Below are 57671 nucleotides of genomic sequence, written 5' to 3' on the forward strand. Positions count from 1 at the left end.
TACATGGCGCGTTCGCCGGCGCCGCGCAGGCATTCACGAGCTCGATGGGCACGGTGCCACTCCTGATCGTCGCGGCGCTCGCGGTCGTCTACCTCGTGCTCGGCGTGCTGTACGAGAACACGATCCATCCGCTGACGATCCTGTCGACGCTGCCGTCGGCCGGCATCGGCGCGACGCTCGCGCTGCTCGTGTTCGGCGTGCCGTTCTCGGTGATCTCGATGATCGGCTTCATCCTGCTGATCGGCATCGTGAAGAAGAACGGGATCATGATGGTCGACGTCGCGATCGTACTGCAGCGCGACGAAGGCTTCGATGCGCGCCTCGCGATCCACGAGGCGGCCGTGCGGCGCCTGCGGCCGATCATGATGACGACGGCTGCGGCCGTGCTCGGCGCGCTGCCGCTCGCGCTCGCGATCGGCCAGGGCGCATCGCTGCGCCAGCCGCTCGGCGTGACGGTGATGGGCGGGCTGCTGATCAGCCAGGTGTTCACGCTCTACACGACGCCCGTGATCTATCTGACGCTCGACCGGCTGCGCGAACGACTCGCGCGCCGGTCGTTGCCGTGGCCGCGACAACGGCGGCCCGAATCGAGGCCCTGACCGATGACATTCCCTCGCTCCGTTCCGGAACTCCCGCGGCCCGCCTGGCGGCTGCGTACCTGCGCACTTTGTGCGGCGGCCGCGCTGGCGCTGGCCGGCTGCGCGGTCGGTCCCGGCTATCACCGGCCGGCCGTCGCGACGCCCGCGACTTATCGCGAGCTGCCCGGATGGACCCAGGCGACACCCGACGCCGACGGCCCGAAAGGCGACTGGTGGACGGCTTTCCACGATCCGCTGCTCGACCAGCTGGAACCGCTCGTCAATGTGTCGAACCAGACGGTCAGGCAGGATTACGACAACTACCAGCAGGCGCTCGCGCTCGTGCGCGAAGCGCGTTCGGGGCTGTTTCCGACCGTGTCAGCGACGAGTTCCGCCACGCGGCAGCGAACAGCCGGCGCAGGCTCCCCGTCCGTCGCCAACGCGGGCGCGCTCGAGGGCAGCGTAAGCTGGTCGCCCGATCTGTGGGGCGAGGTACGGCGCACGGTCGAGGAGCGCAAGGCGAGCGCGCAGGCCAGTGCCGCGACTTACGCGAACGCGGCGCTGTCCGAGCAGGTGACGCTCGCGACGACGGTCATCGACCTGCGCGTGACCGACGCGAACATCGACCTGCTCGATGCGACGGTCAAGGCCGACGCGGCGTACCTGCGCGTGATCGCCGACCAGGACAAGGCCGGTATGATCCCGCCGTCGAATCTCGTGACCGCGCAAACGCAACTCGAGAGCGCGCAGTCGAGCCTGATCGCGCTCGGCGTGTCGCGGGCGAAGTACGTGCATGCGATCGCGGTACTCGTCGGGCGCAATCCGGAGTCGCTCGATGTGCCGCACGACGCCACGTTGCCGGTGCTGCCCGACGTGCCGGTCGGCGTGCCGTCGACATTGCTGCAGCGGCGGCCCGATATCGCCGTCGCGGAACGGCAGATGGCGTCGGAAAATGCGGCGATCGGTGTCGCGATCGCTGCGTACTATCCGACGATCACGCTGTCGGCGGCAGCCGGATTCTCGGCGTCGCCACTTGCGGGATTGCTGAATGTCGCGAACTACGTGTGGTCGCTCGGTGCGAGCGCATCGCAAACGCTGTTCGACGGCGGCGAGCGCGGCGGCGAAGTGGCAGCCGCGAAAGCGGCCTATGACGCGGCGGTGGCGAATTATCGCGGCACCGTGCTCGGTGCGCTGCAGAACGTCGAAGACGATCTCGCCAGCGTGCGTGTGCTGGCCGATCAGGCGGCGGTGCTCGAACGCGCGGCCGCCAATGCGAAGCGCGGCGCGGATATCGCGTTCAACGAGTATCAGGCCGGTACGGTCGATTACACGACTGTGGCTACCGCGCAAACAACGCTGCTCGGCTTGCAGGAGAATGCGTTGACGGTGCAGCAGGAACGGCTGGTTGCGACGGCGACGTTGTTTGGCGATCTGGGTGGCGGGTGGTCGGATGCGCAGCTTGATGTGCCGCAGTCGAAGCCGCGAGGAAGCTTGCGCGGCTGACGGTGTTGGCATCTCGCATTGAGAAAGAGGCAACGATACAATCGCTGCCCCTTCTTGCGGCTCGTCCGTGACGGACCACCCTCTACCACCGCGCCGCCAGAAAATTCCGCGCACCGCTCGTCAACCGCGACCACGGCCCCGGCCGCCGCCCGTCCGCCTGATCGACCAACCCGCCGAGCGCCGCTTTCATCATCGCCAGTTCGCTCGCGAGCACCGTATCGCAGCCAAAGCTGCCGGCCGCCGCGAGATCGACGATTTGCAGCGCCTGGTCGACGCACATCTGCCCGTAGGCCATCGTCGCATCCGCGTCGGCCCGCGCACCCAGCGTCGCCTCGGCCAGCTTGCTGGCCCACAGCGCGAGCGCATCGACCGGTGCGCTGCCGTCGCGCACCAGCACCTTGCCGATTTCCATCGCGGCGAGATGTGCATCCTCGTCGTCGGAGAACGACATCGTCCGGTTGCGCGCCGCATGGTTCCGGTGCGCACCCTGCATCGACGGCGTCAGGCCCGTCAGGTTCGCAATCCACGCCTCCGCGGCGTCCAGGTAGGCATGCGACCGTATCGCCAGATCGCAATCGAAGATCGCATCCGCGTGGGTCGTTGCATGCCGCATCGAGAGCAGCCAGCAGCCGAGAAACGCGCGATAGGCGGCAGCCGGCCCGACATAGGCCGCATGCGCCTTGAAGAATTCGACGCAGTGACCGGCCGGCCGCTCGCCGACACACGGAAAATCGTCGGGCAGGTCGATGCGCAGGCCGACGACGACCCGCTCGACGGCCGGCACGCTCCTGCCGCACGCGAGCGCCAGGAACGGGAGTGCAATGCCGTATGCGTCGCGATGCGCGACGAGCCGGTCGCAACACGACTGCCACTGCGCGAGCGGATTGCGCGCCACGACGATATGGACGACATCGGGGAACGTGCGGCGCATCCACGCGAGTCGGCCGAGCGATTCCCCGAACCGGAACACCGGCAGGTGCCCGCAATCGAATGCCTGCCCCATCAGCGTACGCAGGAAGAACTCAATATCGCCCGCGTATTCGGGCGTCGCTTCCTCGAACTGGTTGGCTGAAAACGCCATCTCGACGCGCGACAGGCCAAGCGTGTCCTGCCGCAGCGTATCGGCAACGCTCGCAGCCGATCGCAGGCCGGGCGCCGGCATCGCCACCGGCGGGCCGTCGGAGCCGGTTCCGGCGTACTGCGCGTAATCGACAGACTCGACCATCGCGCGCAGCGGTTCGTCGTACGCCGTTACACCATCGAGATCGCGAAGACACGACCACAGCCAGCCGTCGGTCGCGCCATATCCGGAATGCAGAAACACCGCTTGCGTCGAATTCATGGAAGCCCCTCCATCGTTACGTCAAAGTCCGTTCATCACGTCGTCCCAGTGTAGGTTTCGATGGAATTACCCGGTTTACGCCCCCCGTTACCGTGATTTACCGATGCACGTGCTTGCAAGGCAAGCGGGTTTCATACCAGCAAGTGCGCGCCTCGATTTCCCGACGCGATTTTCATTACGGCATTTGACGCGCGAATGTGCGATCGCCCACCGCGTCGCAACTCGGCATGGCCGCTCGACATCGCATCAGGCCCGTGCGACGAGGCTCGCGCGTCGTGTCGACTCACGATTCGACGGCGACTTAATTGATTGCGTCCACAACCATCACATTACAAACGAAACGCGGAATAAACCGGCGGTAAACCCGTCGTTGTGGAATCCCAACGGATCTTAATTTTCGTCATGACCTAATGGCGGCTCCTGACGAAAGCGCGTCGATTCGGCAGGAAGGAAAGCAGTTCCGTTACATGCCAGGAGAGTTCATGATGAAAGGTATCTTGAAGAAATCGCTGTTGTCGCTCGCGTTGCTGGCCGGCTTTTCCGCCGCGCACGCACAGAGCACGGTGACGCTGTACGGCGTCATCGACGAATCTATCCAGTTCACGCACAACGCCACACCCACCGGCAGCAACCAGCTCGGTCTCTATTCGGGCAACCTGTCCGGCAGCCGCTGGGGCCTGATGGGCAGCGAGGATCTCGGCGGCGGGCTGAAGGCGATCTTCCAGCTCGAGAACGGCTTCAACGTCAACAACGGCAAGATGGGCACCTATAACGGCACGACGTCGTTGTTCGGACGCCAGGCATACGTCGGCCTGCAAAGCAACCAGTACGGCACGCTCACGCTCGGCCGCCAGTACGATCCGCTCGTCGACCAGGTCCAGGGGCTCACCGACGACGCGTACTTCGGCAGCACGTTCGCCACCGCCGGCGACGTCGACAACTACGACAACAGCTCCCGCACCAACAACGCGATCAAGTACCTTTCGCCGAGCTACGGCGGGCTGCAGGTCGAGACGATGTATGCGCTCGGCGGCGTCGCTGGGCAAACGGGATCGGGGCAGACATGGTCGGTCGCGGCCTCGTACAACAACGGCCCGTTCTCGCTGGCGGCCGGCTACTACGTCGCCGACAACTCGAATTCGACGGTTGCGCGCACCGGCTGGTCGTCGACCTCCGACGGTACCTTCGACGGCCCCGTCAACTCGGGCTATGCGACGGCGAAGTCGATCAATATCGCGCGCGTCGCCGCCCGCTACGTCGCCGGGCCGTATACGGTCGGCCTGTCGTACAGCAACGCGGCGTACAAGGCGGACGCGCAGTCGGCGTTTGCATCGACCGAGAAGTTCAACACTGGCCAGGCGTACTTCAACTACCAGGCCACGTCGGCGCTGCTGCTCGGCCTGGGCTACAGCTACACGCATGCGAGCGGCGATACCAACGCGTCCTACAACCAGGTGTCGCTCGGCGCCGACTACAGCCTGTCGAAGCGGACCGACGTGTATCTCGTCGGCGCGTGGCAGAAGGCAACCGGTACGCAGCTGAACGCCGACGGCACGGTATCCAGCGCCGAAGCATCGATCGGCTCCTACGGCGTTGCCGGCACCGACAGCCAGGAGATGGTCAGCCTCGGCATCCGCCACCGGTTCTGATCGCAACGCGCGCCGGCCGCCGTTCGTCGCGGCCGGCGCACGATTGCCCATCACGAGGACACCGCCGCATCCCGCCACAATCATTTGAAATATTGCGGCCATCCGGTGCGCGGAAATACGCCGCCTCGCGCGAAATTCCGGAAAGCGACGGGTCATTACGCGTTGCCGCGCCGTATCGATTACCGATCACGTACATCGTGCGCTGTCACCTTCACCATATATCTCAATAATGGCCCGCCACTCTTGCGCAACGTCCAATTCAATCCGCTTACAAAGCGTCCATACGGGAGTCCTGAATATGACGAAACAATCTTGAAATTTATTTGACGATCGTGTGACCTATGCTTCCGTCACACCGAACACCGGCCGCTCCGATGGCGGCCGTGTTCCCCGACAGCAACAGTGAAAGGCCCGATCATGTATCACACGATGCGCATGGAAGTCTCCACCGAATCCGGGTATCCAGTGATCAGGTTCACGATCGACAGCCAGACCGCCGTGCTCGGTGTCCACGATATCGACCAGATGATCCTGCAGCTCGCGACCGCACGGGCGGCAATGCAGCCGACGCATCCGGTCGAGCCGCCGGAAGGCCAGTATCCGCTGCAGATCGACCCGTGCTGGCGGGTCGACCGGCTCGCCGATTACGACGGCGCCGTGCTGTCGATTCGTCATGTCGGCATGGGCTGGATCGCGTTCGCGCTGCCCGCCATCAACCTGACCAACCTCGTCGAAGCGCTCGCGTCGCCGCCAGAGACGGCCATGCCAGTCAATCACGCGATGCTGAACTGACGCGCGATCGGCGCTGACCGGTCTCTTTACAGAAAGAGAATTCGGTTCATTTATTTCGCAATACGAACTACAAGGCGGTCCGCTCCTCGCCGGCGCGGGTCGTGGTTTTACGTTTCTTTCCGCCAGGACATGCCCATCATGCGAATCCCTTCTTCGACCGTCGCACTCGCGCGGCAACCCTTCGCCTATGCGTTGTCGGATTTCGGCGCCAGCAGCTGGTACCTGCTGCCGATCGACGCGCGCACGATCTTCCGCTGCCGGCTCACCGGCCGTTACGCCACGGGGCTGTCGCTGAGCGCAGTGTGCGGCAACGGCTACGCGGCCGTGCATCAGCTTGCCGAATCGCATGTCGGCACGGCGTCGCGCCTGCTCGTGCGCGATGCGCAGAACGACGCCGAACATCGCGTCCACGCGTTCGACGACGGGATCGACTGGCAGTGAAAACGCGTTCGTTCAGGTTCGGCTGGCTTGCCCGGCTGTGGTGGCTCACGCCGGCCGCGCTGCCGGTTCACGCTCAGACGATCGCGGCTGCGCAAACGGCGACCGGCACGCCGGCGTCGAGCGGCTTCGCGATCCAGGACATCCGTGTCGAAGGCCTGACGCGCATCGAGCCCGGCACCGTGTTCTCGTATCTGCCATTCAAGATCGGCGACACCTTTACCGACGACAAAGCCTCGGCCGCGATCCGCGCGCTCTACGCGACCGGCTTCTTCAACGACGTGCGGATCGCGACGGAAGGCGACGTCGTCATCGTGAACGTCGCCGAGCGCTCGGTGATCGGCACGATCGATTTCGCCGGGCTCCACGAGTTCGACAAGGACGCGATCGAGAAGGCGATGAAGGCGGTCGGGCTGGTATCCGGGCATGCCTATGACCCGTCGCTCGTCAGCAAGGCCGAGCAGGAACTCAAGCGGCAGTACCTGACGCGCGGCTATTACGCGGCCGAAGTGACGACCACCGTGAGCCCGATCGACCGCAATCGCGTGGGCCTGCTGTTTTCCGTCGTCGAAGGGCCGAGCGCGAAGATCAGGCAGGTCGCGTTCATCGGCAATCATGTGTTCAGCGATGCGACGTTGCGCGACGAAATGCAGCTGTCGACGCCGAACTGGTTCTCCTGGTACACGAAGGACGACCTGTATTCGAAGGACAAGCTCTCGACCGATCTCGACGCCGTCCGCTCGTACTACCTGGATCGCGGTTATCTGGAGTTCAACATCGAGTCGACCCAGGTGTCGCTGTCTCCGGACCGCAAGGACATGGACCTGACTGTCGCGCTGCACGAAGGCAAGCCGTACACGATCTCGGGCATCCGGCTCGCCGGTGACCTGCTCGGGCGCGAAGCCGAGCTGAACCGGATCATCGCGATCCGTGCCGGCGAGCACTTCTCTGCGGCAAAACTCAAGGACACGACGCAGGCACTGATCGACAAGCTCGGCGAATACGGTTACGCGTTCGCGACGATCAATACCGTGCCGCAGATCGACCAGCAGCATCACACCGTCGATCTCGCGCTGCAGGTCACGCCCGGGCGCCGCGTCTACGTTCGTCACATCGACATCCTCGGCAATACGCGCACACGCGACGAGGTGATCCGCCGCGAGATGCGGCAGATGGAAGACGCGTGGTTCGATTCGTCGCGCCTCAAGCTGTCGAAGGACCGCATCAACCGGCTCGGCTATTTCACCGACATCGACGTCACGACGGTGCCGGTCGAGGGCACGGCCGACCAGGTCGACGTGCACGTGAAGGTCACCGAGAAGCCGACCGGCACGATCTCGCTCGGCCTCGGCTACGGTTCGGGCGAAGGGCCGATCATCTCGGCCGGCGTGTCGCAGGACAACGTGTTCGGCAGCGGCCAGACGATCGCCGTCAACGCGAACACCGCGACGACGATGCGCACGCTGAGCGTGTCGCAAACCGATCCATACTTCACGATCGACGGCGTCAAGCGCATCACCGACGTGTACTACCGGACGACGCAGCCGCTCTACTACTCGAGCACGAACGACACGAGCTTCCGGATCATTTCGTACGGGGTCGACACGAAGTTCGGCATCCCGTTCTCCGAGACCGACATGGTGTATTTCGGGCTCGGGCTCGAACAGGACCGGCTCGACGTCGATTCGACGACGCCGCAGAGCTATATCGACTACGTGAACACGTTCGGTCGCGTGTCGAACGTCGCGCCATTCACGGTCGGCTGGTCGCGCGACCAGCGCGACAGCGTGCTGATCCCGGGACGCGGCTACTACCTGCAGGCGAATGCGGAATACGGCACGCCGATCGGCTCCGTGTCGTACTACAAGACCGACGTGCAGGCGCAGTACTACCACTCGTTCGCGCGCGGCCTCGTGCTCGGCCTGAATTTCCAGGCCGGCTACGGCAACGGGCTCGGCGGGCAGCCCTACCCGATCTTCAAGAACTACTTCGCGGGCGGCATCGGGTCGGTACGCGGCTACGAGCCCGGCTCGCTCGGCCCGCGCGACGCGACGACCGGCGACCCGATCGGCGGCTCGAAGATGGTGGTCGGCAATGTCGAGATGACCGTGCCGCTGCCCGGCACCGGCTACGACCGCACGCTGCGCGTGTTCACGTTCGTCGACGGCGGCAACGTCTGGGGCACCGAGGGCAACAGCGTCGGCGCGAACGGCTTGCGCTACAGCTACGGCATCGGGCTCGAATGGATCTCGCCGATCGGCCCGCTGAAGATCGACTATGCGCTGCCGATCGTGCACCACACCGGCGACCAGTACCAGAAATTCCAGTTCCAGATTGGCACGTCGTTCTGATTCCGCCGCCGGCCTGCACCGCGCCGCGCGCGGCGGAATCGTCGCCCGCCTGCGCGCCGCCGCGATCGCGCTGCTCGTCGATGTCGCGTTGTCGATCGCGCTCGGCGCGCCGCGCGACGCCGTTGCGCAGTTGCAGAATGCGGCGGCCGACCCGTACCGGATCGGCGACGCGTGGGGGCTGCGCATCGCGTCGCAACTCGTCGAGCACCCGCTCGCCGCCGGCCAGGCCGCAACGACTTTCGGGATCGGCGCGGCGGCCACCGGCACCGTCGACCAGGACCTGTCACTACATGGCAATGCTGAATTGCGGCGCGGCGCCTCGGTCGTGAAGGCCGACGCGATCCACTACGATACCGACACCGACATGACCGACGCGTACGGGCATGTGCAGGTCGTCCACGACGGCAACGCGTTTGCCGGCCCCGACGCGCACCTGCAGCTCGACAGCGCCGAAGGCACGATGACGTCACCGCACTACCACTTCAACCTGACGGGTGGCTCGGGCTCCGGCTCGCGCGTCGACCTGCTCGACGATTCGCGCGAGGTCATCTACGACAGCACGTACACGACCTGTCACTGCACGAACGATCCGGCCTGGTACCTGCGGGCGTCGCGGCTCGATCTCGACGACGCGGCGGGCGTCGGCGTCGCGCACGACGGCATCCTGTACTTCGCGGGCGTGCCGGTGTTTGCGTCTCCGTGGATGTCGTTTCCGCTGAACGGCGAGCGCAAGACCGGGATCCTGCCGCCCACGTTCGCGATCAGCTCGACCAACGGTTATGACATCGCCGTCCCGGTCTATTTCAATCTCGCGCCGAATGACGACCTGACGGTCACGCCGCGGCTGATGACCAAGCGCGGCGCGATGCTGACCACCGACTACCGCTACCTGAGCCCGACCTACTCCGGTTCGCTGTCCGTCAGCTATCTGCCGGACGACGCGACGACGCACACCAACCGCTACTCGATCGCGTTCCAGCATCGCGAGAACCTCGGCAACGGCTTCGCCGCGTATGCGAACTACAACCGCGTGTCCGACGCGTCGGTGCCGTCGGACTTCTCGAACGCAAACTCGGTCGTCGTCGGCTCGCAGACGCTGTTCCAGCAGGAGGCGGGCGTGACCTACAACCACGGGCCGTGGTCCGTCCTCGCGCGCGTGCAGAACTGGCAGTCGTTCACGACCACGCCGCCGTACAACCGCGAGCCGGAACTCGATGCGAAATACACGCGCTACAACGTCGGCGGCTTCGACTTCGGCGCCGACGTCAACGCGACGCGCTTCACGATCCCGACCGCCGACTCGACCGAAGGCAACCGGCTGACGTTCGATACCTACGTCAGCTACCCGATCGTCGCACCGGGCTGGTACGTGACGCCGAAGTTCCAGTGGCATGCGGCGTCGTACGACCTCACGTCGATCGGCAGCGACGCACCGGCCGGCCAACCGAAGAATTTCAGCGTCAACGTGCCGACCGCGAGCCTCGACATGGGTGCGACGTTCGAGCGCGCGGTCCGGCTGTTCGGCATCGACATGATCCAGACGCTCGAACCGAGGCTGTACTACGTCTATACGCCGTATCGCAACCAGACCTTCGCACCGGCGTTCGACACCGCGCCGCTCGATTTCGGTCTCGCGGAGATCTTCACGAGCAACCGCTTCGTCGGCGGCGACCGCGTGAGCGACATGAACCGGCTGACGGCCGGCGTCACCACGCGCTTCGTCGATGCCGGCAGCGGCACCGAGCTTGCGCGTTTCGTGCTCGCGCAGGAGTACTACTTCCGCGCGTCGCAGGTCACGATGCCGGGCGACACGCCGCCGACGGTCGGCCCGTCCGACGTGATCGCCGGCGCGGCGCTTCGTGTCGGACCCGGCCTCGAACTGCAGCAGGCGGCCGAATACAACCAGTCGAGCAGCGAGCTGACGCAGGCCACGGCCGGTATCGACTGGAAGCCGGCCGACGGCAAGGTGATCAATCTCGCGTACCTGTACGCACGGGCGAACGCGACGCTCGACGACGAGCCCGAGAACCAGGTGCTGCTGTCCGCACAGTGGCCGCTTACGCATGCGCTGTCGGGCGTCGGCTCGGTCGACTACGATCTCGCCGCGCACCGGCTGGTGAGCGGGCTGCTCGGGTTTCAATATGCGGCCGACTGCTGGGCCATCAGCTTCGCGCTGCAGAAGTACACGAACTACAACGGCACGACGTCGCCGACCACCGGCACGCGCGTGCTGGTGCAGTTGCAGCTCAACGGGCTGAGCCGCATCGACAACGGGCTGCAGCAGCAATTCCGCGCGAACGTGCCCGGATATTCGACGCCGACGCTGCCGGCGCCGACGTCGCGGTTCAGCGACTATCCGTAAGCTGCCCGCTCAATGCCCACAACCGCTCGGCCGCGCCGGCATCGATCGCCCACGGCAATACGCCGTCCAGCGGGCGATGCTCGGCCGGCACCGACATCGCGAAAACGAGCCTCGCCACGCTCGTGCTCGCGCAGACGTTGCGCGCCGCGATTGCGAGCGGCGCGGTGGCCGACTGCTGGCTCAATGCGCTGTCCGACCCGAAGGTCGGCCCGGTGCTGTCGGTGATGCACGGCGCGCCGGAACGGCGCTGGACGATCGACACGCTTGCATCGAGCGCCGGGATGTCACGCACGGCATTCGCGACGCACTTTCGCAGGATGGTCGGCAGCGCGCCGCTCGAATATCTCCATCGATGGCGGATGGTGATCGCGATGACGGTGCTCAAGGATTCGGACGAGCCGCTCGTGTCGATCGCCGAACGGATCGGCCATCTGTCGGATACCGCGTTCAGCGTCGCGTTCAAGCGCACGACCGGTATCAACCCGCGGCGGTATCGGATCGAGCAACGGGGTTAGCCCGCGACGTCGGGCAGCGAGAAAGCGCCGGGCTACCGCGCGCGTCCGACGCGGCGTAGGATGGCACAGTCACGACAAGCCTGCGCCCCACGGACCTCCCGCATGAAAGCACACGACACGCCCACGACCGAAACCTGGCACATGGACGACGCCACGGCCGCCACATGGGTGGGCGCGGCCGACCTGGGCCGCAGCACGCGATATGACAAGGGCGCCACGATCTACCGGCAAGGCGACCCGGGCACGACGTTCTACTTCGTGCTGTCGGGCCGCGTCCAGGTATCGATCTTCCAGCGCGACGGCGCGGAATTCATCCTCGAAGTCATGGGGCGCTGGTCGATGTTCGGCGAAAGTCCCGCGATCGACGGCCATCCGCGGATCGCCACCGCGATCACCGTCGAGGCGTCGGAGCTGCTCGAATTCGACATCCGCACGATCGAGGCGGCGATACCGGCACGCCCGGAACTTGCGATGTCGCTGATGCGCGTGATCGCGCTCAAGCAGCGCATCCTCGCGTCGCGCATCCAGTACCTCGCGCTCCCCAGGCCGGACATGCGCATCGGCGAATTGCTCGGCAGGCTGGCCGACCTGTACGGCGAACGGCACGACGGCCGCACGCTGATCACGATCCCGCTCACGCACGAGCAGATCGCGGCGATGACGGGTGCCACCCGCGTGACCGTCACGCGTGCGCTGAAACGGCTGGCGGACCTCGGCGCGATCGAGATCCGCCAGCGCCGCATCTGGGTGACCGATCCCTCCCGGCTGCTCGGCTGATTTGTAAACGCCTATACAGACTTCCCTTTGCCGCGCCGGTAAAGTCCGCGCATCGGCTATCCGCTGGTGGACAGTCATCCCTTGCAAAGGAGAAGTCATGAACGGCATCCAACGCCTGCGCCTCCCCGACGACGACCCGACGTTCGGCGGCAATCGCATCTTCGACCTGTTCGAGTACGTGCCGGCGGTTACCGCGCACGGCCTCGTCTTCATCGCCGGTCAGATCGGCCTGCGCGCCGACGGTTCGATTCCGGAATCGCCCGCCGAACAGATCGACGCGGCATTCACGCGGATCGAAGCGATCCTCGCGCATCTCGGCCTGAACTTTTCGGATGTCGTCGAGCTGGTGTCCTATCACGTCGATATCGGCACGCACCTTGCAGATTTTCGCGCGGCGAAATCGCGCTACATGCGCGCGGATTTTCCCGCCTGGACGATCCTCGGCGTCGCCGCGCTAGCTCGCCCGGAACTGGTCGTCGAGATCAAGGTCGTCGCGGCGACGCGCGATGCATGACGGCATCGTCATGCGCCATACAATCAGGATTCCGACATGAAAAACATGGTCATAACAGACGGCTTCGCATTCGTCGAATTCGTTTCACCTGAACCTGCCAACCTCGTCGATCTGTTCGAACGTTTCGGCTTTCGAGTGGCAGGACGCTCGAAACACGGCATGGTGATGATGACCCAGGGCACTGCCGCATTCGTCATAAACGGCAACCCGAACGCGTTCCGCACACGTCACGGTGCGTCCGTGCGGGCGATCGCGATCCGCGTCGACGATGCACACCGCGCGCAGCAACAGGCACTGGCCGGCGGCGCCCGTGTTGCGCTACCCGAAACCGAAGGGGCGTTCGTCGTCGATACGCCGGCCATCCTGAGCATCGGCGACAGCCTCGTCTACTTCGTCGACTCGGACTTTCGTACCCTCTTCGACCTGCCCGTCGAAACGCGTCCCGGGCCGGCGGGCGACGCATGCATCGTCGCGGTCGATCACACGTCCAACATCGTTCATCCGGACAACCTCGATCGCTGGGCGGATTTCTATCGCGACACCTTCGGGTTCGACGAGCGACAATACCTCGAGGTCAAGGGGCGCCAGACCGGCATGCGCGCGCGCTCGATGGTCAGCCCGTGCGGACGCGTATCGATTCCGGTCGCGGCCGCCGCACACGACCAGCCCGGCGTGCTGAACCAGAACGACGAATTCATTCGCGACTACGGCGGGGAAGGCATCCAGCATATCGCGCTGCTGAGCGCCGACATCGACGCGACGATCGACCAGCTCGCGCGCGCCGGCATCGCCTTCATGGCCGCGCCTTCACGGCACTACTACGCCGGCATCGACGCCCGGCTGCCCGGGCATGGCCTCGACCTGGAACGACTGGCCGCGCGCGGCATTCTCGTCGACGGGAAAGGCCCGCAGCAGGTCCTGCTCCAGCGTTTCACGCGGCGTCAGATCGGCCCCGTGTTCTTCGAGATCATCGAGCGGCGCGGCGAGGATGGATTCGGCGAAGGCAATTTCAAGGCACTGTTCGAATCGCAGGAGCAGGACCAGCAGGAACGCGGCACGCGCAGATGAAAACGGGCTGCGGAGCGTCGTTCCGCGGCCCGCGCGTGGCTGTCGCGCGTCGAACGCGTGCGCTTACGACGGTTCCGAGTCGAGGAACACATAGAGCGCGGCGATCTTTCCGTCGCGCACGATGATCACGTCAATGCCCGTATATTCGGGCGCTTCGCCGCGCGGGCCGGAACCCCACGACACGCGGCCGGCGTTGTGCAGCGCCTGCGGCTGGCCATGCGCGGTATAGACGAAATGCGGATGCGTCGCGCGCAAGTCGCCGGCAAACCTGTCGAGCGCTTCGTGCCCGACGAACGTACCGGGCGGCACGTAAAGCACGCAGTCGTCGGTATAAAGCGCTTCGATTGCGGCACGGCGGCGCACCGCGTCGCCTTCGCCGAACACCTCCTGCAGATTGCGTTCGAGCAGTTCATGGATACGGTCGTTCATCATCGTTCTCCTGATCAAATTGCGTGTGATCGCATTACCGCGCGAGTGCCAATGTCTTGTCGACGGCGGTAACGACCGCCGGGCGCGCGGCAATGTCGTCATACCAGCGCGCCACGGACGGAAATCGGTCGAGCGACGCGCCGATCGCCTGGTGACGCCACAGCCAGCCGAAGTGTGCGATATCCGCGATGCTGTATGCATCGCCCGCCACGTACCGGCCGCGTTCGAGCACGCGCTCGAGTACGCCCAGTGCGCGCTCCACGTCCACCAGCGCGCGTGCTTTCGCATCGGGTTCCGGTACCGCCCCGATCGCCACCCGGAACGCCTGCAGAAAGGCCGGACTCAACGCGGACGCGTGAAAGAAAAGTTGCTCGAACACCTTGCCGCGCGGCACGCCATCCTTCGGTAGCAATTGCCCGGTCTTCTCGGCGAGGTACACGAGGATTGCGGCCGACTCGCTCAGCACGATGTCGCCATCGGCATGCGCCGCGCGGTCGACGAGCACCGGCACTTTGGCGTCGGGATTCATGGCCCTGAACGCATCGGTGTTCTGTTCGCCGCGACGCAGATCGACCGCCACGAGCCGATAATCGACGCCCATCTCTTCCAGCGCGATCGGCACCTTCACGCTGTTGGGCGTCGCGAATGCGAACACGTCCAGCGTGGCCGTACCGGGATCGCCGCCCGCCGCGACGGCGCCATTTCCTGCGAATTGGGGTTCCATGATTCATCTCCGTTGAGGTGAGACAAATGTAGGGCGCCGTGCTATTTTTCGAAACAGAAACGATTGCAAACCATCATTGCAAAAATGTCGCTATCCAGACTGCCGGATTTTGAAGGTTTCGCGATGTTCGCGAAGGTCGCGGAAGAAGGCTCGTTCGCCGCCGCGGCCGCGGCGACGGGCGTCTCGGTCGCGACGGTGTCGCGCGCCGTGACGCGCCTCGAGGAACGGCTCGGCGGGCGTCTGTTCAACCGCACGTCGCGGCGGCTCGCGCTCACCGATTACGGCCATACGCTGATCGAGCGCGCGGCGAAGCTCTATACCGATGCGGAAGACACCGAGGATTTCGCACGCGAGACGTCGAGCCGGCCGCGCGGCCTCGTCAAGCTGGCTGCGCCGCTATCGTTCGGCGCGCGCTGGGTTGCGCCGCTGCTGCCCGAGTTCTTCGATCGCTATCCGGACATCGCCGTCGATCTGCACCTGACCGATGCGCAATCCGACCTGATCGGCGACGGCTTCGATGCCGCGCTGCGCATCGCAATCATGGAGGATTCGTCGCTCGTCGCGCGGCTCATCGCCCCGGTCCGGCGCTTCGTCGTCGCGTCGCCGGCCTATCTGTCGCGCCACGGGCGGCCGCGTCATCCGCACGAGCTCGGCGCCCATCCGTGCCTGACGTACGCAAACCGGAGCCAGCGCGACGTGTGGCGCTTCACCCGTCCGAACGGTGAAACGTGCGCGGTCACGCCCGGCGGCATGTTGCGCGGCACCAGCGTCGAAGCGTTGTTGCCGACGGTGCTCGCGGGCCTCGCGATCACCGAACTGCCCGAGTTCGTCGCGACGCAGTATTTCGCCGACGGGCAGCTCGAACCGGTCCTGACGGACTGGCGCCTGCCCGAAGGCGGCCTGTACTTCGTCACACCGTCCGCCCGCGCGCGGCCGGCCAAGGTCAGCGCGCTGGCCGAGTTCTTCATCGCGAAGCTGGCCGCGGCCGAGTGGCGTTTGCCGGCAGTATAAGCGCGCGCACGCGCCCTTCTCTTGTACTCGCGATGCGCCAGTCGCGATCGATGCATGGCCGCTGCGATCGCGCGTCGTCCTCGCGCATGGCACGCCCACACGTAGCCGATTCGGCACGAAAGCCACCGTTCCTTCCGTGTCGTTTACAACCGGGTTCCGGGCGCATGACCGATAGTCGGTTGCGCCCGTTTCTCTAAACTGGCTCTCACAACAAACTTGCCCGGTGTCGCCCGCAGCGCACATCACTTCGCTGACATCGAGGCCCCCGAGACATCCGCCTTCGCTGACCATCGGCCCGCACGACTCCACTGCATTCCAGCCCGGCCGGCTGCCAAGGCAATTCCAGGAGAGTTCATTGAGCCCGTCGCAAGCGCACCCCGCGAAAGCCCGGTCTTCGCGCAAGTCCGTCAAGCTGGATGACATCACGATCGTCGACCCTGCCGTCCTCAAGCGCGCGGTCGGCGCGATGGCGTTCGGCAATGCGATGGAATGGTTCGACTTCGGCGTCTACAGCTACATCGCCGTCACGCTCGGCAAGGTGTTCTTCCCGTCCAGCAGCCCGTCCGCGCAGCTGCTCGCGACCTTCGGCACGTTCGCGGCCGCGTTCCTCGTGCGCCCGCTCGGCGGCATGGTGTTCGGCCCGCTCGGCGACCGCATCGGCCGCCAGCGCGTGCTCGCCGCGACGATGATCATGATGGCCGTCGGCACCTTCGCGATCGGCCTGATCCCCAGCTACGCGTCGATCGGCATCATGGCGCCCGTGCTGCTGCTCGTCGCCCGCCTCGTGCAGGGCTTCTCGACCGGCGGCGAATACGGCGGCGCCGCCACCTTCATCGCCGAATTTTCGACCGACAGGCGTCGCGGCTTCATGGGCAGCTTCCTCGAATTCGGCACGCTGATCGGCTATACGCTCGGCGCGGCCACCGTCGCACTGCTCACGGCGACACTGTCGCAGGAAGCGCTGCTGTCGTGGGGCTGGCGCGTGCCGTTCTTCATCGCCGGCCCGCTCGGCCTCGTCGGCCTCTACGTCCGTCTGAAACTCGAGGAAACGCCGGCATTCAAGAAGGAAGCAGAAGCACGCGAGGCGGACGAACGCACGCGGCCGAAGCAACGCTTCACGACGCTGCTCGTCGAACAATGGAAGCCGTTGCTGCAGTGTGTCGGCCTCGTGCTGATCTTCAACGTGACCGACTACATGGCGCTGTCGTACCTGCCGAGCTACCTGTCTGCGACGCTGCACTTCCGCGAATCGCACGGCCTGTTCATGGTGCTGCTCGTGATGGTGCTGATGATGCCCATGACGCTGTACAACGGGCACCTGTCGGACAAGGTCGGCCGCAAGCCGGTGATGATGGCCGGCTGCGTGGGCCTGCTGGTGCTGTCGGTGCCGGCGCTGATGCTGATCCGCACCGGCGGCATGCTGCCGGTGTTCGGCGGGATGCTGATCTACGGCATCCTGCTGTCGACGTTCACGGGCGTGATGCCGTCGGCGCTGCCGGCGCTGTTCCCGACGCGGATCCGCTACGGTGCGCTCGCGATCGGCTTCAACGTGTCGGTGTCGCTGTTCGGCGGCACGACGCCGCTCGTCACCGCGTGGCTGGTCGATCGCACCGGTGACCTGATGATGCCCGCGTACTACCTGATGGGCGCATCGTTCATCGGCATCGTGTCGGTACTCGCGCTGCGTGAGACGGCACGCCAGCCACTGCCCGGTTCGGGGCCGTGCGTCGCAAGCCGCGCGGAAGCGTTGAGCCTCGTGCGCGGCAGTGCCGACGAGGCCCGTGTGCCGGGCAGGAAGTTCACGCCGGTCGGCGAGCGCGCCTGACGCAGTCCGGCATGACGCGACGCCGCGCGGCCCGTGCCGGCGTCGCCGCCCGCGCGTTCGTCAGTTCGACGACAGCTGCTGCGCGTCGAACCAGTCGAGCAGCGCACGCGTGACAAACGCGGGATTTTCCAGATTCGAAATGTGGCCGGCGTCCGGCACCAGCGCATGCGCGCAACCGATCACGCTCGCCATCTTCACGGTTTCCGACGGCGGGCGCGCCATGTCGCCCGCGCCGCACATCAGCAGCGTGCGGTCGGCATCGAGTGCGGCCAGCGCCGGCAGCGTGTCGGGCCGGCCGAAGATCAGCCGGCCGAGCGGGACGATCGATTGCCGCAGCCGGTCCGCAGGCAGGCTCGCGAGCGCGGCGCGAAACGCGGTCGGCACCGGGTCTGCCAGATTGACGTCGGGGCGGAAGAACAACGGCACGATCGCATCGAGCAGCGGCGGCACAATGCTGCCTGCCGCCGCGATCGCATCGAGCATCCCGAAGTAGCGCAGCCGTGTCGCCTCGGGCTCGGCCTCTAGCGACGCATCCATTAGCACGAGCGAGCGCACGCGCTGCGGTTCGCGCAACGCGAGCCGCGCGCCCCACATGCCGCCGACGCTGAGCCCGACGACCGCGCACTGGTCGATCTCCAGCGCATCGAGCAGCGCGCTCGCGTGCGCGGCGAGATCGTCGAGCGTTAGCGTGCCGTCGGGCGGCGCACCCGATGCACCATGCCCCCACAGGTCCGGCACGATCACGCGATACCGGCGCGACAACGCATCGACCTGCGGCGCCCACATCGCCGCGTCCCACAGATAGCTGTGGCCGAGCAGCACCGGAAATCCGGCGCCGTGATCCTGGTAATGCAGCGTGCTGCCTTGGATGATGTGTGCGGGCATGTCGTCTCCGGGTGTCAGGACTCGGCGGTGACCCGGAACCGGGCGCCGCGGTCGGCGGCGTTCTGCAACGAACGCGAAGCGGCGCATCATCGCACAGGTTGCTGGTATTGCGCACGACGGAGCGGCAGAACCTTCGCCGTGCGCGACGGCAAGGAACGTACGAAACCGCACGAAGCGTTGCAAGCGGACCGCGCTATCCGCCGCGATACATCGGCAGCACGTTGCCGCCGGCGACGTCCGGGTTCGTCGCGAGCGGATGGCAGGCCTGTTCGAGCAGCCAGTTGGTCAGTACCGCGATGTCGAATTCGTTGCACACGTCCGGGTTCTGCACCAGCACGTAGCTGCCCGATGCGACCGTGCAGTACGGGAACAGTTCAGCCGCACAACACGGTCGGTAATCGATGCGCGTTTGCGAAATGCGCGCGGTTGCGCTTACTGTTGAATGGCTGCGTTCTTCATCAATCCACCGACGAAATTCGCTGTCGCCTTCTCGAGCGCCAACGCTTGCAGCTGCTGCTGAATCGTCGCCTTCGCCGCCTCAAACGACGGCACCTGCGTCGGTCGCTTCGCGTCGACCTTGACGATCGCTCGCGGGCCGTTTACGTCGTTGCCGACTGCGATCGACTGCGACGTTACACCGCCTGCGGGCAACTGCGTGATCGCCTGCGCAACGGCGAGCGGCAATCCTTGCGTATTCCCGTCCGTCACCGGTGTCTTGAAGCTCACCCACGGAAGTTCACCGCCAGCCGCGGCGGTCGGCGCCTGGCTGTACTGTCGTGCCAGTGCGTCGAACGACTGCCCTGCCTTCAGCCCGGCCAACACCGTCACGGCGGTCACCGCATCTTTCGTCACGATGATGCGCGGCTTGACCTCGTCCTTGCCGAGCGATGCGACAATCTCGTCATAGCGCGCCTTCGCCTGTGCGTCCGTAACCGGTTCAGGCTTCACGTTATCGCGCACGAAAAGCTGTGTCTCGGCGTTCGTCTTGGCAATCTGCATGGCCGTCTGCACTTCCGGCTTGCTGCCGTAGTTTGCCTTTTCAGCGGCCTGCTGAATCAGCACCTGAGCGATCAGCTGGTTCTTGATCGCCTGGCGAAACTGCGGCGTATCTCGCTGGCGGGACGCTTGCAACACGGCGTCGACTTCTGCCTTGGTGATCGGTGTACCGTTCACAGTTGCGATGGCGCCCGCTGGCAACGCCGACGTTTGTGCCTGCGCCTGGACAGGTAGCGCCAATTGCCAGGCAATCGTCGTCGCGATCAGAATTCGGTTGAACGTCGTTTGCATGCTTGATGCTCCTGCTTGCGTAAATGGACACATCGACCTCGGTCGCTGCACAAAATGTCCGACACCGGGGGGAATCGGACACGATCAAAATCGCGCTAGTAAAACCAGTTCAAGGTGCCGAGCACCAGTGTCGCCTTGTTGCCCAGTGCGGCCGGCTGTGCCAGCGCGCGACCGACCAACACCTCGCCCGACAGCGATTGCTTGCGCCACTGCCATTGCGCACGCAGGCCCGCCCCGATGCCGGCGAGCGTCGGAAAGCCCGACGCACCGATCAGGCTCGTCTTGCCGGCATCAAGGAATACGTACGGCTCGATACGGCCTTCCTTCCACATCGGAACGTTCACCCACGCGAGCTCGTTACGCGCATAGAGGCCACGGTCCCCCGCAATCTCACCTGATCGAAAGCCGCGGATGGTATCCATGCCGCCGAGGTAGAGCTGCTCCGAGCCATACAGCGCCGTATTCGTGTACTGGCCACCCAATGCGCCTCGGTACACCAGCACCGCACCGTTCAACTTCGGCAGCGGCAACGTAACCGTTGCCGTCGCATCGAGCTTGGTGAACTGACTGTGCGCTGCGTCGCGCGCAATGCCGTGCTCATCGTGGTTTGCACCGAACCACGGTAGCCCCTGGGAAACCCCGCCGTTGACGGTGAAATTCCCCTGCGCGTCGTTCATCACGAACTTGTGCAGCCAGTTCCCGCCGATTCGGAGCACGGCGACGCGCTGCGGATCGAGGTCTGCCCCGTTGATGGTCCGGTCGGTGCGCCGCCACGACAGCGTCGTGTCGATGCTGGTGATGTCGCTTGCCGTTCTGCCGACCAGATAGTTCCAGCCAAAAATATGCGACAGCGTGCGGCCATACAGCAGCGCCGTCGAGCCAATCAGTTGCTGGTATTCCGAATCCGCGATCGTGTAGCTGAAGGTGTTTCGACCGAACGGCACGGCAAACGATCCTACCAATGCATTGCTGTCCTGACTGTCGAGGAAGTTGAGACTCAGCGACTCCTGAAGTCCGAGCAGGTTGTCGGCTTCGACACCGGCCCGATAGCGCGTCACCCCTGTGGCGGAACTACCGTAGTTGTCGAGACCGAGATTGAAATACAGCCGATCGCCGGGTTTGTTGTCGATTGCGACAACCGAATCGCCAGCGTTCTGGCCCGGCAGGATCTGCACCGCAGCCTGATTGCGGCGCAGGCGGTTGATCTGCGCGACACCTTGGTCGATGTCCGACAGACGAAGAGGATCGCCGGACGACACCGGAAATGCGTTCGAGTAACCAACGTCGGTGAGCCAGCCACCGCCTGCCGACGATTCACCGGGCTTGAGGCGATGAATCGGCTTCCCGTTGACCACAAAACCCGAGATGTGGCCGACCTGGATCGTGACCCTGAGCGTGCCGGACGTCAGGTTCTGTGCACCGAGCAGGGCGCGCGTCGTCACGTAACCCGACGAGACGAAGGTATCTGTCAGGCGCTTCAGCAGCACATTGATGCGGTGCGTGCCGAGTTCGTGATTCACAAACTCGGCGGTGATCGCGTCGAGTTTCGCGCGCGGTACGCCGCTGGGCGACTCGAACGGTTTGCCATCGGCCGATTGCAGCAGGATCTCCGCGACCCGAAATGTCGGACCACTTTCGACGATCGCGTCGACCGGCGTACCGGGCGGAACGTCGAGCGTCGTATCGGACGGAGGCGGGATCGTCACCGACGGCGGCGGTTGCTCGAGCTGACGCTGGCGTGCCTGTTCGCGTTGCTGTTCGATGATCAGCTGGGCGGGGTCCTGCACCGGTCGGGCCGCCGGAGGCACCGATTGCGCCTGAACCGGCATGTACCATGCTGCGAGGCTCGCGACCAGCACCGGCAGCTTGTATCGAGGGAAAACGGGTGCTTTCATCGTTGTTATGCGTGCGGAAACCCGTGAGAGGTGGTGGCGGTGTCGGCCGCGCTGTACATCGACGCGGCGAAGGCGACCGGGATATCCAAAAAACCGGCGACGACGATTCCGGGGCGATTATTCGTTCGATAGTTCATCCGCTTAACGCCACCACCACGTCGTCAGGCCCAAATGCTGATCGATCGAGACCGGCGTTCGCGACGGTGCACGCACGGTAGTGATGCCGCCAGCAGCCGTCACTCCCTTTCCGCCACTGAACAACCCACCGTCGATCACGCCGTCGCCGGTCAGGAACACCTGTCCGTTCGCGGCGAACCCGCCGCCGACGTCCATCGCAATCAGTTGCGCCCACGTACTACCGAAAAACGCCTTGAAGCCGCGATCCTGGTTGATCGCCGAGTATCCGGTCACGCCCTGCGCGTAGGTGATCGGCGCGTCGACCTTGATGTCACCCGTAGCAAAGACATTGCCGCCGACGTTGCGCGCGATGGTGCCGCTCTTGATCGAGATGTTGCCGCCCGTGCTGGATTGCGAATCGCCGCTCGCCTGAATCGTGCCGCCGTAGGGCGTGACGTTGCTCGACGCGTTGGCGCGACAGAAGATCCAGCAGCTGCGCGAATAGTTCGCCTTCCCCGAGAACACTGCCGCGTTCGTGAACGCGTTCTGCGCCGTAATGGTGACATCGCCGCCAGTCGCTTGAATGACGCCACCCGAATTCGTCACGTTCCGCCCGGTGATCGTCAACGGTCCACTGGTCGTCGCGAGGTAGGCAATTTGATCGGGCCGAGTGACGGTGCCGTAGTCGACGTTCACGCCAGTCGTCGAATGCGTGAAGAAAAGGAAGCTGCCGCCGCGATCCGTGTATGCAGTTGGTTGGCCGCCATTCGTGCCACCCGAATGGTCGATGACGTTCAGCACGTCGCCGGCCGCCATCAGGCTCATGCCACCGTTCGATGCGATGCGCGCGTTATCGTTGATGATGTTGCCGCCCGCCGTCAGCGATGTTTTACCGTTGGCCGAGAAAATGATGCCCTGATTGACGGCGCTCGATCCGTTGAGAATATTGCCGGCCGCGTTCAGCGCCAGGTCGCCCCCGGAAGGTGTGCCGTTTGCCGTCGTACCCGCCTGAATCACGGAGCCGATGTTCGTAATGGTGCCGCTGCTGGTCAGGTTGACGGCGTTGTGTGCACTCAGCGTCGACGGGCCGGCTGCGTCGTCAGAGAGCGAAATCGAACCAGCGTGTACCGTCGCGTTGTTCCCGGCGTTCAGTTGGGCACCCTGTAGCGTTACCGCGCCTGTCGTCGAGATCGACGCGTCATGTGCGCCGAAGAACTGGTTGTCGGCGATCGTGACGTCGCCGGTTGACGTGACCACGGCATCGCCCGCGTTCGCGTAGAGCTTGCCGAGGCTGCGCACGCCAGCGCCCTGATCGGTGATGACCAGTTCCACGCGTCCGGCCGTCAGTCCGCCGGCGGCCGTGATGTCGACCGCGAGCGCGTTGCTTGCCACGCCTGGGGAAGTGGTACCGATCAGCCAGTCGTGGCCGTTATCGGTTGGCGACATGCCCCCGTTCCAGCTCGTGGTGCTGCTGCCGACCGCCCCACGGACAAAGCTCGGCACACCGGTTTTGTTGTCGTAGGTATTCGTTACCGGCCCGTTCACGGCCAGTTGCTTCGCGACAAGATCCAGGCCGATGAGGTCGCCTGTCAGGCCGCCTGCGCCGATCGTGATCGTGCCGCGATCCGTGTTGAGCACGACGTTGCGCTGCACCGTGCCCGGCGCGAGCGTTACGTCGGCGAAGCTTACCTGGCCCGTCGACAGCACGACGTGGCCGGTATTCGTGAAGCTTCCGCCGTCAACCGTCACGCCGTTCGGATTGGCCAGAATGACGTTCGCGCGCGGGCCGAGGACGTTGATGTTGCCCTGGATCAGGGACGGGTTCGTGCTCGTGACTTGATTGACGATCGTGCGCGCGTTGATGCCGACGTTGTTGAGGTCCGCGCCTGCTTTCGAGACGTTGAACGACGAATAGGTGTTGTTCGAAACACCGCCGACGGCCGGTGCGATGTTGACGGTCTGTCGCCCCGCCGCACCTGTCGAAATAGACGTTGCGGTGCCACCATCAGCAACGATGCCTGTCGCGAAAGCCGAGCAGGACACGCCAAGCCACGTCAGCACTAAGCTAAATTGGAGTGGTTTTCGATAGATCATCCGTCTCGACCCCGGAAAGTTTTTCATTTTTTACTTCTAAATCCGCGCAGGTTTCTTGCTGCAAGAAAGTACACAGGAAGCTGTCATCGACGCCACGAAGAGGGTGCCCGATCTCCGACTCAACCCATTCCCATTTTCCTGCCTGCCTCTATCAGCGCGGTAGGATGTGCCAGCTTCTGCTTATTCAGTACGAATGCCAGCAGTTCATACGCAACCCCGTATTCGCCGTGATCGATATATTCACGGACATCACTCCGATCTTGCTCGGACAGATCAGTTTCAACCGCTGCAAGCGATTTCTGAAGTAGCCGCTCCAACTCATCAAGATGAGACTTATTTACTGTCATCTAGGGTTCCTCGGAACGTTTGTTGGGAACGCCAGTCGCTTTCTTTCATCGCATTCATTTTTTCGCAGGGATACCTGTCACAAATCGCGCCGTTCCGGAATTGACTTTCATGAACACAAACGTCGTGTCTATCGTCCTTCCGTTCGCGCCCGTGGTCGAGAGGACCTGCTCATAGGTTTGCCCGTATTGAGTAGCCTTCGTCGCTACCGCGGTGGCGTGATCGAAACCAACGCTGCTGTTTGTGACGCCCCCTTGTCCAGTTGCACAGCCACCATCATTTCCACCATTGCCGCTCGACAGGATCGCATTGCTCGGTGAATTGTTAGGTGATCCCGGCGAGACCAGGGGTGGAGGCACCACGCATCCCGCACCGGGCACACAGGCCACCCTCGGCGGCGTCACGGGAGCCGCACCGGTGTTCGATGGATTGCCGTTGCTCCCACCCGACAGCTGATTATTCGAATCGGATGAACTGATTGCCCCAACTCTCGAAGGAGCCAATTGGATCGCCGTAGGTGGCCAGTCGACACGGATGTCGCTGTGCCGCCGCCGGGAACGATACCAGCCGCCAAGACAGAACAGGGCATACTGGCCCATACCAACAACATGCCACGATTTAAAAAATTGCTTAGCAACGCGCCCCCCGGCCAGCATATCCGCCTCACCAATTAATCACATAAATTCAATTTCAAGTATCAATCGATAATTACAAGATCGAATCAACAGTCCCATATCCAATCAACCGATTATGTTCTCGAACCTCAAAGCGATCCCCAACATTCACACTCTCACACATATGTTCCCAACTTGCGAATTTAATCGCCGCCCTTAGAGTCTCCCCAGGATAGTGAAGCTTCATGTCAGCATAGGTGTGCTTTCCACTCGCAAGCCACCCTATATTGGGAAATTTATGATGCGGAGAATAGCCAGTCCTGACCCCAAGCACCTTCGGATCTTCAACGTCACTGGCTATCTCAAATGCCACCAGAATATTCCCCACCTCACTTCGATTTATTTTCATCAATCATCTAGCCAGTCTCGAAATGGGCTTCGAGGTCGATTGAATTTGTAGCATCCATATTTCTCGACCAGATTGGCAATGACACCCGGATCAACATCGATAACCATGAAGCGCCCCGAATCTCTGTCCGCCTCGATACTTAATTTTTCAATTTTCACCAGCCATGGAGAATGACTCATCAAAATGCAATCTACTTTTACGTGATGGAACAATAATGCCCCCTAAGCTCGGCACCTTTTCCAAGATCGGATACATGATGTCGCCGTTTTCCACCTGTACTCTCGACGCGTGATCGTAATTCTCCGGATGATGATCTCCGAGGATTTACAACACATCATTCGTATCGACCAACCAACCGGTCAGTTCGACGTGATCGCCAAGTTTTATATTTAGTGAATCCAATATTAATTCACGCATATATATTAATTATGGCGCCGAGGCCCAACACTAAGGCCATCTTTGCTGACGAAGACCGGCCAGTTTCCGACCAGAGAGTCGTTGATATCTCTGGTCTTAAGGTATTCCGTGGACTGGTACGGGAAATACCATCCATCCTCGCCCTCGACAATTTTAGAATCCACAATCGCGTAAGGAATACCACCGGGCATAGCCGCCTGCTTCGCCAGATAGTCGAGAGCCAATGCTCTTGCCGCCGAAATATCCAATGTCATGGCAACACTCCAAATTGAAAATTTGTGAAATTCTTAAAGTTAGCAGCGCCGCTACCACCAATCTGACCATCGATGTAATTTACTTTACCATTCTGCACCACCGCATTCCATACATGACCAGTTACTCCGTCCGTTCCATACACAACTGCGCGTGTTCCCTCGCCCCCCGCCAGCAGCGTTGACTCAATGCTCTGTTGAGTCGTCCAGCCACTAAACGTAGTGCCATACATTTCTTTCGACGAAACGTTTGCAACCTCGATACGCGTGACCAAGGCAAGTCGGAACGCACCAATAAAACTACCACCATCGATTAAATTTAGCGAATTGCCCCCTCAATTCCGCCAAGGCATCGCCATCGATCTTTGAGTGAAACCCCGCAGTGGAAATAGCTCCCGCCGCGTCCACCTTCTTCATTTCCCACTCAATGACCGACATACCACAGATTGCTTTCAATCGTAAATTAAAGTGCCCCATATCAAAAAAATCGACTCGCCCTTTGTCAATATGATTTAGGTCGTTAGTAAACGCATCCCAAACAGAACAGTCAAACCATACTCCCCAACCATACTCTAATCGGTGACCAAACTACTGCACATCGACAATGACTTGTATTCGCATCGACGGCACATGCTCGTCCGTCTCTACCACATCAAGGTACAAACGGAACGGTCTTTCTATCCTAATTTCCATGTTCCTATTTTTACTTTCCCGTAGGTAATGCATGGATGAGGGCAGGATCCGTGAATCCCTGATCACCTCCCCATATTTTCCAAGACAATGAGTTACGCATTCCGCCCAACTCGTCGGACTTCGTTATTTCGTACTCGTGCTCCAGAAAGTAGAACATCGCACGATACGCTTACTCGATAGTCAGCTCTTGTTTGCTCATCATTTCCATCCCGGCCGAGTCGGCGCGACCGTCGCGCCAGCCATCGCATTCTGACCTGCAAGGCAGACAAGACCGCCGCCTGCAACCTTCACAAATGCCGCGAACTATTCAAATGAAATAGTCAACACATCACCATCGTCGCATTTGAACCGGAACGTCGTTAATAACAACTCCGTGAATCTTGAAGTCAACAAAACTGCGAAAGCGGGATCCAATCCATCTAAGTAAAATGAGAAAACACACCCACCTTGTACATTCTGCCACGCAACAAACACATCTTCGCTAACAGTTCTCCAAAACTGAATGTTGCGAAGAGAGCCAGAGATCGCCGCAAAATGCACTTTTTCTGCAGCAATCTCTACCTGGTCGCCGTTATCGTTCCATGTAGTTATCGTGGAGTTGCCCGGATTTGTAAACGACAGTCCAAGCCCGCCCAACAAAGAAACGACAAAAGGGAATGCCTGATCCAGGCTCTCAGGAATTTTTACACGACACTGGCCTGGCCATCATTTACTCCCGGGGAAAATTTTGACATTCTCAACGCCAAGTATTTTAGTCGCAAGGTTAATCGCTGATTGAGGCGTACCTTCAGCGAAGTAAGCCTCGGCAGAGACACCACGTTGATTTGCGATCGTTTGGTAGATACGGAGTTCCTGTCCTAGCTTCCCAAGATTATTCGCTTTGGCTGGACCACCAACCGCGATGAGGTTGCCGTTCCCACCGACAACATCGATGTCTGTTGACCCGAGCCCAGGTACGGCAAGTCGACATATTTTTTTGTCAAGTTATGCCTCAACAGAGATAAAAAAATCGACTCCGAGCTCTTTCTGCAATTGCTCAGCAAGCTGAATCCCCTTTGCCTTGAAAGCCGCCTCCGCTTCCGTGCTTTTGAAACCGGAATTCGCAGGATCCAACATGTTCAAGGTTTCATCGAACACTCGCGCCCATTCTGCAAGCTGTTGCTGCAACTCCACTGATATCGGTAGCGTCTTCGGGTCGACATCGCCGTACATTCCGGGCGACATGTCCCATAGGGGATGACATTGATAGTCGGCCATTACCTTAATTTTTCTCATTTGACACTCCCCCTTGGATTTGCACCCACAATAAACCCGTTGCTTCCAACTGTAACAGCGATCCGTTGCGGCTGACGATTCACCATCACTTGATAGATAGGTCGACCAGTACCCGACCCTTGATAACCACTGACATTACCTTCCGTCACTGCTTGCATTACAACCTCGGGGATTTTTACTGGCGATACCCCAATTTTCGCGAACTCCGCACCATGCGCTTCGATGATGTGTTGGAGACCGGCGCTTTAACTGCATGTTTCGAGGAAAACAACTTGGCCACTCGGCGTTGTTCCAATCGCGACAACATTTTTCGGCGTGAATTTCACCCCATTCGCCGCAAGCGTATTGAGGTCTGCCTGACTAACCGCCGTGTTTGTGGCAACAAATCACTGAATGTCAAAAGCCTCCACCATCGCAAGCGCATATCTACCGCTGTCTTCTAAAAAGGCCTCCACTTCATAGGCTACGGGTGCGCTGGGATCACCGAATACGAGCACCACCGAGACAACTGTTCCAATCGGTAACACGACGACGTCGTGTTCGCCGATCACCGTGGCCTCGACTGATTTCGACAACGAAAACACATCGTTCTCTTTCATCACTTTCACTTTTTCGTCGGAATTCCCGTCACAAACCGAACGGTACCCGAATTGTCTTTCATGAACACAAACGTCGTGTTGATCGTCCTTCCGTTAGTTCCTTTGATCGGGATGATTTGCTCGTAAGTTTGTCCGTATTGGGTAGTCTTCGTCTGCACTGTCGTAGCCGTACCATGCCTTGATGGTCCTAACCACTTGCAACTCGCACACGTTATCAATCGAGGACCGCCCTTCAATCTCTAGCATCATGATATCGAACCCCAATTCACGATAAAAATTATAAGAAAATCTTGCGGTTTCCAAGCGATCAGGCTGCTCATTGTTTGAGGCTGTGGTCGGCGCGCACCAATTTTTTAGCGAATCCCCATCATTCTTGGTAATCCTCAAACTCCCATGCTAAAACCCGCCCCAACTTTCCGGCAATGCTGCTCCAGTCATTACCGCTGCATCCATCCACGTATTCATTAATGCACTTCTCGATGGCCAACAGGTCGTATTCTCTTACAATCAGTAGATGGCGCCCCCAACTGGGCTCCCAGACAGTCTGGCTGAGCCACGCTGGCGTACAGACGCAAAGCTCAAAATCATCTGCACCCGAAGTTTCATCGTTCCCGATCCGAATTCGAAGATTCAAGACAAAACATGCCGGATTCTCAGGCGCATATGAATTTATTTCAAACTCATCACTTGAAATGCTCTGCATAACAGCATGCATATGTCAAATTCCTCAGTTGGTTACATTAAGATGGCCATTGCTCACCTTCACATGCTGCCCCGTTATCGCGTTGACACTGTATGTTTCGAAGTTCGCTTGCTTGCCCGTCGTTGCGTAAGACGACGTTTTCTGCGTGGGGAATCTATAGGCACGAGCTCCGTCAGCGCTGATAAGACCCGAGCCGTCGGTCATCATCTTTGCCCCATCGCCAACCCAAATTCTCCCAAGTTGGTTAGCCTCAGCGGTCGTTCCGCTACCAACGGAAAAGTTGATGTTGCTTGTGCCGCTGCCATTCACCGAAGCTGCGAGCCCGGGGTCCTGGGCTGCGATATTAGAAAAAGGGCGCCCGATCTCCGACTCAATCCATTCCCATTTTCCTGCCCGCCTCTATCAGCGCAGTAGGACGTACCAGCTTCTGCTTATTCAGTACGAATGCCAGCAGTTCATACGCAACCCCGTATTCGCCGTGATTGATATATTCACGGACATCACTCCGATCTTGCTCGGACAGATCAGTTTCAACCGCTGCAAGCGATTTCTGCAGTAGCCGCTCCAATTCATCAAGATGAGACTTATTTACTGTCACCTAGGGTTCCTCGGAACGTTTGTTGGGAACGCCAGTCGCTTTCTTTCATCGCATTCATTTTTTCGCAGGGATACCTATCACGAGTCGCACCTTTCCGTAATTGTCTTTCATGAAGACAAACTGCCACCTCAAGATCTAATGTGACGGACGCCTATCGAAGCGCTTGTCTACTTCCTGCGCCGTTTTAAATCCCATGAGCAACCCGATTTCAAGAAGCTTGACCGGTGCCACGCCAGTCAATCTGAACGGTATGCTCTCCAGCGCTCCCACGACGTATTCGTACGCGAGGCCGTACTCCCCAGCGTCATCGATAAACTCATGGATCTGGGCAAGGTGTTCGTCATAGGTCAGTCCACTTGGTGGATAGTGTTGAGCGACTTCCGGTTGGGCCTTCATCTCGCCGAGAATGAAATTCAGGTTACCGTCAATCAATGCATTGTCAGACATGGAGCTCATTTAGGGTTTCTCGGTAAGTTTGTCGGATATCCTGTAACGATTCGACCCTTCTCAGGGTCGATGACGACTTTGATGTCGACTCCATTGATCGCACCAGTGCCTGTAACGTAGCCATTACCCGGCGCGGGCTTCGATCAAGCGGCGCTCGGGCTTGTAGCAATTCCGAGATTGCGTTTGTAATGTCCTACGGCGTCCATGTTGCAGGAAATTCTGACTTGCCTGGTTTGCCAATGCCGGAGAGGTGTCCGCCAGATGTAGGCCCGTCTCCGTAAAGCACGTGGTTCTCTGCATTCGGGTCCAAAAGTGAGTTGCTACCTGTGTTTGCGGCACCTTGACCACTCTTGCCGCTACCTGAACCGCTATCGCTGTTGCTGCTCGACAGGATGACATTGTTCGGCGAGCCACCCGCTCCTGGGCGGAGTTCGTGAAGCGTCCGCCGTCAACCGTCACGCCGTTCGGATTGGCCTGAATAACGTTCGCGCGCGGGCCGAGGACGTTGATGTTGCCTTGAATCAGCGACGGATTCGTGCGCGTGACCTGATTGACGATCGTGCGCGCATTGATGCCTACGTTATTGAGATCCGCGCCAGTTCTCGAGACGTTGAAGGACGAATAGGTGTTGTTCGAAACGCCTCCGACGGCTGGTGCGATGTTGACGATCGCGCGCCCGCCCGGACCTGAGGAGACGATCGTTGCCATACCACCGTCGGCTGCAATTCCTGCGGCGAAGACCGAAGAGGACAAGCCGGCGCACGTCAATAGCGCACTAAAGTTGTGGAATCCGAAACGCCCCATACGACTTGCCCCAGAAATAGTTCCAACAATTTTGGTTTATATTATGTGCAGAGACGCAAAAAACACGCCAATCCTTGGGAGTTGCACATAAAATAGTGCAAACCACTCCTGATTGAGCCGGTAAGCGGTTGCATGTTTTAATGTTAATTATACGTCAGATTGAGAAATGCCCGCCCAATATTCGTACATCCCCTTCAACTCCCTTCCGACCTTATCACCCGACAGTATTCCGCGACAAAATGAATTAACCACTCTCACCGGATTGAGAGGGACAGCCCTTGAGCCAACGATTACAGGCTGACCATAGTCGGCCAGCCTTCTGCTACCAAGTTGTAAATCCCATCTGAGCAGCCTGTTATTTTTCAGCGCAACCTGTCCGTAGTACATCCCGACATAGATGGCCGCAGTTTTCGTTTCGTCGCTTAAATCCCAGAGCGACGCTCCGTCGTCATTCGAGAGCCTACCACCCAATGCATCAATCTCTTTCTGGGTAAAATCACGTTTCGTTGCAGTCCGTTTCAGCCATGCTCCAAGCCCAGATAGAGAGTCTGGCGAAAAGTCTGCAACCCAGCCACTGAATTCCGATGTGCTGTGAACCATCTGCATCAATTCTTCGATGCAATATGGTAGATTGAGCATAAAATCATCATAAAATTCCCTTAAATCTGAATTTTTCATAGAAGAGAAAAATTCAGAGGCGGGGTTGTAGCAGTTTGAGAATTTCATAGCTAATGAATTATTACCTTAATTCCCGCCCTTCCAAGGGCTTTAATCAAATCCGCAGACGGGCCACCTTGGCCCGTAACCGGGCTGGTATAGAAATTCCATGTTACTCCGTTAACAACACCGGATTTTAACAGCTCGGTGTCCTTCGCAACTTGAGCGATAGTTGTAGCGTCGTACGGCGTATACCCAACTTTTGCTTCATGAGCAACGTTAGCGGGAGTTAATTGGTCTACGACACGTAGCCCTTGACTTGTCTGAAATGCGACCTGAGATTGACCGCCGAGCGATTTCAGTGCATTTTCCCCAATCTGCCCAGTTGAACCGATGCCACTTGGCAAGTTAGGAGAAACGACTCGACTTACGCCGTCTGACCCCAGCGTATAGTAGTTACCGTTGCCACCAATAAATATCGAATTCCCATTGGCATCTACGGCACTCGTTCTTGTGTATGTCCCTCCTTGGGGCCCAGAGATAGTACCGTCCGTGTTAGAAGTGTAACCCTTCGGCAGCGTCGTTGGGTCACGACTGCTTTTCCCCGCATTCTGGCCAGACGTGTTGCCATCACCGTTACTTCCGGTCGCAAGCATCGGGGTGCCAGGCGAAACCAACGGTGGCGTAACAACACATCCGATTCCGGGAGAACAGGCGGCCGTCGGAGGCGTAACCACCGCTCCGCCTGTCGCTGGCGGATTACCATCGTTTGCCTGCACGAGTGGATTCGGGTCAGCCGGCGGTGTCTGTCCGTTGTTCGCTTGAACCAGTGATCCACCCCCCTTCACGGTCGAGGTCAGAGGCTGCGTCAGGCTCTGCACTGTCGAGCTTTTCCACGGCAGCAAGACCGCAAGAGCGAGATCGATTGCCGAACCAATTGCCCCGCCATTCTTCACGGCTGCAGCTGTATGGGTCGGACTTCCTGCGTCGTTGTTCAGCGCCTCGTTTTGAGCTGCCGTGGCACCGGCCATCGCGTTTTGACCCGCAAGGCCGGCGATGCCACCGCCTGTCCAGGTCGAAATCGCCGCCAGCATGGCCATCTGGCCTTGATCAAGCGCCGCGCCGCTCGGATCGATCACCCTCAACACATCCGGTGTCAGCGCGGCCGACACGGCCCCACCAATCGCACCGCCACCACACCCTTGGCCGATTGCTGCACCCGCAGCGCAGCCCAGCGCTGCATGCGCTGCCACGTACGCCGCACCTGTCAGCGTGCCGTCCTGATTCAGGTTACCTATCGTGTAGGCGATGGACGCCGCAGCATTCGTCGCTGCGCTGTTGCGCAAGTTCGTCAGGAAACTTCCGCCCTGCAAGGCCGTCTGGACCGTCGCTTGAAGCACCGATTCCGCCGCGATAGCGGCAATCGTCGTCGGCAGCGAACCTGCCGCCATGCCCGCCTGCGGCACCAACGTGTTCCCTACCGTCTGCACCCCGGCCAATGCGGCAAGACTGTTGTTCGATGCCGTCCACGACCACCCAGTCGCGCCGTTGCTAAACGTAATGCCGTTCGTCAGCCCCGCCGTCAGCGCTGCCGCACCGGCCGTCGTGAGCATGGATCCCAAGCTAAACGAACCGCCGCTGTTCAGCTGACTCATCGTGCTGTTCATCATGCCGGCAAATGCGGCCGACAACGCGACGTTCGCCGTGCCTGCGCCAACCGCCGCCGTCGTTACAGTCACTTCGGTCGCGCCAACCGCTATCGTCGTCGTTGTCGCCGGCACAGCCGCCGCAAACGTCGTCCCCGCCGTTGCAGACGCCGCCGCACCGATTGCCGCTGACGCCGCCATCCCCCCCATAATCGAGAGTCCGACCATCACCCCGGTCATGAAGACCTGGTCGAACCACGAGTCGCCGTCGAGAACCTGCGTATCGAGATGGTCGGTGACGGTCTGTTGCGTGAAGTTACCGCCAAGTTGGCTCTTCAGATTCGCCAGCATCGCCTGCGTGCCGGCCGTGTCGACCGCGCCATCCGCGCCGACTTTCTGGAGTGCTCCGCCGATCTGGTTCAGGCTTTGCACCTGCAAGTCGTAATTGGCGGCCGACATGAAGCCGCCTTGTTGCGCCACGGTGCCCGTGGTCTGCAACGCCACGCCTTCCGGCCCCTTCTGATAAATCGTGCCGATATCCGTCGAACGCTGTTCGTTGGTCAGCGAATCCGTGTTGACCGTCAGGTTCTGCGCCGTGACCGTGCCAGTATTCAGAATGCTGTTCGCGAAATTGAGCGTGACATTGGTGCCCGTGATTTCGCCGTCAGCGTTCACCTCCGCGAAGTTCTTCGGCAGCAGCACCTCAGGCATCAGCGCCTGCACCGTCGGACAGGCTGCGCCGCCGGTCGTGCTGCATCCCGGCTCCGGGACGGATTGCTCGACATACCAAAGCATCGGCGCGTTGATCTGCGCGAGTTGGGCATCGCTCAGCTTCGTGCCGAGCGCGACGTTGTTTTTCTCCGCATACTCGAGCGCCGCGCCGTACAACGCTGCCTTGTCCTGATTGTTGATCGACGCCTGGCTCGTGCTGTCGGTCGCACTCGTCGTGCTGTAGAAGCTGCCCTTGCCGATCGCCTGCAATGCTGCTTGCTCGATCAGCTGGTTTTCGGTGTACGGGTCGTAATAGAACGGCACGCTGCCCGGTTGCAGATTCGCGGGCAAATTCGCGATCAGCGAGGCCGACGAGAGCGAATCGACCACCTGGGCGGCAGGATTGCTGGTCAGGTAGCTCACGGTGGTCGTCGCACCCGCGATCGTCTTGACGGTGACGCTTTGCGGCGCCCCAGCGATGGGTGCCGACGCCGAGCCAGGCGACGCGCCTACCGGACGGGTCGTGACGGTGACCACCGGCGCGACCGGCTGACCGACCGTCTGCGCACCGATCGGCGTATTGGCCGGCAAACCGGTCATCCCGGTGACCGACGTCGGCCGGCCGTTTTGGTCCGTGACCAGCCCGGCACTGTTCACCGAACTCGCGATCGAACCCGGCAGCGTTGGCGGCGCCAGCGAAATCACCTGCCCCGAGACAACTGGTGGCGGCGTAAAGACGTTCGGGTTCGTGATTCCGTTGACGAGCGTCGAGCCCGTCAGCGTGATCGTTTGGCCGATTACGTTGCCGGTGTTGTTCAGCGTCGGCGAATGGACGCTCAAATTACCCGCCTGAATCGTACCCGGTACGAAATCGGGCAATCCGACGTTCGACGGCAGGCCCGACACAGCTTGTGCATCGCCAGGGTTGAACGCCCCGCCATACAGATTCTGGCAAGTCGACGCCATGCCCAGGCAGCCCCACGTTCGGTTGCCGACCGGATTACCAGTCCAGTACGCGTGCAGGTACTGGTTGTCGCTCGATGCACTTTGTGTCGCATTGATCGTCGCGGTATTCAGCGCCGTGACGAGACTGCCGGTGTTGCTGAACATCCCCGCTGTGATCGACAGGTCGTTGTTCGCCGTAATCGTGGACGGCGTAGCCGACTGCACCTCGACATACGCTTCGCAGTTCTGACCACAACCGCTATAGGGCGACGCCGAACCATAGTTCTGGTGGACCGCCACCGGCGCGGCAATCGTGTTCGTCACGCTTGCCGCGTTGATTTGCACGTTATGACCTGCCTCGATTGCGGCCGACGTGTTCGTCACACTGGCAGCCTGTGTCGTGTTCGCCGCAGTCGTGCCAGCACCGCCGATAACGACATCGTTCTTCGCAACCAAATTGCCGTAGGTGTTGCTGACCTGGTTGGCGGCAATGACGATGTCGTGGCCGGCCGTCACGTTGCTGTTGGTCTGCTGGTAGCTGTACGCCTCCGAGTTCGGGTTGGTCGTTCTCAGATTCGAGCAGCCGGCATTCGACACCCCCGACGCACACCCGGCCGTCACGGCCTTCGACCCGACATTCGATCCTTGATTCGTGAAGCTTGCCGCCTGAATCGTGACGTCATTGCCGGCCGCGAGCGTGCCGGTATTGGTCAGATTGCCGCCCGACAGATTCAGATTGTTCCCTGCAAGAATCTGCCCGACGGCGCCTTGCGTCGTGGCGGTCCTGATCGTCGTCTCCAGCGGCACCGTCCCCGGCGCGCTGATCGTATAGGTTGCCGGCGGCGTTGGGGTACCGACCAGGCAATATCCTCCCTCGCACTGATAGGTGCCACTCGGGTTCGCCGTGCCAGCCACGCCGATCGACCCGGATTTCTGCAGCGCCTGCAGCGACGTCAGGAACGCATTCAGCGACGCGCCATCGACCGTGTCGGTGACCGACGACGTGAAGCTCGAGCCACCGTTCTGGAGCTGCTGCACGTTCACGTTGACGTCGTGCCCCGCGCTTACGACGCCGCTCTGGTTATTGAGCGTGTTGGCCGTCAGGTTAAGGTCGTGCCCGGCCGCGATGACAGACGACGTCACGGTCGCACCGGTCGTGGTGGTGGTCTCGGTAACGGTCGGCAGGGTGAGGGATTGAACCGTCGTTGCACCAGAAACCGGCGTAGAAGGCGGCACGACAACCCACATGGCACCCTTGGGTGCATTACTCGTGGGTACCAGTGCAAACTGGACTGTTCCCGAGGACGCAACCGGTGGCGAGGCGTCGCCCCAGCCTTGATAGATCAGCCGCGCGCTGGAAATCGACCAGACGGTTGATTTTGTCGGCTGCTCGCCGCCGACCGACAGGAGCCCGCCGAGCGTCGCCGGCAAGTTTGCCTGCCCAAGCGTCAGCGTCCCACCGTCCTTGCCGACGTTATAGATCGCATAGACCAATTCCGAGCCGATCGGCGTGGCCATCAGCAACCCCGGATTGTCGACGGTCTTCGTGGTCGTGGTGGTCGTAACCGTTGCCGCAGCGGAGTTGTTAACGTTGTTTGCCGTGATCTTCAGATCGTTCGTCGCCGTCAGCGTACCTCCAGCGTTCCCGAGATCACCACTCAGATTGATCGTTGCGTTGCCACTACCGGCTGGGCTCTTGCTACCGCCTGCACTGGTCACCCCGTTCGAATTGTCGTAGCTCGTCCCGGCAATCGTCAGCGTATTGTCTGCGTGAACGGTACCGCTATTCGTACCCGAACCGTTGAGCGTCAGCGCATCGAGCGCCGCAACAGCGCCACCGGTCTGATTGGCGAGCGAGCCATTGATCGTCAGGTCGTTGCCATTGATCGCGCCGGTATTGCCGACAGCACCATTCAACGTCAGTGCGCCGATGCCTTGATTGATCGTGCCGGTGTTGTTGAAGCCCTGCGCGGTGGACACCGTGACGTTCGAACTCGGCAGTGTCCAGGTTCCCGAATTGTTGACCGATTGCGCCGACAGATTGACGCCACGGCGACTGTCGACCGTACCGAAGGTCGCCGCGGACGGATCCAACGTTTGGTTCGGCAGATTCAGCGCCGCGTTGTTCTGTCCATAAATCGTGCCGCCTGAATTGTTGAACGAACCGTTGCCCCCCGTCACCGTCACGGTCGTATTGCCCGTCGCAGCGGTCGGATTCGCAACATCACCGGCATACAACACACCCTTTTGGTTGCTCAGATTCGCCGTCGTGACGTTCAGCGCGTTCGTTGCCAGAAGGCTGCCCGAGTTGGTGACGCTACCGCTCGCCGTGACGTTCGTGGTAGGCCCATAGACGGAGCCGCTGTTCACGAGGTCCGTGGCATTGATCGTCGCGGTCTGTAGTGAGGACAGTGCACCCGAATTCGTGACGGTCGTACCCGACACATTCAGATTGCCGGCCGCCATTTGCGTACCGACGTTATTGACCATACCGCCCGCCAACGTCGCATCGCCCTTGAACGCAGCTGTGCCACCCGTCGTCAGGCTTTTCGTACCGGTGATCTGCGTCGCGCCGCCGACCACCGCGTTTGCGGTCGTCACGTTCGCACCCGAAAGCGTCGCGTTGCCGCCAACGGACAGCGCCGGCGCATTCGCGTCGAACTGCGCATTGAGTTGCCCTGCGGACGTATCGAGCGCGTTACTCGCGATAGCCGTGAGATTCCCGCCAACCGAGACACCCTGCGTCGTGATGTTCGTCGCTGCGAGCGTTGCGTTCTTCGAGACGGTCGTCTGGCCGTTGAGCGCCAGGTTCTGGCCTGCGTTCAGCGCCGCGTTGCCAGCAGTCGAGACTGCGCCGGCCGCCGTCAGATTGCCCGACTTCGCGTTGACCGACAGATCCCCGAGGCTCTTGACGCTGCCCTGGGTATTGACGTCCGTGCCCGCCGTGATCGTCGTCGCCCCGCCCGCCAGCGCATCGCCAGTCAACGTTACGGCGCCGTTCGTCGCCGTCAGTGTGCTGGTACCGACAGCCGTGGTCGCGCCGACCGACAGGTTGTTACCTGCCGTCGCCGTCAGATTGTTGCCGGTCTGGACCGTACCGCTGATGCCGATATTGTTTCCAGCCTTCAGTGTCGTGTCGTTCGCGACGCCGATCGCGCCGGTGCCATTGATGTCGCGCCCAGCTGTCACACTCGCATTGCCGGAATTGCCGACCTCGAGACCACCGTTCAGGTTGGCGTCACGCGCGGCCGCAATCGTCGAGTTCTGGCCGCTTTGCACGGTCCCGGCAACCGAGGCATCCTGTCCCGCGTTGATGTTCAACGTGCCAGGGGTCGATACCGTGCCTGCCACCGCGACGTTGCCTGCAGTCGATCCAATCTGCGCGTTGCCGCCGCTATAGACCGTACCGCCCAAATTCACGCCCTGCTGGCCACTCGCATTCAGCGCGCCCGTCGACACTACGTTCCCTGACGTGCTCAAGGTGCCGCCGTTCGCCGCGAGCGTCATGTCGCCAACGGATGCGGCCGCCGCCTTGATGCTGGTGTTTCCGTCAGACGTGACGCTCAAGTTCCCGCCGCTCGTTACGCTCCCGGCCAGCGTCGTATCTTGCCCTGCCTGGATCGTAACGGCGCCCGGCGCTGCAACGGTGCCACCAAAGCTGGCGTTAGTACCCGCCGCCGCACTGATTGTGCGGCCGCTCTGCACGGCACCGTTCAGCGCGATTGCTTGCCCGGCGGCCAGATTGACCGCGCCTTGAGACGACGTGACGTTGCCTTGCCCCGTCAGCGAACCGGCTCGCGCGGTAATCGATACCGGGCCTTGTGCCTGCGCCGTGCCACCAATCGAGGCGTTCTGGCCAGCACTGACAGCCAGTGCACCATTGGACTGAGCACTACCGTTCACGGTCGCCGAGCCGGTTCGCGCTGTGATCGTCGTGTCGCCCACTGATGCGACCGTGCCGCTCACGCTGGCGCCGCGGCCGGCCGTCATCGAAACCGTGCTGCCACCGGTCAAACTGCCCGTTTCCGTCGCATCGCGACCGGCCGTGATCGAGATCGCACCCGGCGCCGATACGTTCGCGAGCGTTGCATCCTGCCCAGCCGTCGCGGTGACCGCCCCACCGCTTTGCACCGCACCGCTATACGCGATGTTCTGGCTCGCCGAAAGCGCAACGTTACCCGTCGTCGTGCCGATCGCGCCAGTCCCGGTCAGGTTGCCGTTCGCCGCCGCAAGCGTCGCGTCGTGGGTCGTTGTCAGCGCGCCGTTGACGGCCACATTGCCGCCGGACACGTTTGCGGTCGCGGCCTGCGTTTGCCCGCCAAGCGTCGTGGTGCCGCCGGACTGAACCGTCAGCGTGCCTGGCGTTACCGCGGTGCCGGAGATTGTCGCGTCGCCGGCGCTCGCGGTGACGGTCAACGGGCCCTGCGCTGAGACATTGCCGCCTACGACCGCGTCCTGTCCAGCCGTCACCGAGAGTGCCGCGTTGCTGATCGCGCTGCCCGCGATTTGCGCGGTGCCCGTGGTCGCCGCAATCGACGTCTTGTCGACGCCCGATACGGCACCGTTCACGCTCGCATTGCGTCCACCCGTCAGCGCGACCGTGCTGCCGCCTTGAACGGCACCGTTCACCGTCAGATCGCGTCCGGCCTTGGCCGAGATCACGCCGGGCGCACTCAACCCACCGACTGTCAGGTCGCCATTCGTCGCCTGCAACGCAACGTCGTGCGCGGACAGCGAGCCGATCGACATCGCCTGTCCGGCGGTCAGGTTCGCCGAACCGTTTGCCGCGACTGACTCAGCGTTTAAATTGCCGCCGGCATTCATCGATACGTTCTGCCCGGCCGACACCGAGCCGGTCCCGTTGATGTCGCCGTCGGCGTTGACCGTGTAATTCTGGTTGGCGAGTCCCGTACCGCTGATCGTCGTGTTGCCCGCACTCGTCAGGCTGACGTTCTGGCTGGCAAACGTTTGACCGACCGTGACGTCGCCGTTCGAATTGACAACGACGTTGCCCGCCGTCGCGGTCAACGGGCCTTGCATGTTGGCGCCAAGGCCCGCCGCGGTTTGGACGATATAAACTTGCCCTGCCGTGACCGATCCGAACTGGTTCGCGTCGATCGCCAGGCCGTTCGGTGTCTGAATGGCCGTGACGTTGTTCGGCAGACCGTTAGCAGCAATACCGTACGCGGTGCCGGTATTGCCCGTCGTGGTCGGAGTAACGAGCTGGTTGCCCGTCACGACGTTGATTCGTTGATCCGCGCGGATCGGGGCCGCCAGCGTCACCGTTTGCCCGATCAGGTCGATATTCCCGACAGTCCCTTCGATCCCTGCTCCCGGCCCGTTTACGCCTGCCGGCCCGTTGATCGAAATGTTGCCGGACCGAACGTCGTATGCGACTGCACCCGCGTGCGCAAAGTCGGTCGAGGTGCCGCCGACGCCCGTGATGAATTGCGGCGTGCCCGTGGTCAGCGTGAGATTCGGGATATTCGTGAGCGACAAACCGTTTGCCGATATCCCGCCAGGAGCCGCAATCACGATCGGCGCCGCAGCGCCGAAGGTTTCGAGCGGCCCATTCAGTACTGCGATATTGTTCGACGTGACCTGGTTGATGATCAACGACGCTGGTCGGCCGTTCAGATTCGGGTTCGCGCCAAGCGAACCGCCCAGCAGAGGCGTACCCGGAATCGTGCTGTTATTCAGCACGAGGCCTTCGGGTCCTACGTTGAACGACTGATACTGTCCGAGACTCACACCATTGGAGTTCGGAGCCGGAATATTGATGGCGGGGACGCCCGAGCTAGTCGCGGTCACCGTCGGCTGAAACGGGATCGGTGCACGCGGATCGATGATCGGCGCAGCATGCGCAGTCTGGTCGACCAGAAGCATGGCGGGGCTGAGATACATCACGACCGACATGACCCATGCGGTTGCCTTGACCCAAAGCGCATGCTCTTCGCTTTTCAGCGAAGCTTGACCTAAGATAATTTTCTGTTTGGCCGTTCCCCGTTGAACGTGCCGAAACACGACATCGCGCGTCTTGCGGCGCATGGTTGGTCTCTCTCGGAATTTTCGACAGATGCTCGCACAGCCAAAACCGAAAGATGGTCAACCATTGTCATGGCTTGGGCTGCTGATGCATCAATGCTTATAGACCGCATCTGGTCCGTTTCGTTATTAAGTATCAGCAATGATGCAATCACATCAATGTCACGTCATTCGATTGTTTTTTAGATTTTATTATTCCAATAATTATCCGATCTCGCCCGACAAGCGCCGAATCCCCTTCCGCCAAGCCTCTCATGCCGATGACACAAAACTGGTCGCCGGACGAGTCAGTGACGTCAAACTTTGAATAAGGTTAAAAACCGTTTCCGTCTACCGAGATTATTTTGACGGACAATGCGTTATTGAGAGGCAATCGTCGCGCGCAGCAAGGGATAGCACGCAAAACCCCATTCAATCAGCACATGGGATGCCCGGGATTAAGCGGGCGGATTGTCGGGTTCTGCAGACGCGTTGTTGACTTTCCCGTGGCATCAGCCATGCAATCGATGGCGATTCGGTATCGGTGCAGATTCACGCTTGAACTTGCCACCGACGATTTGCGCCGCATCCCGGCGCAATCGATGCATGAAACGACCCGCAAAAACGCCCGCGGCGCCGGACAACCCAGGTCGTCCGGCGCCGCAGTCATGCGAAGCAAGCTACGATCAGAACACCGCGTGCCCGCTGATCAGGCTCGGCAGCCAGGTCGAGAAGAACGGCAGGTACGTGACGATATTGATCGCACTGAAGATCGCGAGGTAGTACGGCCACGCCATCTTCGTGGTCTCTCCGATCGACACGTTGCCGATCGCGCAGCCGACGAACTGCACCGATCCGATCGGCGGGTGCACGAGGCCGAGCGAGCAGTTCAGCAGCAGCATGATCCCGAACTGCACCGGCCCGACGCCGCACGCCATCGCGATCGGCAGGAACAGCGGCGTCGTGATCAGGATGTGCGCTGCCATGTCGACGAACGTGCCGAGAAACACCTGGATGATGTTGATGTACAGCAGCATCAGCCACGGCGCGGCGGTCGACTGCTTGAGCAGCCCTTCGATCGCATCCGGAATCTCCAGGTACGACATCTGGAAGCGCAGCATGTTGGACACCGCGATCAGCAGCAGCACGACGCCTGTCGTGCGCGCCGCATGCGACAGCGCACGGCGCAGCTTCTCGGCCGTCAGCGTGCGGTAGACGACCGCGGTCAGCACGAGCGAGTACACGACGGCGATCGCGGCAGCTTCGGTCGCGGTCGCGATCCCCTTCGCGACGCACACGAGGATGATCGCGATCACCATCAGGCCGGGCACCGCACCGACGAAGCTGCGCAGCACCGCATACCAGCCGGGGAACTTCGGCAGCGCGGACGAACCGTCCTCACGGCGCGGATAGCCGTGGCGCACGGCCTGCCAGTACGCGGCGGCGAGCACGAAGCCCATCACCCACAACACCGGCAGCAGCCCCGAGAACAGCAGGTCGCCGATCGACACGCCGCTCACCGGCTGGCCGTGCAGCATCCCGGTGATCCCCTGCGCGGCGAACGCGTAGATGATCATGTTGGTCGACGTCGGCATCAGTGCGCCAGCGAGCGATGCGTGCGTCGTCACGTTGACCGCGTACGCGGCGCTGTAGCCTTCGCGCTTCATCAGCGGAATCACCACGCCGCCCATCGCGGACGTATCGGCGGTCGGCGAACCCGACACGCCGCCGAACAGCGTACACGCGACGACGTTCGCCATCCCGAGGCCGCCACGGAAGTGGCCAACGGTCGCCTGCGCGAAGCGCAGGATCCGGTCCGCGATGCCGCCGTGCAGCATCAGTTCGCCGGAGAAGATGAAGAACGGCACCGCGAGGAACGAGAACGCGTTCATCCCCGAGATCATCGCCTGCATCGCGGTCGCGATCGGCAGGCCTTCGACCATGTAGGTCAACACGCAGGCTATGCCGAGCGCGAACGACACGGGCACGCCGAGTACGAGAAAAATCAGAAAACTGACGGACAGGATCGCGAGTTCCATGGCGTTATTGTCCCGACGAAGAACGACGAAGCGCGAGCAGGTGCTCGAGCGAGAAGAGAATGATGGCGATCGCCGCGGGTATCGCGATCAGGTAGCGCACGCCTTCGGGCAGCCCGATGATCGGGATGCGGTCGCCCATCGTCTCGGCGGCCATGCTGCCGCAGCCGGCGATGATCATGATCGCGAACGCGATCAGGCTCAGGTGCTGGATCGCGATGACCACGTTGCGCGATTTCGGCGGCAGCCGGCGCACGAGCGAGTCGAGGCCGATATGGCCGCCGTCGCGCACCTTCATCGCCGCGCCGAACATCGCGATCACGATCACGAGCAGCAGCGCGATCGGCTCGACGAAATCCGGTGCATTCTCGAACACGTAGCGCATCACGACCGCGTAGAACACCAGCACCGTGAGCACCGCGAGACACGCCGACGCGATCACGGCCAGCACGCGGAACAACACGTCGTTCACGCAATGCAGGAACGGCGCGGCATGCGGCCGCGCCAGCGCCGCGCCGTCCGGGGCGGCGGCCGACGAACCCGCGGCCGCCGCGCTGTTCAGGGAAGTGCGACGCGTCACTTGGTGGCCTCGATCTCGTCGACGATCTGCTTCATCTGCGGCGTCTTTTCATACTTCGTCCACAGCGGCTGCATCGCCTTCACGAACGCCGCGCGGTCGATCTGCGCGGCCGGCAGGATCTTCGCGCCGCCCTTCGTCACCAGCTGCTGCGCGGATGCCTCGCGCGCGGTCCACAGCTTCTGGTAGTACGGCACCGAATCGGCCGCGGCCTTCTTGATCGCGGCCTGCTCCTGCGGCGACAGCGTGTCCCACACCTTCTTCGAGAACACCAGCACTTCCGGCGTCATCGCGTGCTGCGTTTCCGAGTAATCGGGCGCCACTTCGTAGTGCTTGGTTTCCTCGTACGACGGCATGTTGTTTTCCGCCGCGTCGACGAGGCCCGTCTTCAGCCCCGTATACACCTCGGCGAACGGCATCGGCGTCGGCGTGCCGCCCATCGCCTTGATCTCGTCGACCATCAGGTCGGACGGCTGCACGCGCACCTTCAGCCCCTTCATGTCGGCCGGCGAGCGCACCGGGCGCTTCGCGTAGATCGAGCGCGCGCCGCTCTCGTAGAACGTCAGCGCGATCATCCCCTTCGCGGTGAACGCATCGAGGATCTTCTGGCCGGCCGGGCCGTACATCGCCTTGCGGAAATGGTCGACGTCGCGGAACAGGAACGGGAACGACGGGATCAGCGATTCCGGCACGATCTCGTTGAACGACGCACCGTTCACGCGCGCCATGTCGATCGCACCGATCCGCACCTGGTCGACCGTGTCCTTCTCGGAGCCCAGCGCGCTGTTGCCGAACACCTTGATCGAATCCTTGCCGCCCGTCTGCTTCGACAGTTCGTCGCCCATGAACTTCACGGCCATGTTGGTCGGGAAGTTGTCGCCGTGCACGTCCGCCGAGCGGAACACGCGCGCCTGCGCGGACATCGCAAAGCCGGCCATCAGCGCGACGGCCAGAACGGTACGGGAGCCGGTGAATCGGTGCTTCATGGTGAGTCTCCTTGATGGTCGATCGTTGTTGTGCAGCGATCCGTCGGCAGGCACATGCGTCGGCGAGACGCTCCGCTGAATCGCAGAGTCATACGTCGTATGACGTGTTGAGCGAATGTACGTCGGTTAATCGTTTAACTCACTTGGTGCATACCCCTATGACCGCCGTCACCAAGGGTTTGGGGCGAAATTTGGGGAATCTCTTTCTCTGTTCAGGCGATTTTCAGCGAAACGTTTTCCGACGACCGATCCGCTTTCGCTCCGGACGGCCGTGCAGCCGCCTTTCGCGATGCCGGACAGCCGGCTTTCACGTTGCTTGATTTTGTTATAGGATGACTGACCACAACTCGCCAGCGTCGACGCAATGCCCATGCGTCGGTCCTGGCAACGGCCAGCAGGGAATCCGCAGGCGCAAGCGCCTGCCGCGCCGTCACGTCTGCATGACCAGCGACGTCAGTTGCGCCGCGCGCGTGACGTCGGTCTTCGCGTAGATCGCCTTGATCTGCGTCCGGATCGTGCCGATCGACACGCCGCGCAGCGCCGCGCATTCCTGCGGCGAGCGCCCGTCGCAGCACAGCAGCACGGCGAGCTCGGCTTCGGCCGACGACAGGCCGTAGAACACGCGCAGCCGCTGCGCGCGCGCCGCCGGCGAGCACAGGTCGGCGGCCGTCATCAACGCCGTGACGCCGGGCCGTTCGCGCACGAGGCGCGACTGCTCGGGAACCGGCATCAGTGCGAGCGACAGCGGTTCGCCGGTCGCACGCCGCAGCAACAGCCCGCCGCGCGCGAATGCGTGCCGCCATTGCGCATCGTCGATGCAGCCTTCCGGCGCGAAACGGCCGTTCACGACCCGCAGTGCCGGCTCCGCCGCGATCAGTTGATCGGCCGCGCGGTTCGTATAGCGCAATTCGCGTTGCGCACCGAGCAGGAACACCGGCACCGGAATCGCATCGAGCGCCGACTCCGCCGCGGCCACGCGCGCCTCGAGTTCGCCGATGCGCGCCTGGATCCGCAGCGCGCGGCTGATGTGCGTGCCCATGATTTCGATGGCGCGGCGCTGCTCGTCGGACAGGCCTTGCGAGTCGGGGCCGCCCTGGACGCTGAGGAATGCGCCGGTGCCCTCGCCGCGATGGATGTACAGGCCCGAGATGCTGCCGAGCCCGAACGGGCGCAGGAACTCCTGGTAGAACACGCTGTGTGTGCGCTGGTGCGCGGACAGGTGCTTGACGTCCTCGAACCAGCGGCCCGCCGGCCAGTTGCCGGCGACCGGCACGACCGGGTCGTACCGGTAGAACTCGGTGTTGTAGGTGCCGTAGCACTCGGCGACCCATGATTCGTCGTCGCCCGCCGCCTGCTCGATCGCCGGCACCCTCGCCGCTTCGTCGAATGACAGCAGCGTGACCATGCGCACGCCGACCGACGATCGCAGCCCGTCCAGCACCGCTTCCCATCGTTGATCGCCCAGTGCCGCGGCGTAGAGGTCGTCGACCCACGCCGATGGAATCAATCCGTTCAGTTGCATCTGGCTACCCCGCGCCGTGCGTTTTTTGTCGAACGTCTTCAGCGCATCTTACTCAATGAACGAGATCGTTCAAATTATCCGTGTGAGTTTGGTTCGAAATACCACGTTTGTTACCGTTTCTCGTCTGATGTATGGGTCATTCCCGACACGAAAACGCAATCGACGTGGGCACGTACCATGTCGCGGCCGGCTTTTCATCCGGATCAGGGTATGCCATGATGCAGCGCATGACGATCCGAAACGCCACGCCCTCGCTGCACCATCACCACGGCCGCCCTCCATTGCGCCGTGGTTCGTTTCGCATCTAGTCATTGCATCGGGCAGCGTCCCGGTCAAGACCACAACCAAGGCGCCTCCGGCGCCTTTTTTGTTTTCTGCCGCCTGAAAAACCTGCTGTGCCGCCCCATCGATCACGTACGGAGTGTTTTCAATGCAACAACCGTGGAAAGACATTGCCCTGTCGGATTTGCCGCTCCGGGAGGACCTCAGGTTGCAGCACGCGTACGGGGCGCCGCAGCTCGACGTGCCGGTCTGCCTGAACGTCAACGAGAATCCGTATCCGCCGTCGCCGGCGCTCGTCGAGCGCATCGCGACCGCGGTGGCCGATGCGGCGCGCGACGCGAACCGCTATCCCGACCGCGACTTCGCCGAATTGCGATCGCATCTCGCCGCCTACCTGACGCACGACACCGGCGTGCCGGTCGACGCGGCCAGCGTCTGGGCAGCCAACGGTTCGAACGAGGTGATCCAGCAGATCCTGCAGGCGTTCGGCGGCCCGGGGCGCTCGGCGCTGGCCTTTACGCCCGCGTATCCGATGTATGACGAATACTGCCGGACAACTTTCACGCGCCTGCATACGTTGCCGCGCACCGGGGATTTCACGCTGGATCTGGATCAGGCGCTCGACAGCATCCGCGAACACCGGCCGAGCGTGATCCTGCTGACCTCACCGAACAACCCGACGGGGACCGCGCTGCCGCTCGACGAGATCCGCGCGATCGTCGACCTCGCGCCGGGCGTGGTCGTCGTCGACGAAGCCTATGCGGAATTCCGGCGCCACGGCGTCCGCAGCGCGGTAACGCTGCTGCCCGACCATCCGCGGCTGATCGTGACTCGCACGCTGAGCAAGGCGTTCAAGTTCGCGGGCGGGCGCGTCGGGTATTGCGCATGCGCGCCGGCGATCGTGGACGCGCTGAAGCTGGTTCGCCTGCCGTATCACCTGTCCGCGCTGACGCAGGCGGCCGCCTGCGCGGCGCTGGTCGCGCGTGACGAGATGCTGTCGCAGGTCGACGCGATCAAGGCCGAGCGCGACGCAACCGTTTGCTGGCTGCGCGGCCTGGGCCTCACGGTGGCCGATTCGGACGCCAACTTCGTGATGTTCGGCAAGTTCGCGGATCGCCACCGGATCTGGAGCCGACTCCTGCGCCACGGCGTTCTGATTCGCGAGTCCGGGCCGCCCGAGTACCTTCGTGTGTCGATCGGCACCGCGGCGGAGATGGCCGCGTTTCGCGCGGCGCTGCTTGACGTGATGGCGCCCGGGTGAGCAACGGGCAAGACGGAAACGATCGACGACGCCATGGAATGAGTGTCGACGCCCGATCCGACGATGTCCTTACTTTATCGTCGCGAGTCGCGATTCCAGCTCGTCGATCTTCGCGAGCACGGCTTCGCCGAGCTTCCTGACGTGACGCGGCACGTCGGGCGCCAACATCAGCTCCTCGAGGCGCCCGCGCCAGTAACTCGGATGCCTGACGCGCCCGGCGCCCGACATCGACACGTCGTCAGCGACCGTGTCGCTGTCCAGGAGAGCCACCATTCTCTGGATGTGAGAGAGCTCTCGTTCCACATAGTCTCTTGCCAGCATATTGATTGAAATTCCCCGAAATACGACATCAGGCCTTCCGTCATCAACGCGCCATCGTGTCGCGGCGCCAACGACGCGACGCTCACACTGTGCGTCATCGTACGCAGCGGCTGTGTCAGTCAACTGCGCGGACGATCGCGGCAATCGACTTTCAATGGCAGGCCTGTTCGTTTGTTTTCGTTACACCCGGTCCCCTGTGCCCTGCTGCCCATCGTAGGCGCACCGGCCCGCGCCGGCATCCCCAAAAGTGGGGATATTGGCCGAAATCGGGAAAGGGGTGGTTTCCGGAAATTTCGGGCGCTGGGTGGCCTACCGTCGATAAGACGGCGGCGCGAGTTCGACTGGATCGGGGTTCAGGCGCACCCACGCAACGGCAAGCCGGCACAGTTGCGCCGGATCGCCCGCCTGGCGCTTGACGTCCTGCACGACAGCGTCCACATCAGACAAATCGGCTGCCGGCAGCGACGTGCCGGTACGCACGATTGATGCGAACGCATCGGCCATCTTCCGGAAGTCCGCGTCCCAGTTGCCGCCGCCGTTGTGATCGAGCTCATGCGCGATGCGGCCCGCGATCCGGACGAGCTCGCCCTGCACCGTCGCCGCTTGCCCGGTTCCCGGCACCAGTTGCGTCCACAAGGCCTGGTGTTGCGCCTGCCACGTGCCGTCCGCGACGACGATCGGCGACCGGCCGTCATGCAGTTGGCGGCGCGGCACCGGCCGCACGTCGAACAACGCATAGAGCCGGTCCAGCGCGGCGCTGGCCGCGTCGACGGTCTCCGGATTGAATCGCTCGCGCATGAACTCGAAGCGCTCGCCGATCGCCGTGACGCAAGCCGGCATCGATGGCGTCTTCGCCGCGCCGGCGCCGAGCAGCACGTCGGCGAGCGCCACCATGTGTTCCAGATCCGCATTCCCGCAGGTACGCAGCGCACGCTCGAGCGGCGTGTGCCCGTCCCGGTTCAATGCGTCGACGCGCGCGCCGTGCTCCAGCAGCAGCCGCGCGGACAGCGCATGGCGCGAATCGGCCGCCGCGTGCAGCGCGGTGCCGATCGACGCGCCGCCATCGTGAACGTCCGCACCCAGTTCGAACAGCACGTCGAAGCGGCTGCGCCGGCTTCGGGCGCGCGCGTGCAGCGCCGTGTTGCCGTACGCGTCGGCCGCACCGATGTCCGCGCCCTGTGCGACAAGCCAGCGTGCGAGATCGTCAGGACACCGGTCGAACGACAGCGCGGTCCGCTTGCTCGACCCGCCGCGCGCATTCACGTCGCAGGTGTCGAACACCGCCTGCAGCTTTGCAAGGTCGCCCTCGTCGAGCAGTACGTCGAAGTCCTTCGGCAGCAGTTTCTTTTTTGCTTTCGGCATGGCGGGCCTCCTGCCTTCGAACGTGCGCGTATCGTCGGCATTTCGTCAATGTGATAAACCGGCCTGACATCCGCTGCGGGCGCGCGGCGCTCGCTGGCGCGCACGTCAGTCCAGCGGCTCCAGCAGTTCCAGACCGTCCGGACGGCCGGACGCGCCATCCAGCTTCGTGATGTTCCAGCGCGCGGCGTCATCCCAGTCGTAATCCATTCGATAGGAAAACCTGGCATTCGCGCGAAACAGCGCGGCGCGGAATTTCCTGCCGTCATTCGCCAGCGCGTCGCGCAGTGGCGGCCCGATGCTCATGATGCCGTCGATGAAGTCGCGATGGCGCATTGCGGAGATCAACTCGACGCCGGCCGCCGTCGCGCAGGACGCGCGGACGCCGTACTGCGCCTCGCTCGGCGCGTTGAAGCGAACGTAGACTTCGCTCCAGCCGGGAAACGCGGCCTGCATGTAGCCGATGACATGTCGGGCCAGCTCGACCAGCCGTTCTGTTGCGGCGTCGTTCATCGATCTTCCTCGGAATGGGATCGCGGACGAGCGTAATAGGACGCGGGGCGACGCGTCAATGTCCGTCCCGGAATGTGCGTATCCGGTCACCGTCGCGCGCATCGGCACGCGAGGCCGATGTCGCACCTTGCATGTCGATTGGCGCGCTTTGCGAGTGAGCTGGCGCGTAAAAAGCGTCATCATGGCGCATCACTTCTGCAACGGAACCCACGCTCATGAATATCGATACCGACCTCCCTGTCATGGTGACCGGCGCAACCGGATACGTCGCGGGCTGGCTCGTGCAACGCCTTCTCGAGGCCGGCCTGACGGTCCACGCGGCCGTCCGCGATCCCGACAGCCCGGACAAGCTGAAGCACCTCCAGCGCATCGCGGCCGGCAAGCCAGGCACGATCCGCTTTTTCCGCGCCGACCTGCTCGAACCCGGCTCGTACGCCGACGCGATGGCCGGTTGCGGCATCGTGTTCCACACTGCGTCGCCGTTCACGGTCACGGTTCGCGACCCGCAGAAGGAACTCGTCGATCCGGCGCTGCTCGGCACGCGCAATGTGCTCGAAACGGCCAACCGCACACCATCGGTGCGACGCGTTGTGCTGACCAGCAGCTGCGCGGCGATCTACGGCGACAATGCCGATCTCGCCGCGACGCCGAACGGTGTGTTCACCGAAGCGATCTGGAACACTAGCTCATCGCTCGCCCATCAGCCGTATTCGTATTCGAAAACCGTTGCGGAACGCGAAGCGTGGAAAATCGCCCGCGCGCAGCAGCGCTGGGATCTCGTGACGATCAATCCGACGCTCGTGATCGGTCCCGGCATCAATCCGCACGCGACGTCGGAAAGCTTCGAGATCGTGCGGCAGATGGGCAACGGCACGATGAATATGGGCATACCTGATCTCGGCATGGGCGCGGTCGACGTGCGCGACGTGGCCGACGCGCACCTCCGTGCCGCGTTTCTGGCGAGCGCCAAGGGCCGCTACATCGTCTCGGGTCACGACACCAACCTGCCGGCGATGGCCGCCACGCTGCTCGAACGGTATGGCGCCGACTACCCGATTCCGCGACGCATCCTGCCCAAATGGCTCGTGTGGCTGGTCGGGCCGCTCGCGAACAAGGGCGTGACGCGCCGCATGATCGCGCGCAACGTCGGGCTTCCCTGGCACGGCGACAACAGCCGCAGCCGCAACGAGCTCGGCATCCGCTATCGCCCGCTCGCCGAATCGATGAACGATTTCTTCCAGCAGCTCGTCGAAACCGGGCAATTGCGGCGATGAACCGTTTCGTGATCTCCCCGGGCTGGCAGGTCGTGATGGTCGATCTCGGCCTGCGCATCGACGAGCTGCTGCGGCAAGCGCAATTGCCCGCCGATCTGTTCAAGCGGCCGGAAGGCGGGCTGACGACCCGCGAATACTTCCGCATGTGGCGCGCGATGGAGGAGATGGCCGACGCACCGGCCATCGCGCTGCGCATCCTCGATCTCATGTCGGTCGAGACCTTCGATCCGCCGCTGTTCGCCGCGCTGTGCAGCCCGAACCTGGACATTGCGATTCGGCGCATCAGCCAGTTCAAGCCGCTGATCGGCCCGATCCGCTTGCGCGTGACGCACGAGGCCGACATGCTGACCCTCGCCATCGACTTCCTGGAGCGCGACGTGCCGCCGCCCGGCATGCTGCTCGCGTTCGAACTCGGCTTCTTCGTGAAGCTGGCACGGCTGGCCACCCGCACCGACTTGCCCGCGCGCGCCGTCACGCTACCGCGCGAAATCAAGCAGCATCCCGGCTATGCGCGGTTTTTCGGCGTGACGCCGCAGTACGGCGACGCACCCTGCGTGAGCGTGGCGCTGCAGGACGCCCGACGTCCGTTCGTGACGGCCAACCATGCGATGTGGGCGATCTTCGAACCCGATCTGCGCCGCCGCCTCGACGCGCTGTCGGCCGGCGCGGGCATCGTCGAGCGCGTGCGTGCGGCGCTGCTGGAGTTGATCCCGGGCGGCCTCGCCACCGCGGACGACGTTGCACGCACGCTCGGCATCAGCAAGCGCACGCTGCAGCGCCGGCTCGGCGACGACGGCGCGAACTTCAAGACCCTCCTGGCCGATGTCCGCGAAAAGCTCGCGTGGCACTACCTCGATCGCTCGGATCTGCCCTACAGCCAGATCGCGTTCCTGCTCGGCTACCAGGATCCGAACTCGTTCTTCCGCGCGTTCAATGAATGGACCGGCATGACACCCGACGACGCACGCTCGCGGACGACGCCACGCTGACGCGCAAGGTCGCCGCCTGGTTGAGCCGGTGTGCGATCAGCGCGCGGCGTCGCTACGGTTCAGCCCGAAAATGAAATCGGCCTCCACCGCCGCGCCTTTGGGCAATTGCAGCACGCCGACCGACGAACGCGTATGGACGCCGGCATCGCCGAGCACGGCGTACAAGACGTCGGAAGCACCGTCGGCCACTTCGCTTTGCATCGTGAAGCCGGGCTCGCTCCGCACATAGACGGTAATCCGCGGCACCGTCGCGATCACATCGAGCGTGCCGCAATGCTTGCGAATCAGCGACAGCGCACGCAGCGCCGATATGCCGGCCGCACGGCGGCCGTCGTCCAATGAAACGGATTCGCCGACGACGCCGACGAAGTGCACGACCGCCCCGATTCGCGGAATCTGACCTGAGATATAGGCCGTCCTTCCGTCGACCAGAACGGGCGTGTAATTTCCGCCGATCCTGATTTCCTCGTCCGGATCGAATCCGAAATCGGCCGCGACCTGTTTCAGCTTGTCGTCTCTGTTCATCAGTGAATTCCCCGATCCTTCATAAAAAAGATAAAGAATAATTGAGTCTCCGAATCTTGTCCCGAGGGAGCCGATCCGCGAAAAATGACAAAATTGACACAGTTGTCAGGCATTCGAAGCAGTCCTGCACGCCATTTCGACGCCGTAATTCGTAGTCGACGAGATTTTCTTCATCATTTCCGGTTGAAACCGCTATCATGTGAGTACACAACCTGATGAGCGATATATGGCGACTTACAAGGAACTGAAAGCCCAAATGGACGCTTTGGCCGAGAAAGCCGAAGCGGCGCGCGCCGCCGAATTTCAGGCGATCGTCGACGACATCCGTGCCAAGGTCGCGGAATACGGCATTACCGAAAAGGACATTTTCGGCACCCGTCGTGGTCGGCCGGCCAAGCAGGCAGCGGCACCCGTGCAGGCGAAGTATCGCGATCCGAAGTCCGGTGCAACCTGGTCGGGCCGCGGTCGCGCGCCAGCATGGATCAAGGATGCGAAGAACCGCAATCGATTCCTGATTCAGGAATAAGATTTTCGGCGCGTACCGGTGCGCTGTTCAGCGCGCTGTCCGGTGAATGGGCATTGATACCGGCGGGATTCAAAGACCGCTCCGGGTTAATGCCGATTTGCCTCATTCGGCACGTCGCACGCCCATTCTTTCTTCATCGTTCGTAATAAATCGCAAGCCACACGGTTTGCGTTTCTTCATGCGTCCACGCCACGCGATGGCGGCAATGCGGCTCGATCAGCACGTAGTCGCCCGGGTGCATCTCGTGCCGTGTCGAACCTTCTTCGAATTCGAGCACGGCCGCTCCCGACAGCAATACGACCCATTCGGCACGCGAGTCGTCATACCAGAATCCATCCGGGCTCGCGTGACCCATCGACACGATCCGTTCGACATTCAGACGCTGCCCCGTGACGAGGAGATCGATCCGCTCGTCGCCACCACGTTGCCCGTCGTCGCTAAACAGGTTACCGGTTTGAAGTTGCATCGCTCGACCTCGTCATTGACCTTCCGATGATGAAAGCGCGTTTAAAGGTGCCGGGAAATGTTCACTGCAGTCCAGCCGTTGCCGCGCCACCGGCGGCATTCAGGGCCTGCATGCAATGGCTTCGATTTCTATCTTCGTGCCGACCATATTCGTCGCCTGCAACGTCGATCGTGACGGCTTGTTCCCGGGGAAGAACTCCGCGTAAACGCGATTGAATGCCGCGAAGTCGCGCGCGTCTTCAAGCCATACGGTGGTTTTGACAACGTCGTCCAGCGTGCATCCCGCCAGCGCCAGTACGTGAGCCACGTTCTGCAACGTCCGGCGTGTCTGCGCCTCGATATCGCCGGTGACCAGGCTCCCGTCTTCGTTTCTCGCGACCTGGCCGGATACGAAGACCAGGTCGCCGGCTTTGGTCGCCAGCGAGCGCGGCAGGTTTCGTGTCAGCGGATTGCACTCCGCAATATATTCGATCGCCATTTGACTCTCCTTCGACCGACCTGGCATCTGCGTCGATCATCGCTCACAAGCGTATCGAGGAAAAACGATGCTGCCAATTCCGGATACCGAGAAATGTCGAGCGCCGAAATCGATCGCTTTCGTCTGCAGTTAGACGGACACCCAGGCATTGAACCGACCGTTCGCGACGACCACGGGCCGACACACGGAAAGCGTCTTGAAGCGGTTCTTCGAACTTGCCACAATTCAGAAGGCGACCCGCATTTTTCGCATGCGCAATGCAGTGGCGAGCGAGGGCGATTTCAATGAACACCGATAGCGTTCATCCAGCTGTACTGATCACGATGCCGCACAGCCACTACAGCGAAAAGGCGCGATGGGCGCTCGACAGGCTCGAGCTGGCCTACCAGGAGCAGCCGCATGCCCCGCTGCTGCACCGGCTGGCCACGATACCCAATGGCGGCAGCAGCGTGCCCTTGCTGCTTGATCGCGGTGCACGCTTCACCGACTCCACCGATATCCTCGTACATATCGATCTGCTTCGCGGCGGCGATTGCCTGTACCCGCGCGATGTCGACTTGCGGCCGGAAGTCGAAGCGCTCGAGACGCAATTCGACGAAGTGCTGGGCCCGCATGCGAGGCGTTGGGCATATGCGCAATTGCTGCCCGAGCGCAGCCTGCTGCTGCACGTGATGTCGCGAGGCGTGCCGCGGTTCGAAGCCGTATTGCTGCCGATCATTCTGCCAGGCGTCGTGCGGCTCATTCGTGCAGCGCTCAGGATTACGCCGGAAAGCGCCACGCGCTCCATCGAACGCGTACGTAGCGTCTTCACGGAGATCGACGGACGGCTGGCCGATGGCCGACGATTCCTGGTCGGCGAACGCTTCACGGCCGCCGATCTGACCTTCGCGGCACTCGCCGCGCCGGTGCTCTTTCCGCCGGGCTATCGCGCGGCTTACCCGGCGCTCGATCACGTGCCCGCCGCGATGCGTGACGAAGTCCTGCGTTTGCGCGATACGTCCGCCGGACAATTTGCGTTGCGCTTGTACGCGGAAGAACGCGACCGTACGCATACCGCTCCGCAAGAATGGAACTGCAGCGCCGAGTAACGACTTCCAGACAGCTTTCAACTGACTGGTCGCTTGCGTCCGTCAGCGCGCCGCAATCTGCGCGTTGACGGTTCGCAGGCTGGTGTGAGTGAGCATCAGCAGGTTGATGACGACAACGGCGATGGTCGCATCGATCATCAGATTCACGCCGCCGCGCGTAACCAGTACGCCTGCCACGTATGGAAACCCGAACAAGCCGATAAAGTAGGCAATCGTGAAGACCTGGGAACTCGCCGATGCGGACAATCCCCTTTCGCTGGCCAGATTGACGGCCATGCCGTTCAGCGTGGAATAACTGAGCCCGTAGCCGATTGCGAAGATGATCGAGCCGATCACGTACAGCATTGCGCTTCCCGGGTTGGAGACGAACAGCACCAGCGCCACGAGCGTGGCGCTGAATAGCGCGCAGGCGAGTTTTCGAACGGGCAAGCGGCTGATCGTTTGCGCCAGCGTGAAGCGGCACGCAACCGTCGCCAGCGTGAAGGTCACGAAAAACAGGTCCGGCGACAGGTGCCGCGATTCTGCATAGGTCGACTGAAAATTCGATAACGCGGAAAAAACGCAAGCGGCGAGCGCAATCATGATGATCGGCAGCCGCGTCACGTTGCGCAGGATCTCGGCGATGCTGGCAGGCGTCAGGCCGGTTGCGGCCATCTGCGGAGCCAGCGTGTGCGTCGCCCGTTTTCCGACCGCGGAGAATGCGGCGGCTGCAATCAGGCAGATGCACGCCAGGCCGCCATAGACGATGGAATACGATCCGAATCGACTGGCGACGAAATGGCCGACCGGAGACGCGAGACCGAGCCCGACCATCTGACCGCCCGACAGCAAGGTCAGATATTTGATCCGTGCGTCGGGCCTCAGATGGTGAATGATCTGAAGCGGCGCGAGAATGTAGAACGCCGACCATCCCATTCCGAGCAGCAGACCGCCGATAAACGCAATCGCCGGATCGATCGCGGCCAGACTGAACGCGAGCATGGAAACGGACATCACGACGGCAGCGGCAACGATCGTCCGCATCAGACCGACTCGCTGCGCGATCCATCCGGCAAGCAGGGAACTGACGATCATGGTCAGGATGCCGGTCGAGATGACTGCCCCGGCCATTGACACATCGAGTCCGCAATGACGCAAATGCTCGGAGAGCAGGAAGCTCGCACCGTATGCGGCGGCAAGCGCGATGCTCGCGCCGAGAAACGGAATGAACGTGGCGGCACCAAGCGATGACGGCAGTAGGTCAACGGGTGTGTTCATGGAATGGGCGTCCGGTTTTTATCGCCTCCGCGATGCTGTAAGCGGAGCGATTTTCTTTCATCGGCTTTCTTGACTGCATATAGCGGGACGATGGTCGTTTCCAAATTCCCGGCCCCGGTATTCACGGGAAGTGTGTTTTATGTAAAAGCGGAATGAAATGTACAGTGACGCCGATTTGCTTCTGCACAGTTATATGAGGGACGCCTCGCGAGATCGTGGGGATACTTCAGGAATCGAGGGCACGCGTCACGGAGTCGAGGTGCGTCGTTATCCGTCTTGCAACATCCAGGAAAAGGTCTGCAGGGTGGCTACGGAGGATTGGGGCTGGCGGCAGTTGGCCAGACGCGACCATTCGACACCTGGTCCCGATTTGTTCACAATCGAGCCGGATAGAACGGTTGCCACAGTGCCCTTCCGATCAAACCGCGATGGTCGCGCAAAGGAGTTGGAATAGTGCAAAACTGGCGTGCGGCCGCGTCGTTGGCAAGCGTCTGCGTATTCAGCATGCTTTCTGCCGCCTGTGGGCCTTCTGAAAACCCGTTGCCTCCCCTTTTACAGGGAGCGTCCGGTACTGGGGCTGGAAGTGCATGTCCACGCGAAGGCGGTGCAAGCTTGGCGGAGTTGAAGGCGGCCGGCCGACTTCAAACCTCTCCCGAGCTAGATGCGCGATTACGCACCCAGTTTCCATCCGGATCCGGCGCGGAGTCGCTCGTCAGTGCGATTACATCGCAGGGATTCGAACTCCGGGATTCTTGCAACTACGACAGATCAATTCACATTGCCGCGTTTTTCAGGAAAGGCGTAGGTCTATTGCACTACGACACCTATGCAAGCGTCTATTGGAAAACGGACAAAGACAATCGAATAGTTTGGACCGCGGGCGTTGTTTCCTATTCCGGGTTGTAGCAATAGGCTAAC

50 protein-coding genes and 1 pseudogene (1 of these 51 only partly in view) are annotated in these 57671 nt (G+C 62.1%); 18 read left to right on the forward strand and 33 right to left on the reverse strand.

The features are described 5' to 3' along the window. Together KEC55_RS33875 and KEC55_RS33880 are read left to right on the forward strand one after the other, a co-directional pair. A protein-coding gene (locus tag KEC55_RS33875; RefSeq protein ID WP_282511855.1) for an efflux RND transporter permease subunit crosses the window boundary here: on the forward strand, nt 1-599 show its end. It extends 2734 nt beyond the left edge of the window; the window shows 599 of its 3333 coding nt (coding positions 2735-3333); its start codon lies beyond the left edge, outside the window; it ends in the stop codon at nt 597-599. Between the two features lie 3 nt (nt 600-602). Beyond that, nucleotides 603-2081, forward strand: coding sequence for an efflux transporter outer membrane subunit (locus KEC55_RS33880; protein WP_282511857.1), 1479 nt, complete (start codon nt 603-605; stop codon nt 2079-2081). 82 nt (nt 2082-2163) lie between these two features. Here KEC55_RS33880 and KEC55_RS33885 read toward each other — a convergent pair whose 3' ends face one another. After that, the gene (locus tag KEC55_RS33885) at nt 2164-3423 is read right to left on the reverse strand and encodes a hypothetical protein (RefSeq protein WP_282511859.1); all 1260 of its coding nucleotides are present in this window, start codon (nt 3421-3423) and stop codon (nt 2164-2166) included. Between the two features lie 482 nt (nt 3424-3905). Between KEC55_RS33885 and KEC55_RS33890 the strand changes: the two genes are divergently transcribed. The 5 genes from KEC55_RS33890 (at nt 3906) to KEC55_RS33910 (ending at nt 11015) form a co-directional block, all read left to right on the forward strand. Beyond that, on the forward strand, nt 3906-5072 hold the full coding sequence (locus KEC55_RS33890; RefSeq protein ID WP_432626328.1) for a porin: 1167 nt from the start codon (nt 3906-3908) through the stop codon (nt 5070-5072). A 435-nt stretch (nt 5073-5507) separates the two neighbouring features. Continuing rightward, complete coding sequence (locus KEC55_RS33895) at nt 5508-5864, forward strand: hypothetical protein (RefSeq protein WP_282511860.1); 357 nt, start codon at nt 5508-5510, stop codon at nt 5862-5864. 138 nt (nt 5865-6002) lie between these two features. After that, nucleotides 6003-6305 (forward strand): hypothetical protein, encoded by a 303-nt coding sequence (locus tag KEC55_RS33900; RefSeq protein ID WP_282511862.1) that lies wholly within the window; start codon nt 6003-6005, stop codon nt 6303-6305. A gap of 80 nt (nt 6306-6385) precedes the next feature. Beyond that, entirely contained in the window at nt 6386-8653 is a 2268-nt protein-coding gene (bamA, locus tag KEC55_RS33905; protein ID WP_282513114.1) for an outer membrane protein assembly factor BamA, read from the forward strand. After that, on the forward strand, nt 8637-11015 hold the full coding sequence (locus tag KEC55_RS33910; protein WP_282511864.1) for an LPS-assembly protein LptD: 2379 nt from the start codon (nt 8637-8639) through the stop codon (nt 11013-11015). Before bamA ends, KEC55_RS33910 begins: the two co-directional genes overlap by 17 nt. Here the strand turns inward: KEC55_RS33910 and KEC55_RS33915 are convergent. After that, nucleotides 10999-11133, reverse strand: coding sequence for a hypothetical protein (locus tag KEC55_RS33915; RefSeq protein ID WP_282511866.1), 135 nt, complete (start codon nt 11131-11133; stop codon nt 10999-11001). The genes KEC55_RS33910 and KEC55_RS33915 overlap by 17 nt on opposite strands. Nucleotides 11134-11137: 4 nt before the next feature. Between KEC55_RS33915 and KEC55_RS33920 the strand changes: the two genes are divergently transcribed. The 4 genes from KEC55_RS33920 (at nt 11138) to KEC55_RS33935 (ending at nt 13889) form a co-directional block, all read left to right on the forward strand. Further along, the gene (locus KEC55_RS33920) at nt 11138-11530 is read left to right on the forward strand and encodes a helix-turn-helix transcriptional regulator (RefSeq protein WP_282511868.1); all 393 of its coding nucleotides are present in this window, start codon (nt 11138-11140) and stop codon (nt 11528-11530) included. 102 nt (nt 11531-11632) lie between these two features. Further along, nucleotides 11633-12307, forward strand: a complete 675-nt coding sequence (locus KEC55_RS33925; protein ID WP_282511870.1) for a Crp/Fnr family transcriptional regulator — start codon at nt 11633-11635, stop codon at nt 12305-12307. 97 nt (nt 12308-12404) lie between these two features. Continuing rightward, nucleotides 12405-12821 (forward strand): RidA family protein, encoded by a 417-nt coding sequence (locus tag KEC55_RS33930; protein WP_282511872.1) that lies wholly within the window; start codon nt 12405-12407, stop codon nt 12819-12821. A gap of 36 nt (nt 12822-12857) precedes the next feature. Beyond that, nucleotides 12858-13889 carry a 4-hydroxyphenylpyruvate dioxygenase family protein gene (locus KEC55_RS33935; RefSeq protein WP_282511874.1) on the forward strand — a complete coding sequence of 344 codons (1032 nt, stop codon included), beginning with the start codon at nt 12858-12860 and terminating at the stop codon, nt 13887-13889. Nucleotides 13890-13952: 63 nt separating this feature from the next. Here the strand turns inward: KEC55_RS33935 and KEC55_RS33940 are convergent, their stop codons facing one another. Next, entirely contained in the window at nt 13953-14318 is a 366-nt protein-coding gene (locus KEC55_RS33940) for a nuclear transport factor 2 family protein (RefSeq protein ID WP_282511875.1), read from the reverse strand. Nucleotides 14319-14352: 34 nt separating this feature from the next. Beyond that, a complete protein-coding gene (locus KEC55_RS33945) occupies nt 14353-14946 on the reverse strand; it encodes a glutathione S-transferase family protein (protein WP_282511876.1) in 594 nt (197 codons plus the stop codon). 180 nt (nt 14947-15126) lie between these two features. Here KEC55_RS33945 and KEC55_RS33950 point away from each other — a divergent pair, with 180 nt between their 5' ends. Beyond that, the gene (locus KEC55_RS33950) at nt 15127-16053 is read left to right on the forward strand and encodes a LysR family transcriptional regulator (protein ID WP_282511877.1); all 927 of its coding nucleotides are present in this window, start codon (nt 15127-15129) and stop codon (nt 16051-16053) included. A 355-nt stretch (nt 16054-16408) separates the two neighbouring features. Then, the gene (gene proP / locus KEC55_RS33955) at nt 16409-17878 is read left to right on the forward strand and encodes a glycine betaine/L-proline transporter ProP (protein ID WP_282511878.1); all 1470 of its coding nucleotides are present in this window, start codon (nt 16409-16411) and stop codon (nt 17876-17878) included. A gap of 60 nt (nt 17879-17938) precedes the next feature. Here proP and KEC55_RS33960 read toward each other — a convergent pair whose 3' ends face one another. The 22 genes and pseudogenes from KEC55_RS33960 to KEC55_RS34065 all read right to left on the reverse strand — a co-directional run bounded on the left by KEC55_RS33960 (nt 17939) and on the right by KEC55_RS34065 (nt 46415). Next, nucleotides 17939-18763 (reverse strand): alpha/beta fold hydrolase, encoded by an 825-nt coding sequence (locus tag KEC55_RS33960; RefSeq protein ID WP_282511879.1) that lies wholly within the window; start codon nt 18761-18763, stop codon nt 17939-17941. 193 nt (nt 18764-18956) lie between these two features. After that, nucleotides 18957-19100 carry a hypothetical protein gene (locus KEC55_RS33965; RefSeq protein WP_282511880.1) on the reverse strand — a complete coding sequence of 48 codons (144 nt, stop codon included), beginning with the start codon at nt 19098-19100 and terminating at the stop codon, nt 18957-18959. 95 nt (nt 19101-19195) lie between these two features. After that, nucleotides 19196-20050 (reverse strand): peptidylprolyl isomerase, encoded by an 855-nt coding sequence (locus tag KEC55_RS33970; RefSeq protein WP_282511881.1) that lies wholly within the window; start codon nt 20048-20050, stop codon nt 19196-19198. Between the two features lie 95 nt (nt 20051-20145). Then, nucleotides 20146-21879: a ShlB/FhaC/HecB family hemolysin secretion/activation protein gene (locus KEC55_RS33975; RefSeq protein ID WP_432626333.1), complete on the reverse strand. Its 1734-nt coding sequence runs from the start codon at nt 21877-21879 to the stop codon at nt 20146-20148. Between the two features lie 71 nt (nt 21880-21950). Beyond that, nucleotides 21951-22082: a hypothetical protein gene (locus KEC55_RS33980; protein ID WP_282511883.1), complete on the reverse strand. Its 132-nt coding sequence runs from the start codon at nt 22080-22082 to the stop codon at nt 21951-21953. Nucleotides 22083-22086: 4 nt separating this feature from the next. Continuing rightward, nucleotides 22087-24183: a filamentous hemagglutinin N-terminal domain-containing protein gene (locus tag KEC55_RS33985; RefSeq protein ID WP_282511884.1), complete on the reverse strand. Its 2097-nt coding sequence runs from the start codon at nt 24181-24183 to the stop codon at nt 22087-22089. Between the two features lie 92 nt (nt 24184-24275). After that, a complete protein-coding gene (locus tag KEC55_RS33990) occupies nt 24276-24503 on the reverse strand; it encodes a hypothetical protein (RefSeq protein ID WP_282511885.1) in 228 nt (75 codons plus the stop codon). Between the two features lie 54 nt (nt 24504-24557). Further along, a complete protein-coding gene (locus tag KEC55_RS33995) occupies nt 24558-25157 on the reverse strand; it encodes a hypothetical protein (protein ID WP_282511886.1) in 600 nt (199 codons plus the stop codon). A gap of 789 nt (nt 25158-25946) precedes the next feature. After that, nucleotides 25947-26195, reverse strand: a complete 249-nt coding sequence (locus tag KEC55_RS34000; RefSeq protein WP_282511887.1) for a YrhB domain-containing protein — start codon at nt 26193-26195, stop codon at nt 25947-25949. Continuing rightward, complete coding sequence (locus KEC55_RS34005; RefSeq protein ID WP_282511888.1) at nt 26192-26467, reverse strand: toxin glutamine deamidase domain-containing protein; 276 nt, start codon at nt 26465-26467, stop codon at nt 26192-26194. Before KEC55_RS34005 ends, KEC55_RS34000 begins: the two co-directional genes overlap by 4 nt. Before the next feature lie 1402 nt (nt 26468-27869). Then, the gene (locus tag KEC55_RS34010) at nt 27870-28160 is read right to left on the reverse strand and encodes a hypothetical protein (protein ID WP_282511889.1); all 291 of its coding nucleotides are present in this window, start codon (nt 28158-28160) and stop codon (nt 27870-27872) included. Between the two features lie 386 nt (nt 28161-28546). Beyond that, nucleotides 28547-28759, reverse strand: coding sequence for a hypothetical protein (locus KEC55_RS34015; protein ID WP_282511890.1), 213 nt, complete (start codon nt 28757-28759; stop codon nt 28547-28549). A 367-nt stretch (nt 28760-29126) separates the two neighbouring features. Beyond that, on the reverse strand, nt 29127-29474 hold the full coding sequence (locus KEC55_RS34020; protein WP_282511891.1) for an immunity 8 family protein: 348 nt from the start codon (nt 29472-29474) through the stop codon (nt 29127-29129). Nucleotides 29475-29832: 358 nt separating this feature from the next. Further along, nucleotides 29833-30060: a hypothetical protein gene (locus KEC55_RS34025; protein WP_282511892.1), complete on the reverse strand. Its 228-nt coding sequence runs from the start codon at nt 30058-30060 to the stop codon at nt 29833-29835. Nucleotides 30061-30195: 135 nt separating this feature from the next. Next, the gene (locus KEC55_RS34030; protein WP_282511893.1) at nt 30196-30516 is read right to left on the reverse strand and encodes a hypothetical protein; all 321 of its coding nucleotides are present in this window, start codon (nt 30514-30516) and stop codon (nt 30196-30198) included. 417 nt (nt 30517-30933) lie between these two features. Further along, nucleotides 30934-31215, reverse strand: a pseudogene (locus tag KEC55_RS34035) (filamentous hemagglutinin N-terminal domain-containing protein); the annotation flags it as partial. Between the two features lie 243 nt (nt 31216-31458). Then, nucleotides 31459-32037: a hypothetical protein gene (locus KEC55_RS34040; protein ID WP_282511894.1), complete on the reverse strand. Its 579-nt coding sequence runs from the start codon at nt 32035-32037 to the stop codon at nt 31459-31461. A gap of 2 nt (nt 32038-32039) precedes the next feature. Further along, nucleotides 32040-41318: a filamentous hemagglutinin N-terminal domain-containing protein gene (locus KEC55_RS34045; protein WP_282511896.1), complete on the reverse strand. Its 9279-nt coding sequence runs from the start codon at nt 41316-41318 to the stop codon at nt 32040-32042. 662 nt (nt 41319-41980) lie between these two features. Further along, on the reverse strand, nt 41981-43333 hold the full coding sequence (locus KEC55_RS34050) for a TRAP transporter large permease (protein ID WP_176046541.1): 1353 nt from the start codon (nt 43331-43333) through the stop codon (nt 41981-41983). Nucleotides 43334-43337: 4 nt separating this feature from the next. Then, complete coding sequence (locus tag KEC55_RS34055) at nt 43338-43910, reverse strand: TRAP transporter small permease (RefSeq protein WP_282511900.1); 573 nt, start codon at nt 43908-43910, stop codon at nt 43338-43340. Beyond that, complete coding sequence (locus KEC55_RS34060; protein WP_176046543.1) at nt 43907-44893, reverse strand: TRAP transporter substrate-binding protein; 987 nt, start codon at nt 44891-44893, stop codon at nt 43907-43909. Before KEC55_RS34060 ends, KEC55_RS34055 begins: the two co-directional genes overlap by 4 nt. A 430-nt stretch (nt 44894-45323) precedes the next feature. Beyond that, nucleotides 45324-46415, reverse strand: a complete 1092-nt coding sequence (locus KEC55_RS34065; RefSeq protein ID WP_282511903.1) for a helix-turn-helix transcriptional regulator — start codon at nt 46413-46415, stop codon at nt 45324-45326. A 430-nt stretch (nt 46416-46845) separates the two neighbouring features. Between KEC55_RS34065 and KEC55_RS34070 the strand changes: the two genes are divergently transcribed. Continuing rightward, entirely contained in the window at nt 46846-47958 is a 1113-nt protein-coding gene (locus KEC55_RS34070; protein ID WP_282511905.1) for a histidinol-phosphate transaminase, read from the forward strand. Between the two features lie 69 nt (nt 47959-48027). Here the strand turns inward: KEC55_RS34070 and KEC55_RS34075 are convergent, their stop codons facing one another. From KEC55_RS34075 to KEC55_RS34085, 3 genes are all read right to left on the reverse strand, one after another. Continuing rightward, nucleotides 48028-48279: a hypothetical protein gene (locus KEC55_RS34075; RefSeq protein ID WP_282511907.1), complete on the reverse strand. Its 252-nt coding sequence runs from the start codon at nt 48277-48279 to the stop codon at nt 48028-48030. A 309-nt stretch (nt 48280-48588) separates the two neighbouring features. Beyond that, complete coding sequence (locus tag KEC55_RS34080) at nt 48589-49641, reverse strand: ankyrin repeat domain-containing protein (protein WP_282511909.1); 1053 nt, start codon at nt 49639-49641, stop codon at nt 48589-48591. A 105-nt stretch (nt 49642-49746) separates the two neighbouring features. Continuing rightward, nucleotides 49747-50151 carry a hypothetical protein gene (locus tag KEC55_RS34085; protein WP_282511911.1) on the reverse strand — a complete coding sequence of 135 codons (405 nt, stop codon included), beginning with the start codon at nt 50149-50151 and terminating at the stop codon, nt 49747-49749. Between the two features lie 215 nt (nt 50152-50366). Between KEC55_RS34085 and KEC55_RS34090 the strand changes: the two genes are divergently transcribed. Together KEC55_RS34090 and KEC55_RS34095 are read left to right on the forward strand one after the other, a co-directional pair. Next, a complete protein-coding gene (locus KEC55_RS34090) occupies nt 50367-51425 on the forward strand; it encodes an NAD-dependent epimerase/dehydratase family protein (RefSeq protein ID WP_282511913.1) in 1059 nt (352 codons plus the stop codon). Next, entirely contained in the window at nt 51422-52414 is a 993-nt protein-coding gene (locus KEC55_RS34095) for an AraC family transcriptional regulator (RefSeq protein WP_282511915.1), read from the forward strand. Before KEC55_RS34090 ends, KEC55_RS34095 begins: the two co-directional genes overlap by 4 nt. Before the next feature lie 36 nt (nt 52415-52450). Here KEC55_RS34095 and KEC55_RS34100 read toward each other — a convergent pair whose 3' ends face one another. Further along, a complete protein-coding gene (locus KEC55_RS34100) occupies nt 52451-52939 on the reverse strand; it encodes a RidA family protein (protein WP_282511917.1) in 489 nt (162 codons plus the stop codon). A 226-nt stretch (nt 52940-53165) separates the two neighbouring features. Between KEC55_RS34100 and KEC55_RS34105 the strand changes: the two genes are divergently transcribed. Beyond that, nucleotides 53166-53465 (forward strand): H-NS histone family protein, encoded by a 300-nt coding sequence (locus KEC55_RS34105; RefSeq protein ID WP_282511919.1) that lies wholly within the window; start codon nt 53166-53168, stop codon nt 53463-53465. A 133-nt stretch (nt 53466-53598) separates the two neighbouring features. On the opposite strand, the gene KEC55_RS34110 is transcribed toward KEC55_RS34105, so the two are convergent. Both KEC55_RS34110 and KEC55_RS34115 read right to left on the reverse strand, forming a co-directional pair. Next, nucleotides 53599-53931: a cupin domain-containing protein gene (locus KEC55_RS34110; RefSeq protein WP_282511921.1), complete on the reverse strand. Its 333-nt coding sequence runs from the start codon at nt 53929-53931 to the stop codon at nt 53599-53601. Nucleotides 53932-54030: 99 nt separating this feature from the next. Then, nucleotides 54031-54408, reverse strand: coding sequence for a RidA family protein (locus KEC55_RS34115; RefSeq protein ID WP_282511923.1), 378 nt, complete (start codon nt 54406-54408; stop codon nt 54031-54033). Between the two features lie 284 nt (nt 54409-54692). Here KEC55_RS34115 and KEC55_RS34120 point away from each other — a divergent pair, with 284 nt between their 5' ends. Beyond that, nucleotides 54693-55496 (forward strand): glutathione S-transferase family protein, encoded by an 804-nt coding sequence (locus KEC55_RS34120; RefSeq protein ID WP_282511925.1) that lies wholly within the window; start codon nt 54693-54695, stop codon nt 55494-55496. A 42-nt stretch (nt 55497-55538) separates the two neighbouring features. Here the strand turns inward: KEC55_RS34120 and KEC55_RS34125 are convergent, their stop codons facing one another. Beyond that, a complete protein-coding gene (locus KEC55_RS34125; protein ID WP_282511926.1) occupies nt 55539-56753 on the reverse strand; it encodes an MFS transporter in 1215 nt (404 codons plus the stop codon). Nucleotides 56754-57671: the final 918 nt, after the last annotated feature.

This window comes from Burkholderia cepacia (assembly GCF_029962485.1).
In the GTDB taxonomy this organism is placed as follows: Bacteria; Pseudomonadota; Gammaproteobacteria; order Burkholderiales; family Burkholderiaceae; genus Burkholderia.

Coding starts and splice junctions, on each gene's coding strand:
- KEC55_RS33935 (WP_282511874.1), top strand. CDS start 12,858: ATGAAAAACATGGTCATAACAGACGGCTTCGCATTCGTCGAATTCGTT.
- KEC55_RS34060 (WP_176046543.1), bottom strand. CDS start 44,893: ATGAAGCACCGATTCACCGGCTCCCGTACCGTTCTGGCCGTCGCGCTG.
- KEC55_RS34030 (WP_282511893.1), bottom strand. CDS start 30,516: ATGAGCTCCATGTCTGACAATGCATTGATTGACGGTAACCTGAATTTC.
- KEC55_RS34085 (WP_282511911.1), bottom strand. CDS start 50,151: ATGAACGACGCCGCAACAGAACGGCTGGTCGAGCTGGCCCGACATGTC.
- KEC55_RS33960 (WP_282511879.1), bottom strand. CDS start 18,763: ATGCCCGCACACATCATCCAAGGCAGCACGCTGCATTACCAGGATCAC.
- KEC55_RS34115 (WP_282511923.1), bottom strand. CDS start 54,408: ATGGCGATCGAATATATTGCGGAGTGCAATCCGCTGACACGAAACCTG.
- KEC55_RS34010 (WP_282511889.1), bottom strand. CDS start 28,160: ATGAGAAAAATTAAGGTAATGGCCGACTATCAATGTCATCCCCTATGG.
- KEC55_RS33940 (WP_282511875.1), bottom strand. CDS start 14,318: ATGAACGACCGTATCCATGAACTGCTCGAACGCAATCTGCAGGAGGTG.
- KEC55_RS34015 (WP_282511890.1), bottom strand. CDS start 28,759: ATGAAAGAGAACGATGTGTTTTCGTTGTCGAAATCAGTCGAGGCCACG.
- KEC55_RS33970 (WP_282511881.1), bottom strand. CDS start 20,050: ATGCAAACGACGTTCAACCGAATTCTGATCGCGACGACGATTGCCTGG.
- KEC55_RS33980 (WP_282511883.1), bottom strand. CDS start 22,082: ATGAACTATCGAACGAATAATCGCCCCGGAATCGTCGTCGCCGGTTTT.
- KEC55_RS33895 (WP_282511860.1), top strand. CDS start 5,508: ATGGAAGTCTCCACCGAATCCGGGTATCCAGTGATCAGGTTCACGATC.
- KEC55_RS34000 (WP_282511887.1), bottom strand. CDS start 26,195: ATGACATTGGATATTTCGGCGGCAAGAGCATTGGCTCTCGACTATCTG.
- KEC55_RS34070 (WP_282511905.1), top strand. CDS start 46,846: ATGCAACAACCGTGGAAAGACATTGCCCTGTCGGATTTGCCGCTCCGG.
- KEC55_RS34065 (WP_282511903.1), bottom strand. CDS start 46,415: ATGCAACTGAACGGATTGATTCCATCGGCGTGGGTCGACGACCTCTAC.
- KEC55_RS33900 (WP_282511862.1), top strand. CDS start 6,003: ATGCGAATCCCTTCTTCGACCGTCGCACTCGCGCGGCAACCCTTCGCC.
- KEC55_RS34080 (WP_282511909.1), bottom strand. CDS start 49,641: ATGCCGAAAGCAAAAAAGAAACTGCTGCCGAAGGACTTCGACGTACTG.
- KEC55_RS33880 (WP_282511857.1), top strand. CDS start 603: ATGACATTCCCTCGCTCCGTTCCGGAACTCCCGCGGCCCGCCTGGCGG.
- KEC55_RS33975 (WP_432626333.1), bottom strand. CDS start 21,879: ATGCCGGTTCAGGCGCAATCGGTGCCTCCGGCGGCCCGACCGGTGCAG.
- KEC55_RS34100 (WP_282511917.1), bottom strand. CDS start 52,939: ATGAACAGAGACGACAAGCTGAAACAGGTCGCGGCCGATTTCGGATTC.
- KEC55_RS34110 (WP_282511921.1), bottom strand. CDS start 53,931: ATGCAACTTCAAACCGGTAACCTGTTTAGCGACGACGGGCAACGTGGT.
- KEC55_RS34020 (WP_282511891.1), bottom strand. CDS start 29,474: ATGCATGCTGTTATGCAGAGCATTTCAAGTGATGAGTTTGAAATAAAT.
- KEC55_RS33925 (WP_282511870.1), top strand. CDS start 11,633: ATGAAAGCACACGACACGCCCACGACCGAAACCTGGCACATGGACGAC.
- KEC55_RS34125 (WP_282511926.1), bottom strand. CDS start 56,753: ATGAACACACCCGTTGACCTACTGCCGTCATCGCTTGGTGCCGCCACG.
- KEC55_RS33930 (WP_282511872.1), top strand. CDS start 12,405: ATGAACGGCATCCAACGCCTGCGCCTCCCCGACGACGACCCGACGTTC.
- KEC55_RS33995 (WP_282511886.1), bottom strand. CDS start 25,157: ATGCTGGCCGGGGGGCGCGTTGCTAAGCAATTTTTTAAATCGTGGCAT.
- KEC55_RS33950 (WP_282511877.1), top strand. CDS start 15,127: ATGTCGCTATCCAGACTGCCGGATTTTGAAGGTTTCGCGATGTTCGCG.
- KEC55_RS34095 (WP_282511915.1), top strand. CDS start 51,422: ATGAACCGTTTCGTGATCTCCCCGGGCTGGCAGGTCGTGATGGTCGAT.
- KEC55_RS33885 (WP_282511859.1), bottom strand. CDS start 3,423: ATGAATTCGACGCAAGCGGTGTTTCTGCATTCCGGATATGGCGCGACC.
- KEC55_RS33985 (WP_282511884.1), bottom strand. CDS start 24,183: ATGAAAAACTTTCCGGGGTCGAGACGGATGATCTATCGAAAACCACTC.
- KEC55_RS34040 (WP_282511894.1), bottom strand. CDS start 32,037: ATGAAATTCTCAAACTGCTACAACCCCGCCTCTGAATTTTTCTCTTCT.
- KEC55_RS34075 (WP_282511907.1), bottom strand. CDS start 48,279: ATGCTGGCAAGAGACTATGTGGAACGAGAGCTCTCTCACATCCAGAGA.
- KEC55_RS34105 (WP_282511919.1), top strand. CDS start 53,166: ATGGCGACTTACAAGGAACTGAAAGCCCAAATGGACGCTTTGGCCGAG.
- KEC55_RS33990 (WP_282511885.1), bottom strand. CDS start 24,503: ATGACAGTAAATAAGTCTCATCTTGATGAGTTGGAGCGGCTACTTCAG.
- KEC55_RS34120 (WP_282511925.1), top strand. CDS start 54,693: ATGAACACCGATAGCGTTCATCCAGCTGTACTGATCACGATGCCGCAC.
- KEC55_RS34050 (WP_176046541.1), bottom strand. CDS start 43,333: ATGGAACTCGCGATCCTGTCCGTCAGTTTTCTGATTTTTCTCGTACTC.
- KEC55_RS34045 (WP_282511896.1), bottom strand. CDS start 41,318: ATGCGCCGCAAGACGCGCGATGTCGTGTTTCGGCACGTTCAACGGGGA.
- KEC55_RS34090 (WP_282511913.1), top strand. CDS start 50,367: ATGAATATCGATACCGACCTCCCTGTCATGGTGACCGGCGCAACCGGA.
- KEC55_RS33890 (WP_432626328.1), top strand. CDS start 3,906: ATGATGAAAGGTATCTTGAAGAAATCGCTGTTGTCGCTCGCGTTGCTG.